The organism is Paenibacillus timonensis (assembly GCF_022427145.1).
Lineage (GTDB): Bacteria > Bacillota > Bacilli > Paenibacillales > Paenibacillaceae > Fontibacillus > Fontibacillus timonensis.
Genome location: NZ_JAKSXN010000030.1, coordinates 1 through 56039 on the forward strand (window position 1 = coordinate 1; position 56039 = coordinate 56039).

69 protein-coding genes and 1 other annotated feature (1 of these 70 running past the window's edge) are annotated in these 56039 nt (G+C 52.0%); of the genes, 68 read left to right on the top strand and 1 reads right to left on the bottom strand.

Annotated features, from left to right (window positions below; translation table 11 throughout):
* Nucleotides 1–523: 523 nt before the first annotated feature.
* The 7 genes from MJ257_RS13100 (at nt 524) to pssA (ending at nt 8601) form a co-directional block, all read left to right on the top strand.
* Nucleotides 524–982 carry a CtsR family transcriptional regulator gene (locus MJ257_RS13100; protein WP_240269683.1) on the top strand — a complete coding sequence of 153 codons (459 nt, stop codon included), beginning with the start codon at nt 524–526 and terminating at the stop codon, nt 980–982.
* Between the two features lie 67 nt (nt 983–1049).
* Complete coding sequence (gene mcsA / locus MJ257_RS13105; RefSeq protein ID WP_240269684.1) at nt 1050–1574, top strand: protein-arginine kinase activator protein McsA; 525 nt, start codon at nt 1050–1052, stop codon at nt 1572–1574.
* A 12-nt stretch (nt 1575–1586) separates the two neighbouring features.
* Nucleotides 1587–2645: a protein-arginine kinase McsB gene (mcsB, locus tag MJ257_RS13110; protein ID WP_240269685.1), complete on the top strand. Its 1059-nt coding sequence runs from the start codon at nt 1587–1589 to the stop codon at nt 2643–2645.
* A 31-nt stretch (nt 2646–2676) separates the two neighbouring features.
* A complete protein-coding gene (clpC, locus tag MJ257_RS13115; protein ID WP_240269686.1) occupies nt 2677–5121 on the top strand; it encodes an ATP-dependent protease ATP-binding subunit ClpC in 2445 nt (814 codons plus the stop codon).
* A gap of 237 nt (nt 5122–5358) precedes the next feature.
* Nucleotides 5359–6726, top strand: coding sequence for a DNA repair protein RadA (radA, locus tag MJ257_RS13120; protein ID WP_240269687.1), 1368 nt, complete (start codon nt 5359–5361; stop codon nt 6724–6726).
* Between the two features lie 13 nt (nt 6727–6739).
* The gene (gene disA, locus MJ257_RS13125; protein WP_059040350.1) at nt 6740–7816 is read left to right on the top strand and encodes a DNA integrity scanning diadenylate cyclase DisA; all 1077 of its coding nucleotides are present in this window, start codon (nt 6740–6742) and stop codon (nt 7814–7816) included.
* A 50-nt stretch (nt 7817–7866) separates the two neighbouring features.
* On the top strand, nt 7867–8601 hold the full coding sequence (gene pssA, locus MJ257_RS13130; RefSeq protein WP_240269688.1) for a CDP-diacylglycerol--serine O-phosphatidyltransferase: 735 nt from the start codon (nt 7867–7869) through the stop codon (nt 8599–8601).
* 112 nt (nt 8602–8713) lie between these two features.
* Here pssA and MJ257_RS13135 read toward each other — a convergent pair whose 3' ends face one another.
* A complete protein-coding gene (locus MJ257_RS13135; protein ID WP_068783712.1) occupies nt 8714–9109 on the bottom strand; it encodes a nucleoside triphosphate pyrophosphohydrolase family protein in 396 nt (131 codons plus the stop codon).
* 205 nt (nt 9110–9314) lie between these two features.
* On the opposite strand from MJ257_RS13135, the gene MJ257_RS13140 reads away from it, so the two are divergent.
* The 61 genes from MJ257_RS13140 to MJ257_RS13440 all read left to right on the top strand — a co-directional run.
* Entirely contained in the window at nt 9315–10403 is a 1089-nt protein-coding gene (locus tag MJ257_RS13140; RefSeq protein WP_240269689.1) for a PIN/TRAM domain-containing protein, read from the top strand.
* A 74-nt stretch (nt 10404–10477) separates the two neighbouring features.
* The gene (gene ispD, locus MJ257_RS13145; protein ID WP_240269690.1) at nt 10478–11182 is read left to right on the top strand and encodes a 2-C-methyl-D-erythritol 4-phosphate cytidylyltransferase; all 705 of its coding nucleotides are present in this window, start codon (nt 10478–10480) and stop codon (nt 11180–11182) included.
* A 562-nt stretch (nt 11183–11744) separates the two neighbouring features.
* Nucleotides 11745–12233: a 2-C-methyl-D-erythritol 2,4-cyclodiphosphate synthase gene (gene ispF / locus MJ257_RS13150; protein WP_240269691.1), complete on the top strand. Its 489-nt coding sequence runs from the start codon at nt 11745–11747 to the stop codon at nt 12231–12233.
* Nucleotides 12234–12322: 89 nt separating this feature from the next.
* Nucleotides 12323–13783 carry a glutamate--tRNA ligase gene (gene gltX, locus MJ257_RS13155; protein ID WP_240269692.1) on the top strand — a complete coding sequence of 487 codons (1461 nt, stop codon included), beginning with the start codon at nt 12323–12325 and terminating at the stop codon, nt 13781–13783.
* Nucleotides 13784–14533: 750 nt separating this feature from the next.
* Entirely contained in the window at nt 14534–15187 is a 654-nt protein-coding gene (gene cysE, locus MJ257_RS13160; protein WP_240269693.1) for a serine O-acetyltransferase, read from the top strand.
* Between the two features lie 510 nt (nt 15188–15697).
* Complete coding sequence (cysS, locus tag MJ257_RS13165) at nt 15698–17104, top strand: cysteine--tRNA ligase (RefSeq protein WP_240269694.1); 1407 nt, start codon at nt 15698–15700, stop codon at nt 17102–17104.
* A 122-nt stretch (nt 17105–17226) separates the two neighbouring features.
* On the top strand, nt 17227–17703 hold the full coding sequence (locus MJ257_RS13170; RefSeq protein WP_240269728.1) for a Mini-ribonuclease 3: 477 nt from the start codon (nt 17227–17229) through the stop codon (nt 17701–17703).
* A gap of 31 nt (nt 17704–17734) precedes the next feature.
* Entirely contained in the window at nt 17735–18487 is a 753-nt protein-coding gene (rlmB, locus tag MJ257_RS13175; protein WP_240269695.1) for a 23S rRNA (guanosine(2251)-2'-O)-methyltransferase RlmB, read from the top strand.
* A 5-nt stretch (nt 18488–18492) separates the two neighbouring features.
* Nucleotides 18493–19014, top strand: a complete 522-nt coding sequence (locus MJ257_RS13180) for an NYN domain-containing protein (RefSeq protein WP_240269696.1) — start codon at nt 18493–18495, stop codon at nt 19012–19014.
* A 158-nt stretch (nt 19015–19172) separates the two neighbouring features.
* A complete protein-coding gene (gene sigH / locus MJ257_RS13185; protein WP_372489798.1) occupies nt 19173–19826 on the top strand; it encodes an RNA polymerase sporulation sigma factor SigH in 654 nt (217 codons plus the stop codon).
* A 397-nt stretch (nt 19827–20223) separates the two neighbouring features.
* Nucleotides 20224–20373, top strand: a complete 150-nt coding sequence (gene rpmG / locus MJ257_RS13190; protein ID WP_009226622.1) for a 50S ribosomal protein L33 — start codon at nt 20224–20226, stop codon at nt 20371–20373.
* A gap of 21 nt (nt 20374–20394) precedes the next feature.
* On the top strand, nt 20395–20586 hold the full coding sequence (gene secE, locus MJ257_RS13195; RefSeq protein ID WP_009226623.1) for a preprotein translocase subunit SecE: 192 nt from the start codon (nt 20395–20397) through the stop codon (nt 20584–20586).
* Between the two features lie 23 nt (nt 20587–20609).
* Nucleotides 20610–21143: a transcription termination/antitermination protein NusG gene (gene nusG, locus MJ257_RS13200; RefSeq protein WP_059040310.1), complete on the top strand. Its 534-nt coding sequence runs from the start codon at nt 20610–20612 to the stop codon at nt 21141–21143.
* 259 nt (nt 21144–21402) lie between these two features.
* A complete protein-coding gene (gene rplK, locus MJ257_RS13205; RefSeq protein ID WP_016310704.1) occupies nt 21403–21828 on the top strand; it encodes a 50S ribosomal protein L11 in 426 nt (141 codons plus the stop codon).
* A 128-nt stretch (nt 21829–21956) separates the two neighbouring features.
* Complete coding sequence (rplA, locus tag MJ257_RS13210) at nt 21957–22649, top strand: 50S ribosomal protein L1 (protein WP_155608371.1); 693 nt, start codon at nt 21957–21959, stop codon at nt 22647–22649.
* Between the two features lie 81 nt (nt 22650–22730).
* Nucleotides 22731–22883, top strand: a sequence feature (ribosomal protein L10 leader region).
* 44 nt (nt 22884–22927) lie between these two features.
* A complete protein-coding gene (gene rplJ / locus MJ257_RS13215; protein WP_240269698.1) occupies nt 22928–23431 on the top strand; it encodes a 50S ribosomal protein L10 in 504 nt (167 codons plus the stop codon).
* 67 nt (nt 23432–23498) lie between these two features.
* Nucleotides 23499–23864: a 50S ribosomal protein L7/L12 gene (gene rplL / locus MJ257_RS13220; RefSeq protein ID WP_240269699.1), complete on the top strand. Its 366-nt coding sequence runs from the start codon at nt 23499–23501 to the stop codon at nt 23862–23864.
* A 146-nt stretch (nt 23865–24010) separates the two neighbouring features.
* A complete protein-coding gene (locus MJ257_RS13225) occupies nt 24011–24610 on the top strand; it encodes a class I SAM-dependent methyltransferase (RefSeq protein ID WP_240269700.1) in 600 nt (199 codons plus the stop codon).
* Between the two features lie 376 nt (nt 24611–24986).
* Nucleotides 24987–28532 (top strand): DNA-directed RNA polymerase subunit beta, encoded by a 3546-nt coding sequence (gene rpoB, locus MJ257_RS13230; protein WP_240269701.1) that lies wholly within the window; start codon nt 24987–24989, stop codon nt 28530–28532.
* A gap of 45 nt (nt 28533–28577) precedes the next feature.
* Entirely contained in the window at nt 28578–32192 is a 3615-nt protein-coding gene (rpoC, locus tag MJ257_RS13235; protein ID WP_240269702.1) for a DNA-directed RNA polymerase subunit beta', read from the top strand.
* Nucleotides 32193–32374: 182 nt separating this feature from the next.
* On the top strand, nt 32375–32626 hold the full coding sequence (locus MJ257_RS13240; RefSeq protein ID WP_240269703.1) for a ribosomal L7Ae/L30e/S12e/Gadd45 family protein: 252 nt from the start codon (nt 32375–32377) through the stop codon (nt 32624–32626).
* Between the two features lie 142 nt (nt 32627–32768).
* Nucleotides 32769–33191 carry a 30S ribosomal protein S12 gene (gene rpsL / locus MJ257_RS13245; RefSeq protein ID WP_018753998.1) on the top strand — a complete coding sequence of 141 codons (423 nt, stop codon included), beginning with the start codon at nt 32769–32771 and terminating at the stop codon, nt 33189–33191.
* A 261-nt stretch (nt 33192–33452) separates the two neighbouring features.
* Nucleotides 33453–33923, top strand: a complete 471-nt coding sequence (gene rpsG / locus MJ257_RS13250; RefSeq protein WP_046680956.1) for a 30S ribosomal protein S7 — start codon at nt 33453–33455, stop codon at nt 33921–33923.
* Between the two features lie 47 nt (nt 33924–33970).
* Nucleotides 33971–36049, top strand: coding sequence for an elongation factor G (gene fusA, locus MJ257_RS13255; protein WP_240269704.1), 2079 nt, complete (start codon nt 33971–33973; stop codon nt 36047–36049).
* Nucleotides 36050–36132: 83 nt separating this feature from the next.
* Nucleotides 36133–37323 (top strand): elongation factor Tu, encoded by a 1191-nt coding sequence (tuf, locus tag MJ257_RS13260; RefSeq protein ID WP_240269705.1) that lies wholly within the window; start codon nt 36133–36135, stop codon nt 37321–37323.
* Nucleotides 37324–37582: 259 nt separating this feature from the next.
* On the top strand, nt 37583–37891 hold the full coding sequence (rpsJ, locus tag MJ257_RS13265; RefSeq protein WP_009226637.1) for a 30S ribosomal protein S10: 309 nt from the start codon (nt 37583–37585) through the stop codon (nt 37889–37891).
* Nucleotides 37892–37936: 45 nt separating this feature from the next.
* Entirely contained in the window at nt 37937–38560 is a 624-nt protein-coding gene (rplC, locus tag MJ257_RS13270; protein WP_068783690.1) for a 50S ribosomal protein L3, read from the top strand.
* A 28-nt stretch (nt 38561–38588) separates the two neighbouring features.
* The gene (gene rplD, locus MJ257_RS13275; protein ID WP_240269706.1) at nt 38589–39212 is read left to right on the top strand and encodes a 50S ribosomal protein L4; all 624 of its coding nucleotides are present in this window, start codon (nt 38589–38591) and stop codon (nt 39210–39212) included.
* Nucleotides 39212–39502, top strand: coding sequence for a 50S ribosomal protein L23 (gene rplW, locus MJ257_RS13280; protein WP_240269707.1), 291 nt, complete (start codon nt 39212–39214; stop codon nt 39500–39502). Before rplD ends, rplW begins: the two co-directional genes overlap by 1 nt.
* Nucleotides 39503–39530: 28 nt before the next feature.
* Nucleotides 39531–40361 (top strand): 50S ribosomal protein L2, encoded by an 831-nt coding sequence (gene rplB, locus MJ257_RS13285; protein WP_240269708.1) that lies wholly within the window; start codon nt 39531–39533, stop codon nt 40359–40361.
* A gap of 73 nt (nt 40362–40434) precedes the next feature.
* Nucleotides 40435–40713 carry a 30S ribosomal protein S19 gene (gene rpsS / locus MJ257_RS13290; protein WP_059040324.1) on the top strand — a complete coding sequence of 93 codons (279 nt, stop codon included), beginning with the start codon at nt 40435–40437 and terminating at the stop codon, nt 40711–40713.
* Between the two features lie 38 nt (nt 40714–40751).
* The gene (rplV, locus tag MJ257_RS13295; protein ID WP_059040325.1) at nt 40752–41084 is read left to right on the top strand and encodes a 50S ribosomal protein L22; all 333 of its coding nucleotides are present in this window, start codon (nt 40752–40754) and stop codon (nt 41082–41084) included.
* A 13-nt stretch (nt 41085–41097) separates the two neighbouring features.
* The gene (gene rpsC, locus MJ257_RS13300; RefSeq protein WP_240269709.1) at nt 41098–41766 is read left to right on the top strand and encodes a 30S ribosomal protein S3; all 669 of its coding nucleotides are present in this window, start codon (nt 41098–41100) and stop codon (nt 41764–41766) included.
* 2 nt (nt 41767–41768) lie between these two features.
* Entirely contained in the window at nt 41769–42203 is a 435-nt protein-coding gene (rplP, locus tag MJ257_RS13305; RefSeq protein WP_059040326.1) for a 50S ribosomal protein L16, read from the top strand.
* On the top strand, nt 42193–42393 hold the full coding sequence (gene rpmC, locus MJ257_RS13310; protein WP_018753986.1) for a 50S ribosomal protein L29: 201 nt from the start codon (nt 42193–42195) through the stop codon (nt 42391–42393). The genes rplP and rpmC overlap by 11 nt, the downstream gene beginning before the upstream one ends.
* Before the next feature lie 51 nt (nt 42394–42444).
* On the top strand, nt 42445–42708 hold the full coding sequence (gene rpsQ, locus MJ257_RS13315) for a 30S ribosomal protein S17 (protein ID WP_009226647.1): 264 nt from the start codon (nt 42445–42447) through the stop codon (nt 42706–42708).
* Nucleotides 42709–42744: 36 nt separating this feature from the next.
* Nucleotides 42745–43113: a 50S ribosomal protein L14 gene (gene rplN, locus MJ257_RS13320; RefSeq protein WP_009226648.1), complete on the top strand. Its 369-nt coding sequence runs from the start codon at nt 42745–42747 to the stop codon at nt 43111–43113.
* 52 nt (nt 43114–43165) lie between these two features.
* Nucleotides 43166–43519 (top strand): 50S ribosomal protein L24, encoded by a 354-nt coding sequence (gene rplX, locus MJ257_RS13325; RefSeq protein WP_009226649.1) that lies wholly within the window; start codon nt 43166–43168, stop codon nt 43517–43519.
* Nucleotides 43520–43552: 33 nt separating this feature from the next.
* The gene (rplE, locus tag MJ257_RS13330; protein ID WP_068783686.1) at nt 43553–44095 is read left to right on the top strand and encodes a 50S ribosomal protein L5; all 543 of its coding nucleotides are present in this window, start codon (nt 43553–43555) and stop codon (nt 44093–44095) included.
* Nucleotides 44096–44137: 42 nt separating this feature from the next.
* Entirely contained in the window at nt 44138–44323 is a 186-nt protein-coding gene (locus MJ257_RS13335; protein ID WP_009226651.1) for a type Z 30S ribosomal protein S14, read from the top strand.
* A 31-nt stretch (nt 44324–44354) separates the two neighbouring features.
* Nucleotides 44355–44753, top strand: coding sequence for a 30S ribosomal protein S8 (gene rpsH / locus MJ257_RS13340; protein WP_036619532.1), 399 nt, complete (start codon nt 44355–44357; stop codon nt 44751–44753).
* Nucleotides 44754–44783: 30 nt separating this feature from the next.
* Nucleotides 44784–45326, top strand: coding sequence for a 50S ribosomal protein L6 (gene rplF, locus MJ257_RS13345; RefSeq protein WP_240269710.1), 543 nt, complete (start codon nt 44784–44786; stop codon nt 45324–45326).
* Between the two features lie 84 nt (nt 45327–45410).
* Nucleotides 45411–45779 carry a 50S ribosomal protein L18 gene (gene rplR, locus MJ257_RS13350; protein WP_240269711.1) on the top strand — a complete coding sequence of 123 codons (369 nt, stop codon included), beginning with the start codon at nt 45411–45413 and terminating at the stop codon, nt 45777–45779.
* A 28-nt stretch (nt 45780–45807) separates the two neighbouring features.
* Nucleotides 45808–46305, top strand: coding sequence for a 30S ribosomal protein S5 (gene rpsE / locus MJ257_RS13355; RefSeq protein ID WP_009226655.1), 498 nt, complete (start codon nt 45808–45810; stop codon nt 46303–46305).
* Between the two features lie 12 nt (nt 46306–46317).
* Nucleotides 46318–46503 (top strand): 50S ribosomal protein L30, encoded by a 186-nt coding sequence (rpmD, locus tag MJ257_RS13360; RefSeq protein WP_009226656.1) that lies wholly within the window; start codon nt 46318–46320, stop codon nt 46501–46503.
* Nucleotides 46504–46556: 53 nt separating this feature from the next.
* A complete protein-coding gene (gene rplO / locus MJ257_RS13365) occupies nt 46557–46997 on the top strand; it encodes a 50S ribosomal protein L15 (protein ID WP_240269712.1) in 441 nt (146 codons plus the stop codon).
* On the top strand, nt 46997–48295 hold the full coding sequence (gene secY, locus MJ257_RS13370) for a preprotein translocase subunit SecY (RefSeq protein ID WP_240269713.1): 1299 nt from the start codon (nt 46997–46999) through the stop codon (nt 48293–48295). The genes rplO and secY overlap by 1 nt, the downstream gene beginning before the upstream one ends.
* A gap of 97 nt (nt 48296–48392) precedes the next feature.
* A complete protein-coding gene (locus MJ257_RS13375; protein WP_155608388.1) occupies nt 48393–49037 on the top strand; it encodes an adenylate kinase in 645 nt (214 codons plus the stop codon).
* Between the two features lie 5 nt (nt 49038–49042).
* A complete protein-coding gene (gene map / locus MJ257_RS13380) occupies nt 49043–49795 on the top strand; it encodes a type I methionyl aminopeptidase (protein ID WP_240269714.1) in 753 nt (250 codons plus the stop codon).
* A 3-nt stretch (nt 49796–49798) separates the two neighbouring features.
* The gene (locus MJ257_RS13385) at nt 49799–50113 is read left to right on the top strand and encodes a KOW domain-containing RNA-binding protein (RefSeq protein WP_240269715.1); all 315 of its coding nucleotides are present in this window, start codon (nt 49799–49801) and stop codon (nt 50111–50113) included.
* A 2-nt stretch (nt 50114–50115) separates the two neighbouring features.
* Nucleotides 50116–50331: a translation initiation factor IF-1 gene (infA, locus tag MJ257_RS13390; RefSeq protein ID WP_059040336.1), complete on the top strand. Its 216-nt coding sequence runs from the start codon at nt 50116–50118 to the stop codon at nt 50329–50331.
* A 163-nt stretch (nt 50332–50494) separates the two neighbouring features.
* Entirely contained in the window at nt 50495–50608 is a 114-nt protein-coding gene (gene rpmJ, locus MJ257_RS13395) for a 50S ribosomal protein L36 (protein WP_003333770.1), read from the top strand.
* A gap of 21 nt (nt 50609–50629) precedes the next feature.
* Nucleotides 50630–50998 carry a 30S ribosomal protein S13 gene (rpsM, locus tag MJ257_RS13400; protein WP_036712625.1) on the top strand — a complete coding sequence of 123 codons (369 nt, stop codon included), beginning with the start codon at nt 50630–50632 and terminating at the stop codon, nt 50996–50998.
* 19 nt (nt 50999–51017) lie between these two features.
* Nucleotides 51018–51413, top strand: coding sequence for a 30S ribosomal protein S11 (gene rpsK / locus MJ257_RS13405; RefSeq protein WP_018753969.1), 396 nt, complete (start codon nt 51018–51020; stop codon nt 51411–51413).
* A 132-nt stretch (nt 51414–51545) separates the two neighbouring features.
* Nucleotides 51546–52490, top strand: a complete 945-nt coding sequence (locus MJ257_RS13410) for a DNA-directed RNA polymerase subunit alpha (RefSeq protein ID WP_240269716.1) — start codon at nt 51546–51548, stop codon at nt 52488–52490.
* 37 nt (nt 52491–52527) lie between these two features.
* A complete protein-coding gene (rplQ, locus tag MJ257_RS13415) occupies nt 52528–52893 on the top strand; it encodes a 50S ribosomal protein L17 (protein WP_059040338.1) in 366 nt (121 codons plus the stop codon).
* A gap of 109 nt (nt 52894–53002) precedes the next feature.
* Entirely contained in the window at nt 53003–53782 is a 780-nt protein-coding gene (truA, locus tag MJ257_RS13420; protein ID WP_240269717.1) for a tRNA pseudouridine(38-40) synthase TruA, read from the top strand.
* Nucleotides 53783–53871: 89 nt separating this feature from the next.
* Complete coding sequence (locus MJ257_RS13425) at nt 53872–54213, top strand: TFIIB-type zinc ribbon-containing protein (protein ID WP_240269718.1); 342 nt, start codon at nt 53872–53874, stop codon at nt 54211–54213.
* Nucleotides 54214–54474: 261 nt separating this feature from the next.
* Nucleotides 54475–54912 (top strand): 50S ribosomal protein L13, encoded by a 438-nt coding sequence (rplM, locus tag MJ257_RS13430; protein ID WP_240269729.1) that lies wholly within the window; start codon nt 54475–54477, stop codon nt 54910–54912.
* A 20-nt stretch (nt 54913–54932) separates the two neighbouring features.
* Nucleotides 54933–55325 (top strand): 30S ribosomal protein S9, encoded by a 393-nt coding sequence (rpsI, locus tag MJ257_RS13435; protein WP_240269719.1) that lies wholly within the window; start codon nt 54933–54935, stop codon nt 55323–55325.
* A 160-nt stretch (nt 55326–55485) separates the two neighbouring features.
* Nucleotides 55486–56039, top strand: partial view of an FMN-binding protein gene (locus MJ257_RS13440; protein WP_240269720.1) — the 5' portion only. It continues 340 nt past the right edge of the window; only the first 554 of its 894 coding nucleotides appear in the window; the start codon lies at nt 55486–55488; its stop codon lies off the right edge, out of view.

Sequence of the window (56039 nt, forward strand, 5' to 3'; positions counted from 1 at the left end):
CGGTAGTGCTCTTTTTGTATGCAGTCTAAGGAAAACCTGCAAAAGTGCAGGTATTTTCGAGAAAATCGCTCGTTTTCGGCGAAAGCCTGCAAAAGTGCAGGTATTTTTTCAATTCGAGGGCAATTCGAGGGTTTAGGCTCCAAAAGCCTGCACTTTTGCAGGTATTTAGGTAAATCAGCGAGGTAGTTCTTAAAAAACTGTATTATTGCAGGTATTTGCGAAAAATTTATCGGCCAGCATGTAGTAAGAACTCCGCTCCAAATTCTAACCGTCCGGCACCAACCGGACGGTTTTCTCATACGCTTAACCACGAATATTTTCCCCGCTTCGCGCCCACACTGAATCTGAAACCGTGCCCCTTGGCAAATCATCAAATTATGGTATAATGTTTATAAAGTCAAAGAAAGTCAAAGTCAACTGAGCGGATCGTAACGTACCTTTAGGGCTGGTACATCCGTTTTTGACGATCATTGACGCCAACCTGCAACAAGAGATTCACGTGTGGAATAATGGAGGATGAGTGATGCGTAATATCTCAGATATCATCGAAAAATATCTCAAGAGTATTTTGCATGAAAGTCCTGAGGGGATTATAGAGATTCAACGTAATGAGCTTGCCGACCAATTTTCCTGCGTGCCGTCGCAAATCAATTATGTCATCAGCACCCGTTTTACTCTGGAGAAAGGGTACCTGGTCGAAAGCAAGCGCGGCGGCGGCGGATACGTTCGGATTCGGCGCATTGCGCTGCCGGGACCAACGTCGCTGCACATGCATTTGCATGAAACGATCGGTGACGAGATCGGGCAATCCGCGGCGGAAGGGTTGATTTATCGCCTGGAGGAGGCCCGCTTTTTGACCCCTCGGGAAGCCGCGTTGATGCGCTCGGCAGTATCGCGCGAGGTGTTGGCGATCAAGCTGCCCTATCGCGACCAGATCCGGGCTAGAATGATGAGAGCGATGTTAATCTCATTGCTGAGTTAGCAACAGACGTAACACAGGTTAAGGATCTGCTTTCTGTCTTAGTCTATCCCGTAAGGAGGGACGTGCGATGCAATGCCAAGAATGCGGCAAACGCCCGGCAACCTTGCATTTTACGAAGATCGTCAATGGCGAGAAAACGGAATTTCATTTCTGTGAAACCTGCGCCAGGGAAAAAGGAGAGCTAATTCCCGGCACTTCGGGCGGCTTTTCGATTCATAACCTGCTGTCGGGCTTCCTCGATTTGAGTCCGTCGAACAAAGGTCAAGTATCCGGGCATAGTACCCCTGAACATCTGCGCTGCGAAGAATGCGGCATGACGTATTCCCAGTTCAGCAAAATCGGACGTTTTGGGTGCAGCTCTTGTTACAAATATTTTAACGATCGTTTGGATCCGCTGTTTAAGAAAGTACATGGCAATACCGTTCACGTCGGGAAAGTCCCGAAACGGACCGGCGGTCATATCCAAGTGAAACGTAAGCTTGATGATCTCCGCCGCGAACTGCAGTACCGGATCCTCCAGGAGGAATTCGAGGAGGCGGCCGCGCTGCGGGACCAAATTCGCGAGCTTGAGAAGAACATATCCGCAGAGTAGGAGGGATGCAGGGTGACCAATCTCCGTTTTACCGAACAGCCGCTTAGCGAATGGATGAGCCAACAAGGCAAGGAGTCCGATATCGTGATGAGCAGCCGGGTACGGATCGCCCGCAACGTGCTGCATCACCCCTTTCCGATGCTAGCTACCAACACGCAATCGGAGGAGGTGCTGAAGCAGCTGCAGGAGGTTCTAAGCGACGAACAGCTCCAGGCTCACGGGCAACTGTACCCGATCCTCCTTGCGGACTTGGATGAACTGGATAAGCGAGTGTTGGTAGAGAAGCATTTGATCAGTCCGAACCTAGCCAACGATTCCAGAAACGGGGCGGTCTTCATCAGCGAAGACGAGAGCCTCAGCATCATGGTGAATGAAGAGGACCATTTGCGCATCCAGTGCCTGTATCCGGGGCTGCAAGTTCAGGAGGCTTGGGAAAAAGCGACGGCAATCGACGATATTTTCGAATCGCATGTGGATTATGCGTTTGACGATCGCCGTGGTTACTTGACCAGTTGCCCGACGAATGTGGGGACTGGTCTTCGGGCATCCGTGATGATGCATTTGCCGGCCCTGGTGCTGACGCAGCAGATCGGCCGCATCTTATCCGCGGTATCGCAGGTCGGTTTAACCGTCCGCGGGATCTACGGCGAAGGCAGCGAAGCGATGGGCAACTTGTTTCAAATCTCAAATCAGATTACACTAGGACAAAGCGAAGCTGAGATCATCGAAAATTTATACGGCGTGGTTCTGCAGATCATTCAGCACGAGAAGACGGCGAGAGAAAAATTGATCGGAGAATCGCGGCTGCGGATGATGGACCGGGTCATGCGCTCCTACGGGATTTTATCCCAGGCGTACATCATCGACTCGAAGGAAGCCGCTCAGCGGCTGTCCGATGTCCGGCTTGGCGTAGACTTGGGCCTCATCGAAAGCGTGTCGGCACAGGCACTGAATGAACTGAACGTGTTGACGCAGCCCGGGTTTTTGCAGAAGAAATTCAGCAGCAGCATGTCCCCGGGGGAACGGGATATGTACCGCGCCAAACTCATTCGGGAGCGAATGGGGAAATAACGAGAGGATTACTATGGAGGTGTAGGAGAAGATGATGTTTGGAAGATTTACGGAACGCGCCCAAAAAGTACTGGCATTGGCCCAGGAAGAAGCCGTAAGGCTGGGACATAACAATATCGGGACGGAACATGTGCTGCTCGGGCTGATCCGTGAAGGCGAAGGCATTGCCGCCAAGGCGTTGATCGGATTGGGCTTGGGACTTGAGAAAATACAAGATGAAGTGGAGACGCTGATCGGTCGCGGACAGGAGCAGCCGACCAATATCGCTTATACGCCGCGCGCCAAGAAAGTCATCGAGCTGTCCATGGATGAAGCGCGCAAGCTCGGCCATACTTATGTCGGCACGGAGCATATTTTGCTCGGCCTGATTCGCGAAGGGGAAGGCGTGGCGGCCCGGGTGCTCAATAACCTCGGCATCAGCCTGAACAAGGCGCGGCAGCAAGTGCTGCAGCTGCTGGGCAGCAGCGAAGCGGTGTCCAGCCATCACGGCGCTCCGGCCAACGTCAATACGCCGACGCTGGACAGCTTGGCCCGCGACTTGACGGCTTCGGCCAAAGAGGGCAATTTGGATCCGGTCATCGGCCGCAGCAAGGAAATCGAACGGGTGATCCAGGTGCTGAGCCGCCGGACGAAAAACAATCCGGTACTGATCGGGGAACCGGGCGTCGGGAAAACGGCGATCGCCGAAGGTCTCGCGCAAAAAATCATCAACAATGAAATTCCGGAGACGCTGCGCGACAAGCGCGTAATGACGCTGGATATGGGTTCCGTTGTTGCCGGTACGAAATACCGCGGCGAATTTGAGGACCGTTTGAAAAAAATCATGGACGAAATTCGTCAAGCCGGCAATATCATCCTCTTTATCGATGAGCTGCATACGTTGATCGGGGCCGGCGGCGCAGAGGGTGCCATCGACGCTTCGAATATTTTGAAGCCGGCGCTGGCTCGCGGCGAGCTGCAATGCATCGGCGCCACCACGCTGGACGAATACCGGAAATATATCGAAAAAGACGCGGCGCTGGAACGTCGTTTCCAACCGATCACGGTAGATCAGCCGTCGGTCGAAGAAGCGATCCAAATCCTGCACGGACTGCGCGACCGCTACGAGGCGCATCATCGGGTGAAAATCACCGACGAAGCGATCGAGCAGGCGGTCAAATTGTCCGACCGTTACATTCAAGACCGCTTCTTGCCGGATAAAGCGATCGACCTCATCGACGAGGCGGGGTCTAAGGTAAGGCTTAACTCGTATACGGTACCGCCGAATCTGAAGCAGTTGGAAAGCCGCCTGGAAGATATCCGCAAGGAGAAGGACGCTGCGGTACAAAGTCAGGAATTCGAGAAAGCGGCCGCGCTTCGCGACACGGAACAGAAGATCCGCGAAGAGCTGGACGTCACGAAAAACCAATGGAAAGAAAAACAGGGACGCACCGATTCCGAAGTGACGCCGGAGGATATTGCCCAGGTGGTCGCCAGCTGGACCGGAATTCCGGTCAACAAGCTGAAGGAAGAAGAAACCGAACGCCTGCTGAATATGGAGCAAATCCTGCATGAGCGCGTGATCGGCCAAGAAGAAGCCGTTAAGGCCGTCAGCCGGGCGATCCGCCGGGCGCGCGCGGGCCTCAAGGATCCGAAGCGCCCAATGGGCTCCTTCATCTTCCTGGGCCCGACCGGGGTAGGTAAAACCGAGCTCGCCCGAGCTTTGGCCGAAGCGATGTTTGGCGACGAGAACGCCGTAATCCGCATCGACATGTCCGAGTACATGGAGAAGCATTCCACCGCTCGTCTCGTCGGCGCACCTCCGGGATATGTCGGGTACGAAGAAGGCGGCCAATTGACCGAGAAGGTACGCCGCAAACCGTATTCCGTCGTCCTGCTGGACGAAATCGAAAAGGCGCATCCGGAAGTGTTTAACATTCTGCTGCAAGTGCTGGAGGACGGCCGGTTGACCGATTCCAAAGGCCGGGTGGTCGATTTCCGCAACACGCTGATTATCCTGACCTCGAACGTCGGAGCCGAAGCGATCAAACGCAATACGCGTCTTGGTTTCACCGCCGTTCAAGATTCCGGTGCCGATTATGACAATATGAAGGGCAAAGTGATGGAAGAGCTGAAGAAGAGCTTCCGTCCGGAATTCCTCAACCGGATCGACGAAATTATCGTCTTTCATTCGCTCGAGGAAGCGCATATCGGGCAAATCGTCACGCTGATGTCCGAGGAACTGCGTAAACGCCTGCGCGAATACGATGTCGACTTTACGTTGACGGATAAGGCAAAAGCGTTCTTGGCCAAAGAAGGCTACGATCCTGCTTACGGTGCGCGTCCGCTGCGCCGGGCGATCCAGAAGCATATCGAGGACCGCTTGTCCGAGGAACTGTTGACCGGTAACGTGAAGAAGGGCGATTCGCTGACGATTGACGAAGAGAACGGTGCCTTGAAGGTCGAGCGTACGGGGACTTTCGTAAAAAATGCGTAACTGAGTAAAAAAATGTTGGTAAATCCTACAAATCCGTAACGATTAAGCCGATGAAATAAGTAAAAGGCAGCTTCCAAAGCGATGCTTTGGGGCTGCTTTTTTTCATCCCGCCTCTCCTGGCGGCAGCGCTCGTATCCCTTTCGATAAACCTGAAAGGATGGTAAAATTTTAGGTACCATGAAGAACACGGTGTCTGCTAGGTCTGTCAAATATTGCAGAGGCGAGAAGGAGAGATAAATGGTTAAAGTAAAAACAAAGTTTTTTTGCTCCGAATGCGGTTACGAATCGCCCAAATGGTACGGAAAATGCCCGGGATGCGGCGCCTGGAACTCCATGGTGGAAGAAGTGGAGAAAACCGTCAAAACGCAGGGCATGACCTCCGGCATATTTCATGCGAAAGAAAAGCCGCAATCGATCATAAATATAGAGAGCGGCAAAGAACCGCGGATTCAAACGGGGATCGGGGAACTGAACCGGGTGCTCGGCGGAGGCGTCGTGCCGGGCTCGCTGGTGCTGGTCGGAGGGGATCCCGGGATCGGGAAATCGACCCTGCTTCTGCAAACCTCTCATGAAATGGCCCGTAGCGGCCTGAAGGTCTTGTATATATCGGGGGAGGAATCGGTCCGGCAGACGAAGCTTCGGGCGGAACGGCTCGGGACATTGTCCCCGGAGTTATTCGTTTTGTGCGAGAGCAGCATGGACGGAATTGAAGAAGCGATCGATCAGGTGAAACCCGATTTTCTGGTCATCGATTCGATCCAAACGGTTTATTTGCCCGAAGTCACCAGCGCTCCCGGCAGCGTATCGCAGGTACGCGAATGCACGGCGCGCTTTATGCGGATTGCCAAAGGGCAGGGCATTGCAACGGTTCTGGTCGGCCACGTTACCAAGGAAGGAGCCATCGCCGGACCGCGGATGCTGGAGCATATGGTCGACTGCGTGTTGTATTTCGAAGGCGAACGGCATCACTCTTATCGGCTGCTGCGGGCGGTCAAGAACCGCTTCGGTTCGACCAACGAAATCGGAATATTTGAGATGAACGAATCCGGCTTGGCGGAAGTAGCGAATCCGTCGGAGCTGTTCCTATCCGAACGGCCGCTCGGCGTGGCCGGTTCCACCGTCGTTGCCAGCATGGAAGGGACTCGCCCGATGCTGGTCGAGCTGCAGGCTTTGATCGCGGCCACCCATTTCCCTTCGCCAAGACGAATGGCCACCGGTGTGGACTATCAGCGGATGAACCTGATCCTTGCGGTACTCGAGAAGCGGATGGGCCTGTTCCTGCAAAATCAGGACGCTTACGTCAATTTGGCCGGCGGCGTCAAGCTGGACGAACCGGCGGTAGATCTGGCGATTGCCGTCAGTGTGGCTTCCAGCTTCCGCGACCTGCCGACGAAGCCGTACGACGTGTTTTTCGGGGAAGTTGGCTTGACCGGCGAAGTTCGGGCGGTCTCCCGGGCGGAGCAGCGCGTGAAGGAAGCGGCCAAGCTTGGCTTCAAACGGGTCATTTTGCCGGAAAAAAGCATGAAAGGGTGGAAAGGGCCGCAAGGCATTCAACTGATAGGCGTAAATACCGTTGCAGATGCGCTAGCTGTTGCGTTAGATTAGGGGGCATTGAATGATGAAGGAAACTACCCAAGCAGAGAAAATGAACGATTTGCTGAGACTTGTCGCTCCGGGAACGGCTTTTCGCGACGGCCTCGAAAACGTGCTGCGGGCCAAGACCGGGGGCCTGATCGTCGTCGGTTACAGCCCGGAGGTGATGGAGGTCGTCGAGGGGGGCTTCTCCATCAACTGTGACTTCTCGCCGAACTATCTTTATGAGCTGGCCAAAATGGACGGGGCGATCATCCTTAGCGAGGATTTGAAACGGATTTTGTACGCCAATACCCAGCTCATTCCGGATTCCTCGATCGCCTCCTCGGAGACGGGCATCCGGCACCGGACCGCCGAGCGGGTGGCCAAACAGACCGGCAAGCTGGTCGTCTCCATCTCCCAGCGTCGGAATATCATCACCCTTTACCAAGGCGGATTACGGTATGCCCTGAAGGAAATCGGCGTCATCCTGACCAAGGCAAACCAAGCCATTCAGACGTTGGAGAAGTACCGGTCCGTCCTGAATCAAGCCCTAACCAACCTGACGGCCTCCGAATTCGAGGAACTCGTCTCTTTGCCTGAGGTCATCAACGTCATCCAACGGGTGGAAATGGTGATCCGGATCAAGATGGAGATCAAACGGTTCATCAACGAGTTGGGTACGGAGGGGCGGCTGATCAGCATGCAGATGGAGGAACTGGTCAGCAACATGGAAGAAGAGGCCTGGCTGCTGTATAAGGACTACGCTAAAGAAGACCAGGACGAAGCGATCCGGGAAATTATCCTGGGGCTCAAACGCTCTACCGACGACGAGCTCTTGGACGACAATCACATTACCAAGCTTCTGGGGTATCCTTCCTCTGCCGCTACTTCGGAGGAATTGATCTCCCCGCGCGGATATCGTGTGTTGAACAAGATTCCACGTTTGCCGAATGTGATCATCCACAATCTGGTCGAACGGTTTGGCTGCTTGCCGAACGTGATGATGGCCAGCATCGAGGAACTGGATGAGGTTGACGGCATCGGCGAGGTGCGTGCCCGCTCCATTAAGGAAGGACTCAAGCGTCTTCAGGAACAGGTATTCATTGACAGACAAATTTAAATCACCTATCATCAATGAATGGTTCAGGAATATCTACTCGAGGTGAAGAGATGATTACGAAATCGATTCCGAACCTGTTTACTTTAGGTAACATGGTTCTCGGAATGCTGGCCATCCTGCTGGCTATGGAAGGTCGCTTCAGCCTGGCTGCCATCATGGTAATTGTCGCTATGCTGCTCGATGGTTTGGACGGACGGGTCGCCCGTGCGCTGAACGCTCAAAGCGAGTTCGGGAAAGAGCTCGATTCTTTATCGGATCTTATTTCGTTTGGTATTGCTCCGGCACTGATTATGTACTTGATTTCATTTCACAGCATTCCTTCCGGCGTTGCATGGGCCGTCACGATCATTTTCCCGATGTGCGGGGCGCTGCGGCTTGCCCGCTTCAACGTTCAGAAAGGGGTGCCGGGATACTTCATCGGCTTGCCGATTCCGGCCGCAGGCGGGGTGCTGGCGACGCTCTCCCTGTTTTACCGGGAAATTACCGCGCCTTATTTCGTCGTATCCATGATGCTGTTGTCGTATTTGATGATCAGCACGGTGAGATACCCGAATTTCAAAAAAATCGGCTTGCCGAAGAAAGCGATTGCTTATACGCCGCTTGTCGTGATCTTTGCGGTGGTCATCGCCGTCGTATTCCCTGACCAGATGGCAAAGCTGATATTTATCCCCTTGGTCATTTACGCGGCTTACGGACTAAAGCAGAACCTCAGTCGTCTGCTTCGCCGCAAACGCCGGGACGACGAGGATGCCGATCCTCAGGAAGCGTATCGTCCGAAGCGCTAAGGAAGAATCAACCTCATACCATAGGAAAAGGCATGGATCTCCCGCAGGCGGAAAGGATCGATGCCTTTTTGATTTCTTCGATATGCATTTTTCCCATGAGTACGCAGTGCGCTTACGATAAGTTGAATAACCCCAGCGTGGCGCATTTCTGCGACTCGCGCTCCACGATTTCCTCCATGTTGATCCCCAGCAAATTACATAGGGCGGACATATAGAAAAGGTTACGTCCAAGCTCGTTCGTAATCGCATCCCGGCAATTTTCGCACAACTCGCCATGAACGTGCTTGGCGATCGTTTCTTTGGCTTGCTGCAAATCCATGCCCGGCTCGAAGTCCTGTTTGGTGGCGTGCAGCTCGATGCAACCGCATTCGGTTACGGATTTGGTCACGGAACGGACGGCAGCGGCGTTGGTTTGTCCCATCTTCGACATGACGTCCAGCAGACTGCGGTGACGGAGTAACAATTCAGAAACTTGTTCTTGAAAAGACTGAAGGCTTGGTGCGCTCATTTTCCATCCACCTCAATATTATGAATTGAATTCATTATATTCCACCTTTTCCTCCGAGATCAACCTGAAATCCCATAGCCAAGGGGCGCGTTCGGATTTGAAATGGTTATTTTCTGGTAAAAAAAGTTACCGGCCAAGGATTATGAGCCCAGAAATTGGTTCATACTGGCTAAAGAAGATACTTATCTAGGAGGTGAAGAGAGACGTGCTGAAAAAATACTTTATGATTCTGGCTGGTTTATGCGGGGCTTGGTTTGGTTATACGACCGGCGGCGTGTCCGGCGTGTTGCCGGGAGCCGCAAGCGACTGGTTTCGCAATATGAATCCGATCGCGGCGAATTTGATCTGGGCTGCAGCCGGCGCGCTACTGTTCTTGTTCCTGTTCTCCTTGGCTGCAGACGTCGTTTCTTCCAGAGTGAAAGCATGGATCGCCGCTTTAACGCGGATTCCGATGAATGAAATGGCTGCCGGTGCGGCCGGTTTGACTGCGGGACTTCTTCTTTCCTTAACGGTCTATCCCCTGCTGTCCTGGCTCGGCACGATGGAAAGTATGGCGCAATTCGCGGTATCGGCGCTGTTCGGCTACATCGGGCTGTACGTCGGGTTAGCCAAGAAGGAAGAGCTGTCCTCGCTTTGGAAATCCGGCAAATGGGGGGCTTCCGTTCCGGAAGAGGAGCGTTGGGCGGAGGAACACAAAATTTTGGATACCAGCGTCATCATTGACGGACGGATTGCCGACATCTGCAAAACCGGCTTTATTGAAGGAACGATCGTCATTCCTGAATTCGTGCTGGAGGAGCTGCAACATATCGCCGATTCCTCGGATTTGCTCAAGCGAAACCGCGGGCGGCGGGGGCTGGATATTTTGAACAAGATCCAGAAAGAGCTGGATGTAAAGGTCATGATCTATGAAGGGGATTTCGAGGAAATCTCCGAGGTCGACAGCAAGCTCGTTAAGCTGGCCAAAGTGCTGCAGGGGAAAGTCGTGACCAACGACTTCAACCTGAACAAAGTGTGCGAGCTGCAGGGCGTGTCCGTGCTGAACATCAACGATTTGGCCAATGCGGTCAAGCCGGTCGTGCTGCCTGGCGAAGAAATTATGGTCCAGGTAATCAAAGACGGCAAAGAGCATGGCCAAGGGGTTGCTTACTTGGATGACGGAACGATGATCGTCGTGGAAGGCGGGCGCGACTACATTGGCACCATTACGGAGGTGCTGGTAACCAGCGTGCTGCAGACCTCGGCGGGACGAATGATTTTTGCCAAGCCAAAACTGTTGGAAAAAGCCCAGTAATTCGGTATGATGGGATTAACTGCGCTGCGCTGGCCGCGGCGCGGATGAATTCCGGGCAAAGGTGAGGCAAGAACATGATAGGTTTACAAGCAAGCGGCGATACGGGAGTCATCGTGGTGGCGGCAGGCCGCGGCACGCGCATGGGGACGGTGGAAAGCAAGCAGTATCTCATGCTGGACGGCAAGCCGATCTTCATCCATACGCTGGAAGCGTTTTACCGTCATCCGTCGATTACGCAAATCGTGCTTGTCACCGGGGAACAGGATGTGGACCGGTGCCGGTCATGGATTGCCGAATACGGCATGGCCGAGCAAATACAAGTTATTCCGGGCGGGGCTGAGCGTCAGCACTCGGTGCGCCAAGGACTGCTGCAACTCAGCACGCCTTGGGTACTGGTACATGACGGCGTCCGCCCTTTTGTCGCGAAAGAGCAGATAACGGCTTGCTGCGAAGCCGCCAAGACGCACGGCGCGGCCGTACTTGCCGTACCGGTGAAGGATACGATCAAGCAGGCGGACGAGCAGGGCTGGGTCGCGGCGACCCTGGACCGGCGCAGCTTGTGGGCGATTCAGACGCCGCAGGCTTTTCGGCGTACCGACCTGCTGGCGGCCCATGAGCGGGCTGCGGAGGAAGAGTTTGTCGGCACCGACGACGCGATGTTGGTCGAACGGCTGGGCATCTCCGTTAAGCTGGTGGAAGGGGCTTACGACAATATTAAGATCACGACACCCGAGGATCTGGATTATGCGGCTTTTATCCGCGGGAGGAAGCAGGGGTAGGGCTGCTACGAGATTCTAAAGGGAGTCAGGTTTTAGGCGCCGAGAAGGTTGGATGAAGCAGGGAGTGAGTAGCTGAGCGTGGGTAAGCCTACGTGAGCAACTGAAATGTTTCCACAGGAAACATGCTTCGGAAGCATACGCTTTGGACTGACTGAATTCAAGATTCGAAGTCGAATCATCTTCCTCGAGTTGCTTCGTGATTAAAAGGAGTCAGGTTTTAAGCACCGAGAAGGTTGGATGAAGGAGGGAGTGAGTAGCGGAGCGTAGGTAAGCCTACGTGAGCAACTCAAATGTTTCCGCAGGAAACATACTTCGGAAGCATATGCTTCGACCGACTGAATTCAAGATTCGAAGTCGAATCATCTTCCTCGAGTTGCTTCGTGATTCTAAAGGGAGTCAGGTTTTAAGCACCGAGAAGGTTGGATGAAGGAGGGAGTGAGTAGCGGAGCGTAGGTAAGCCTACGTGAGCAACGGAGCGACCGACTGAATTCAAGATTCGAAGTCGAATCATCTTCCTCGAGTTGCTTCGTGATTAAAAGATGACTGGGAGAGGATGGAGAGGATGTTTAGAGTAGGACAGGGCTTTGACGTGCATCAGCTCGTGAAGGGCAGGCCGTGCATTATCGGCGGGGTGCATATCCCTTATGAGAAAGGATTGCTGGGACACTCGGACGCCGACGTGTTGCTGCATACGATCAGCGACGCTATATTGGGCGCGCTGGGTCTGGGGGATATCGGGCGCCATTTTCCCGACACCGATCCGGCGTTCAAAGATGCGGACAGCGTCGTTCTGTTGCAGCGGGTATGGGACATGGCTGTTGACAAAGGCTACCGCCTTGGCAATCTGGATGCGACGATTATTGCGCAAAAACCGAAGATGGCTCCGTACATCCCGCAAATGGTGGAGGTCATTGCCCGTACCCTTGGGGCGGAGCCGGAGCTCGTTAACGTGAAAGCCACTACGACGGAGCAACTCGGGTTTACCGGACGCGGCGAAGGCATTGCGGCACAATGCATTGTCTGCCTGGTCCAGAATGTGCTATCATCATAAGCTTGTAGAGGTAGTTAAAAGCTAACTTTTTATCGTTTATTTAACTAAAGCCTTGACGGCATCGTCTAAAAACTAGGGAGGGGATTGGAATGGCAGAGGTTCGCGTACGCTATGCGCCGAGTCCGACGGGTCATTTACATATCGGGAACGCCAGAACGGCGTTGTTCAATTATTTGTTCGCTAGACATCACGGGGGAAAATTCATTATCCGCATCGAGGATACGGACGTGAAGCGCAACGTGGCCGGCGGCGAGGAGAACCAGCTGACCTACCTCAAATGGTTGGGCATGGATTGGGACGAAAGCGTGGACGTCGGCGGGAACTACGGGCCTTACCGGCAAACGGAGCGTCTCGATTTGTACCGTCCGCTGGTGCAGGACTTGCTGGATCGAGGCTTGGCTTATCGCTGCTATTGTACGGAAGAGGAGCTGGAGAAGGAGCGCGAGGAGCAAATGGCGCACGGCGAAACGCCGCGGTACTCCGGGAAATGCCGTCATCTGACGCCGGAGCAATTGGCCGCGTATGACGCGGAAGGCCGGCAATACAGCATCCGTTTCCGCGTACCGGAGGGCCGTACATTTACGTTCGACGATCTGGTCAAAGGACCGATTTCGTTCGAGTCCGACGTCAGCGGTGATTTTGTAATTGTAAAAAAAGACGGCATCCCGACCTACAACTTCGCGGTCGTCTTGGATGATCATTTGATGAACATCACGCACGTGCTGCGCGGAGAGGACCATGTGTCCAACACGCCGCGACAACTCATGATCTACGATGCTTTTGGCTGGGAGCCGCCGGTATTCGGCCACATGACGCTGATCGTCGGGGAAAACCACAAAAAGCTGAGCAAACGCGACGAATCGGTGATTCAATTTATCGAGCAGTACGACCAGCTTGGCTATTTGCCGGAAGCGATGTTTAACTTTATCGCCCTGCTCGGCTGGTCGCCGGAAGGGGAAGAAGAGATTTTCAGCAAAGATGAGCTGATTTCGATTTTTGACGCGAACCGTTTGTCGCGTAGCCCGGCGGTGTTTGATACGAACAAACTGGCTCACCTGAACAATCATTACATCAAGAATGCCGATCCGGCACGGATCGCCTCGCTGGCCATTCCGCATCTTCAGCGGGCAGACCGGCTTCCGTCCGAGCTGTCGCCGGATCAGCAAGCATGGGCCGGGGCACTCGTCGCGTTGTACCAGGAGCAAATGACCGCCGCCTCCGATATCGTGGAGCTGTCGGAAATGTTCTTCCGCAGCGAGCCGTCGCTGGATGAAGAAGGTGCCGCAGTACTGGCGGAGCCGCAAGTGCCAAGCGTGCTTGCCGCGTTCCTGACCAAAGTTGAAGGGCTTGCCGATTTCAGCGTGGAGAACATCGGCGCCGCGATCAAAGAGGTGCAGAAGGAAACCGGCACCAAAGGGAAAGGATTGTTCATGCCGATCCGTGTGGCGTTGACCGGGCAAATGCATGGCCGTGACTTGAACCAAACGATCTACCTGCTTGGCCGTGACAAAGTCGTCGATCGGCTGAAGGCGCGTCTTGCTGCTTTGTAGTGTAGGGGCGACGGCAAAGTAGCGTTTATTCGTTCGTTGTCGATACGATAATACGCTAACGCTTGCCACAACGCTTATTTAGGCGATGCGAAGCGGGTTACTTTTCTAACGCTTGTCAGAATGCTTATTGTGGCGGTAAATGCTATTTTCTTGGCCGAAAACAGGGTATAAGGTTTCAGGCAAGCGTTAGCGCTGGAGACGCCCCTTTTTTGCTCATTTAACGTCTGTGATCAGCGTTAGAGATACTTAAATTTTTTTCGACTGCCATTGTCAGTTAGCCGTCCATTAGGTAATATAAAGGCAGGTAAACCTTACAACTAGATGAATGGCGGTTATTGGCCGCCTTGATGCCACCGGCATAGATCGGGAGAAGTACGCGATCAGCCGTATCGACCAGAGAGGATAACCGGGACCCTTCGGTGCGGACCGCGCAAAGAAGAAACCAGGCTGGAAGTTATCCGGATACGCGCTGGCGGAAATGCACCCGGGAGCCGCGGATGCGAACGCGCCTTGAAGAGGCGTTGTAGCTTTCGCCGTATCGTCCGCGTTAAGGGCTTGAAGAGGGAGGAGTCGGCCTGGCGCCGAGGCCCGGTTGGATCTGCACGTGTTGCAGCCGCCGGACCCGGAGGCAAACTCATCCAAGGCAGAGTGGAACCGCGTCGTCAGGCGCCTCTGCAGCGAAAGCTGCAGGGGCGCCTTTTTTCATTAGGTCTATCCGTATGCGATAGGAATAGAAGGTGGGGGAAAACTATGTTCAAGAGAATCCGATCCGATATCCAGGCGGTATTCGACAACGACCCGGCGGCCCGAAGCTGGTTCGAGGTGATCTTTACCTATTCCGGTTTGCATGCGATTTGGAGCCATCGGATCGCGCACTTTTTCTATCGCCGCCGCTGGTATACGGCAGCACGGACGATTTCGCAGATCAGCCGGTTTTTCACTGGCATCGAAATCCATCCCGGAGCGCGGATCGGCAATCGGCTATTCATCGACCACGGCATGGGGGTCGTCATTGGGGAAACTTGCGAAATCGGGGACGATGTGGTTATCTATCAGGGAGTCACGTTGGGCGGCAGCGGCAAGGAAAAAGGCAAACGGCACCCGACCGTCGGCAACAATGTCGTAATCGGGTCGGGGGCAAAGGTGCTTGGTTCGTTTAAGATCGGGGACCAGGCGAATATCGGAGCGAATTCGGTTGTCCTGAAGGAAGTGCCTGCCGGCAGCACCGTAGTCGGCATCCCGGGCAAAGTGGTTCGGCAGGACGGAAAACGGCTGGACCGCCTCAGCCATCAACTGCCCGACCCGGTGGTCGACGCGATGCGGGAGATGCAGCGCGAGATCGATCAGTTGCGCGGCGAAGTCCTCGAGCTCAGGGAGCAGTTGAAGCAGCCAAGCGAGCTGTGAGTTGCTGCCGCTGAGAAGGAAAGAAACCTTTGTGCGGGCGGTCCGAATGACCGGGCAGGACGGCGGGATCGCGGATCGTTGATGGTTGACGGAGGCCATGCGGCATGAGTACCGAGTTTAACGGACTCCAGAGACGTTAATGTGTCGAAATACGGGCAGTCTCCATTGTTACGGACACAGGTGGCGTTATTTTGCTCGAGCTCGGCTGTTAAGACGGGGCTTAGGCGTAATAAGGTCATTGGAGTCCGTTAGCCAGCCGGGAAAATACCCGAGAAATGGGCGAATAGCGTCTCTGAGGTCCGTTAGAGGACGGTATTGCTGGGGAGAGAGAGTAGCGGAGCGTAGGGAAACCTGCGTGAGCAACTCAAATGTTTCCGCAGGAAACATACTTCGGAAGCATATGCTTCGACCGACTGAATTCAAGGTTCGACGCCGAACCCGTCTCCTTTGAGATACTTCGTGATGGGAAGCCGATTTGAAAACAACCTCAACAAGGAAGGAAAGTGGAGTATGGGATTGCAGATTTATAACACCCTAACCCGGGCCAAGGAAGAGTTCGTCAGCCTGAAGCCGGGACAAGTGAAAATGTATGTTTGCGGACCTACCGTCTACGGTTATATTCATATTGGGAACGCGCGGCCGATGATCTTTTTTGACGTGGTGCGCAGTTACCTGGAAAATCAACAATACGATGTGAACTACGTCGTCAACTTTACGGACGTGGACGATAAACTGATCCGCAAAGCGGAAGAAATGAACCTGACTGTGCCCGAAGTGGCGGAGATGTTCATTAAAGCCTATTACGAGGATCTGGACGGCCTCGGGATTCCGCGCGCCACGGCCAATCCGCGGGTAACGGAGAACATGGAGACCATTATCGACTTCATCCGCGACCTGGAGCAAAAGGGTTTTGCTTACGAAAGCGGTGGGGACGTGTTTTTCCGCACGAACAAATTTCCGGAATACGGCAAGCTGTCCGGGCAAAATATCGGCGAACTGCAATTCGGCATCCGCATTGACGTGGACGATCGCAAGGAAAATCCGGAGGATTTCGTGCTCTGGAAAGCGGCCAAGCCTGGCGAAATCCATTGGAGCAGCCCTTGGGGCGAGGGCCGTCCCGGCTGGCATATCGAATGCTCAGCGATGTCCCGGCAGTTGCTGGGCGATACGCTGGACATCCACGGCGGGGGCCAAGACCTGCAGTTCCCTCACCACGAGTGCGAAGTAGCGCAGTCGGAAGCCGCCACCGGCAAACCGTTGGCCCATTACTGGATGCATAACGGCTATATCAATATCGACGGGGAAAAGATGTCCAAATCCCTGGGGAATGGCGTGCTTGTCAAGGATTTGCGCGCACTCTATAAGCGGGAAGCGATCCGCTACTTCATGCTGTCGACCCATTATCGCAATCCGCTGAACTTCTCGGAAGAAACGATGCAGCAGGCGGAACGCAGCGTGGAGCGGATCAGCAACGCCGCTAACAATCTTCGTCACCGGATGAATGCGGCGCCGCAAGGCGGCGAGGCGAAGGTTACGCCGGAGTGGGCCGAGAAGCTGGAAGCGGTTCGCGCTTTGTTTCATGCTAAAATGCAGGACGACTTCAACACCCCGGACGCGATTACGGCGGTTTTCGAATGGGTGAGCGAGGTCAATACGCTGCTGCAGCAGCCGGTGGCCGCCCGCGGCGATCTGGAAGCAGCGCTGCGGCTGTTCGAGGAGATGAACGGCGTGCTGCGCATCGCCTTGCCGCCGGAGACCGAACTGCCCGGCGAAGAGATCGAGGCGCTGATCGCGGAGCGCGCCGAAGCGCGGAAAGCCAAGAACTGGGCCCGCGCGGACGAAATCCGCGACCTGCTGGACGCCCGGGGCATCGTGCTCGAGGACACGCCGCAGGGCATGAGATGGCGGCGCAAATGAGCGGGCCGCACGGGCAAGGCGCAGGGCAAGGGGCGCTGACCGGGCGGCCGCAGCCGCAGCTGCAAGAGCAGCAGACGGCCCCCGGCGGGGAGGCCGGGCCGCCGCAAACCGCCGCGGCCTCCATGCCGCCCCTTGCCCCTGGCGGCGAACCTGCGGCCCCAGAGCCCGGCACATCCGCCGCGCTCTGGTTCCCCGATCCGCCCGCCAAGCCCGCCCGGCTGCTGCCGCCGCTCGCCCTCGCCTACATCGGCGACGCCGTCTACGAGGTCGCCGTCCGCCAGCATGTGATGGCCCGCCCGAATTTGCGGCCCCATCACCTGCACGGGCAGTCGACGAAGTACGTCTCGGCCAAGGCGCAGGCGCGGCTGCTGGAATTGATCGAGCCGCTGCTCACCGAAGAAGAGAAGGACGTTGTCCGCCAAGGGCGCAATGCCAAATCCGGCACGGTGCCGAAGAACGCCAACGTGCTGGATTACCGCCTCGCCACCGCTTTTGAGAGCTTGGTCGGTTACTTGTATTACACCGGAGCGCATGACCGCCTCCGCTGGTTGATTGCCCAAGGGTTCGCCTACTTGGAGGACAACCGGGACCGCGGCTAAATACGCGTCACCATAACATAGGAGGATTCCGATGGAGGAACAAGAATGGATCGGCGGCAAGCATTCGCTGCTGGAAGCGCTGCATGCCGGACGTACGATCAATAAAATATGGGTGGCCGAAGGCGCCCAAAAGCATCTGACCCAGCCCATCGTGGCTGAAGCCAAAAAACACGGCATCGTCGTGCAGTTCGTGGACAAGCGCAAGTTGGACCAAATGGCGCCCGGTTTGCAGCACCAGGGCGTGGTCGCCCAGGTAGCCCCGTACGCTTACGCCGAGGTGGAGGATCTGCTCGCCCGCGCGCAGGAAAGCGGCGAAGCCCCGTTTTTGCTCATTCTGGACGAGATTGAGGATCCGCATAACCTCGGCTCGATTCTACGGACGGCCGAATGCACGGGCGTACATGGCGTGATCATCCCCAAACGCCGCTCGGCGGCGGTGACGGCCACCGTATCCAAGACTTCGGCCGGAGCCGTGGAATACGTTCCCGTCGCCCGGGTGACCAATCTGGTGCAGACGATGGAGCAGCTGAAAGAGGCGGGCGTATGGATCGTCGGTACGGACGTTGGCGCAAAAGAAGAGATGTATCGCAGCGGCAACGTGCTGAACGGACCGGTGGCGATCGTCATCGGCAATGAGAACAAAGGCATGGGACGCCTCGTACGGGAGACTTGCGACGTTCTGGTGAAGCTCCCGATGAACGGCCGGCTGAATTCCCTGAACGCCTCCGTCGCCGCAGGGGTCATCATGTACGAAGTGTTGCGCAGACGACGCGCTGAAGGATAAAGGCCATGCGCGATTTGCGCGATGTGTTATTGGTTGACGGGTACAATATGATCGGCGGGTGGCCCGAGCTGGCCGAATTGTCGAGAGAGAATTTGCAAGCCGCTCGGGACAGGCTGCTTGAACGGCTCGCCGATTATCAAGCTTTTTCCGGGAGAAAGGTGATCGTCGTATTTGATGCTTACCGGGTCCCGGGGCTGGGGAAAGCCTATTCCCAAAACAAGGTGGAGATGGTCTTCACCAAAGAGAAGGAAACGGCGGACGAATGCATCGAACGGCTGGTCGGCGAGCTTAGCCACCGGCGCCGGCAGATTTACGTCGCGACCAGCGATATGGTGGAGCAGCACGTGATTTTTGGACAAGGGGCGTTGCGGGTATCGGCCCGGGAACTCTTGATCCAGGTAGAGCAAAGCGAGAAGGAGATCCAGGCCAAAATTTCCGAGCGAAGTGCCAAGTCCAGCCGCAACACGCTGGATACCAAACTGAGTCCGGAACTGCGGCAGTTGTTCGAAAGATGGCGCAGGGAATGAAAGGGCATTCTCAAGTTCTACTACCAAATGCCCTTGACAAAGTTCGACTTTACATCTTTTGGTACTTTTGCGGTTGACGCTAATATGCACCTTCATATATACTGTTCGTATTACTTGAATGAGTGACGGGGAACCGTGCGTTGCGGCCGGAGGGATTTGTGGTGAGTGTCAAACTCGAAACATGGGTAAGGTTTGACTATGAGATCCAAAGTGACGAAGACATTGTCGAGGCGGTTCGGGAAGGCGACAGTGAAGCATTGGAGTACTTGATTAACAAGTACCGGAGCTTCGTGCGCGCCAAGGCCAGGTCTTATTTTCTCATCGGCGCCGATCGCGAAGACATCATCCAGGAAGGCATGATCGGACTCTACAAATCGATCCGGGACTTTCGGGGGGATAAGCTCGCTTCGTTCAAAGCGTTCGCGGAGTTGTGCATCACGCGCCAGATTATCACCGCCATCAAGACGGCAACGAGGCAGAAGCATATTCCGCTGAATTCGTACGTTTCCTTGGACAAGCCGATCTACGATGAGGAATCGGACCGGACGCTGCTCGACGTCATTTGCGGCTCTCAGGTGAGCGATCCGGAAGAATTGATTATCAACCAGGAAGAGTTTACCGGCCTGGAGGACAAGATGTCCGAAATCCTCAGCGACTTGGAACGCAAGGTGCTTATGCTGTATTTGGACGGAAGATCCTATCAGGAGATCGCAGTGGATCTGAATCGCCACGTTAAATCGATCGATAACGCCCTGCAGCGCGTAAAGCGCAAACTGGAACGTTACCTGGAAGTGCGCGACGGCAGCATTTGAACTTATTCTTTTTAATTAAGTGTTACATAATCACGTAGACCCAAAAGGGTTCCTGGTTGCAGGAAGCCCTTTTTTTACCACGATCCGTCGGATCTCCAAAGGCTCGCCAGGGCCGTATCTTCACGGATTCGCTTGCCGAATCCGGCTTCTTCTCTCCCGCTCCTCAGCGGCGATTCCCCTACGGATTTCTCTCTCGAGGGTTTATCTTCCAAATTCATGAGCTATACTATAAATAATCGAAGAGGTTGGCTTGATGTCTCGTTGACACGGGTAGTGCCATGTGATAAAGTGTTTTAGGTAGGCCTAATTTTGTGTTTCCCTTTTTTAGGTGGCGAACATTCGATTTAGGTCAATATAGAGACAGCTCATTTTAGAATGTCTTCGGGAGGTGCACATCATGCGGGTAATAATTACGTTGGCTTGTACGAATTGCAAACAAAGAAACTACACGACAACGAAAAACAAGCGTAACCACCCCGACCGCATGGAGATGAAGAAATATTGCAAGTTCTGTAACGAGCAAGTTCCTCATCGCGAAACCAGATAGTCTTTGGAGGTGTAGTCGCGCATGAAACGTAGTTTCAAGTCGTTGTTCTCTTTTTTCTCTGAGAGCTGGGCTGAGCTTAAAAAGGTTCGCTGGCCTAATCGTAAAGAGCTGACTAATTATACGCTGATTGTGCTCGGTACAATTACCGTTGTCGCGATTTATTTTTGGGTTCTGGACATCGGCATCTCTGCTGTGATCGAAGCGATAATTTAAGAAGGGTCCCTAGGTGGCTTGATATGGAAAAAAGATGGTACGTCGTTCATACCTACTCCGGGTATGAGAACAAAGTCAAAGCCAATTTGGAAAAACGCGTCGAGTCCATGGGCATGGAAGACAAGATATTCCGCGTTCTTGTTCCGATGGAAGAAGAAGTGGTGAACAAAGACGGTAAGAAGAAGACCGTCATGCGTAAGGTTTACCCCGGTTACGTCTTGGTGGAAATGATCCAAACCGACGATTCTTGGTATGTTGTTCGCAACACGCCGGGGGTCACCGGGTTTGTCGGCTCTACGGGTTCCGGTTCCAAGCCTACGCCGCTGCTCCCTGAAGAAGTGGATCAGATCTTGGCGCATATGGGCATGGAGGAACCGAAACCGGTCATCGAATTCGAACTCAAAGAATCCGTGCGCATCAAGGTTGGTCCTTTCGCCAATTTTGTTGGCTCGGTCGAGGAGATTCTGACCGACAAGAGCAAGGTTAAGGTTCACGTCAACATGTTTGGACGAGAAACCCCGCTTGAGCTGGATTACACTCAGGTGGAGAAGATATAATTGGTTATTCAAAAAGTTGAGTTTTCAGCACCGAGAAGGTTGGATGAAGCTAGGGACTGAGTAGCAGAGCGTAGCTGGAAGCTACGTGAGCAACGGAGGGCCCGGGTGAATTCAAGATTCGATGCCGAATCCGATTCATGATTACTTCGTGATCAAAAGTTGACTTTTTGAATTTCCTCTATTAAGGTTTCTTAGGGTTTCAAAGTGGGAGGAGCCGAAGGGTTCCGTCTACCACTATTAGGGCAAGGAGGTGTTTTACATGGCGAAAAAAGTTATCAAAGTGGTAAAACTGCAAATTCCTGCGGGTAAAGCGAACCCTGCACCTCCGGTAGGTCCGGCGCTGGGTCAAGCAGGTGTCAACATCATGGCATTCTGTAAGGAATTTAACGCACGTACCGCCGATCAAGCAGGTTTGATCATTCCGGTTGAAATTTCGGTGTTTGAAGATCGTTCTTTTACATTCATCACCAAAACTCCTCCGGCAGCCGTTCTGCTTCGCGTTGCAGCGAAGATCGAGAAAGGTTCCGGCGAACCGAACAAGAAGAAAGTGGCTACCGTGAAACGCGACACCGTTCGTCAAATCGCGGAGCAAAAAATGCCTGACCTGAACGCAGCATCCGTTGAAGCGGCTATGCGCATGGTTGAAGGTACCGCTCGCAGCATGGGCATCACGATCCAAGACTAATCTTGGACGAATGGATGGGATTTAGGATCTCATCCTCAGATGAATTACTATGTTGCGAAATGCGTTAACATAGCAATTCATCTTAAGTGGGAGGAATTTCCGCTAATACCACATAGGAGGACGAATTCATGGCTAAACACGGTAAGAAATACCTGGAAGCCGCTAAGCTGATCGACAGCGAAGCGACATATGAGCCTTCCGAAGCCGTTGAACTGGTGAAGAAGGCGGCGACTGCGAAATTCGACGAAACCGTTGAAGCTGCAGTTCGTTTGGGCGTAGACCCTCGTAAACAAGACCAAGCCGTTCGTGGTGTCGTTGTTCTGCCGCATGGCACGGGCAAAACCCAACGCGTATTGGTATTCGCCAAAGGCGACAAAGCGAAGGAAGCGGAAGCGGCCGGAGCGGATTTCGTCGGCGATCAAGACATGATCAACAAAATCCAACAAGGCTGGTTCGAGTTCGATGTCTGCGTAGCTACACCGGACATGATGAGCGAAGTTGGTAAACTCGGCCGTCTGCTCGGCGGTAAAGGCCTTATGCCTAACCCGAAAGCAGGCACGGTTACGTTTGACGTAGCTAAAGCCGTACAAGAAATCAAAGCCGGTAAAATCGAGTACCGTCTGGACAAAGCGGGTCAAATCCATGCGCCGATCGGTAAAGTATCGTTTACTTCCGAACAATTGAATGAGAACCTCAAAGCTCTCATCGACGCATTGAACCGGGCTAAACCGGCCGCTGCTAAGGGCGTATACTTGAAGAATATCGCGATTTCTTCGACCATGGGCCCAAGCGCTCGCGTGAATACGGCCGTTTACAGATAATACCTTCCGCACTTAGCGGATCGGGGATTGACACGCAAGTGTCCCCTTGGTATACTGAAACAGTTGTTTTGATGTGAGACTTAAATAAGAATATGCTTACCGTAGACAGTAGGTGCCGTAAGGCTTAATTTCCTACCGAGGTGTTGTGATAGAACGTCAATGCATGCAGCTTTGCTGTGTACAGATGATCCGTCAAGCCTTCGTGATTCTGCGGAGGCTTTTTTCAATGCCTTGCGGAAGTAGCAAGAGGCTCATGAATCTAATAGGAGGTGTGCAGTTTGGCAAACGCAAAAGTCATTCAAGCAAAACAAGAAGCCGTTGAAGCTGTAACGTCTAAATTGCGCGAAAGCGCAACGACCGTCGTTGCGGACTACCGCGGACTTAATGTTGCTCAAGTTACCGAACTCCGCAAACAGCTTCGTGAAGCTGGCGTGGAATTCCAAGTACTGAAGAACACGCTCGTTCGCCGCGCTACGGCTGCTGCGGAATTGACCGAGCTGGACGAAGTGTTGACCGGTCCTACGGCCATCGCGTTCAGTGTGGAAGATGCAATAGCTCCAGCCAAAATCTTGAGCGATTTCGCCAAGAAGAACGATGCCCTGAAAGTGAAAGGTGGCGTGGTTGAAGGCCGTGTTGTTGGCGTCGACCAAATCAAAGCGTTGGCGGATCTTCCGTCCCGCGAAGGTCTCCTTTCGATGCTCCTCAGCGTGCTCCAGGCACCGGTGCGCAACTTCGCACTGGCAGTCAAAGCCGTTGCCGAGAAAGAAGAAGCAAGCGCATAAGTTAGCCTTGCGGAAGCAAGTCATCTGATTCGCAAAAAATAAACTATTATATAATGGAGGTTCTACCATGAGTAAAGAAGCAATCTTGGAAGCAATCAAAGGTATGACCGTTCTGGAACTGAACGATCTCGTTAAAGCAATCGAAGAAGAATTCGGCGTAACTGCAGCAGCTCCGGTTGTTGTAGCTGGCGGCGGCGGCGGTGCTGCAGCAGTTGAAGAGCAAACTGAATTCGACGTAATCCTGACTAACGCGGGTGCATCCAAAATCAACGTTATCAAAGTGGTTCGCGAAATCACGGGCCTTGGCTTGAAAGAAGCAAAAGACTTGGTTGACAACGCTCCAAAACCACTGAAAGAAAAAGTGGGTAAAGAAGAAGCAGACAGCGTAAAAGCAAAATTGGAAGAAGCAGGCGCTACTGTAGAAGTGAAGTAATCGTTACTTCTCCTATAACAAACCCCTTGAACTTGTTTCAAGGGGTTTGTTGCCTATCTCCCCTTACATCATTCCGTGGGAATGGATAGATAATAGGGGAACAAGAATGGACGGAACCCTAGACGTAATGGAGGAATCGAAGAGACATGTCGGACCACTACTACACAAGCCAACCCACTACGGCGCATGATCGGAAAACCTGGGAGGTTTTGCTTCGGGGACAAAGGTATCGTTTCGTCAGCGACGCGGGCGTTTTCGCCAAAGAGGGCGTTGATTTCGGTAGCCGGACCTTGATTGAAGCGATGGACATTCCGGAGGATGCCGAAGTGCTTGATGTAGGCTGCGGATACGGACCGATCGGGCTTACGGCGGCCAAGCTGGCTAACCGGGGGCATGTGTTGATGATCGATGTGAATTCCCGCGCCGTGGAATTAGCCAAAGAGAATGCAGCTGCTAATGGCGTGAGCAACGTTACTATTATGGAAAGCGATTTGTTCTCGGCCGTAGGGGATCGAAGCTTCGACGTGGTGCTGACCAATCCGCCGATTCGCGCCGGCAAAGCTACGGTTCATGCGATCTTTGAAGGTGCCTGTGAACGCCTGCGTTCGGGCGGGTCGCTGTGGGTGGTTATTCAGAAGAAACAAGGTGCGCCGTCGGCGAAGGAGAAGTTGGAGTCGCTGTTTTCCCGGGTGGAGGAAGTGACGAAGGATAAGGGGTACCGCATTTATAGAGCGGTTAAAGCTTGAGCGGAATTCCGCGGATGCTTTAAAATTCGAATGAATCAAACTGAGGTTGACTTGACAAAACCGATATGTTATTATTATAAAATGTCAGCATTAGGATGCCCTCTGTGGCTTTAGTTTAGTGAAATGTCAATAGTTCTGCGAAAACAATGCATAAAAATGTGTTGTTTTACGTATAATATGCGCATTTTGGATAAACTAGTGAATACGGGGACATCAGAGCAGAAACAGACACGGATAAATGATGCTCTTTTTTCGAAAGCATTCGATAAGGGCTTTTCTTTATTTGTGGATGAATCCGTATGGTCCTATTATAAGGGCACAAACACGGGTTCGCAATGTATTTTTAAAGTGAGTAGACATGAGGGGTGAGTTTAAGTTGGCAGGACATCTTGTTCAATATGGTCGACGCACTCGGCGTAGTTATGCGCGAATTAACGAGATACTCGAAGTACCGAACCTGATCGAAATCCAACAGAAATCCTACGAGTGGTTCTTGGAAGAAGGCCTTCGGGAAATGTTCCAAGATATCTCGCCGATTCAGGATTTCACCGGAAATCTGGTGTTGGAGTTTATCGATTACAGCCTGGGCGAACCGAAGTATACGGTGGATGACGCGAAGGAACGCGACGTTACCTATGCGGCGCCGCTTCGGGTAAAAGTCCGGCTTATTAATAAGGAAACCGGCGAAGTCAAAGAGCAGGAAGTATTCATGGGAGATTTCCCGCTGATGACCGAAACCGGTACGTTCATTATTAACGGTGCGGAACGGGTTATTGTCAGCCAGTTGGTTCGCTCTCCTAGCGTCTATTTCAGTACGAAAGTAGATAAGAACGGCAAGAAAATGTATACCGCAACCGTGATTCCGAACCGCGGCGCATGGCTCGAGTTGGAGACGGATGCGAAGGATATTATTTATGTGCGGATCGACCGCACCCGCAAAATTCCGGTAACCGTACTGCTGCGTGCACTCGGCTTCGGAACGGATGCGGAGATTTTGGATTTGCTCGGCAATGACGAGTATATCCGCAACACGCTGGACAAAGACAACACGGATTCGACCGAGAAAGCCTTGATCGAAATCTACGAACGTCTGCGTCCGGGCGAGCCGCCGACTCTTGAGAATGCGAAGAGCTTGCTCGTAGCCCGCTTCTTCGATCCAAAACGTTACGATCTGGCCAACGTGGGCCGTTACAAAATCAATAAGAAGCTGCACATTAAGAACCGCTTGTTCAACCAACGTCTCGCCGAGACGCTGGTCGACACGAGCACGGGCGAAATTATCGCCGAAGCCGGCCAAATGGTGGACCGTCGTTTGCTGGATGAGATTTTGCCTCACCTGGAGAGCAACGTCGGTTTCAAGAACTACCATGTCGCCGGTGGCGTGCTTGACGCGGATGACGTGCCGCTGCAAACCATCGACGTATTCTCGCCAATCGAAGACGGCAAAGTGGTTAAAGTGATCGCGAACCGTAACATCGATAAATCGGTGAAGCATATCACGCCTGCTGATATTATTTCTTCGATCAGCTATTTTATCAATTTGCTGCATGGCATCGGCAGCACGGACGATATCGACCATCTCGGCAACCGTCGTCTGCGCTCGGTCGGGGAACTCCTGCAGAACCAATTCCGCATTGGCTTGTCCCGGATGGAACGCGTCGTGCGCGAAAGAATGTCGATTCAGGATGCGAACGTAATTACGCCGCAGGCGCTCATTAATATTCGTCCTGTGATCGCATCGATCAAAGAGTTCTTCGGCAGCTCGCAGCTGTCCCAGTTCATGGACCAAACGAACCCGCTTGCCGAATTGACGCATAAACGCCGTTTGTCCGCGCTCGGTCCGGGCGGTCTGACTCGGGAACGGGCCGGCATGGAAGTGCGCGACGTTCACCCGTCCCACTACGGCCGGATGTGTCCGATCGAAACGCCGGAAGGTCCGAACATCGGTTTGATCAACTCCTTGTCCACGTTTGCGCGGATTAACGAATACGGCTTTATCGAAGCTCCGTATCGCTGGGTTGATCCGAAGACGGGGACGGTTACCGATCAGGTTGCTTACCTGACGGCCGATGAAGAAGATAACTATATCATCGCTCAGGCAAACGCGAAGTTAACGGAAGATAACAAGTTCGAAGATGAATCGGTTATCGTTCGTTACAACAAGCAGTCGGATAACATCCTGACCATGCCGAGCAGCCGTGTAGACTACATGGATATTTCGCCGAAACAGGTCGTATCCGTCGCAACGGCGTTGATTCCGTTCTTGGAAAATGACGACTCGAACCGTGCGCTCATGGGTTCGAACATGCAACGTCAGGCCGTTCCGTTGCTCATTCCGAAAGCTCCGCTCGTCGGAACCGGGATGGAACATAAAGCAGCCAAGGACTCCGGTGTCTGCATTGTGTCGAAATATGACGGGATTATCGAACGGTCGGCAGCGAACGAAATTTGGCTCCGCCGGGTGGAAACCATTGACGGCAAGGAAGTCAAAGGCGACCTTGTTAAACATAAATTACACAAATTCATGCGTTCTAACCAAGGAACCTGCATTAACCAACGTCCGATCGTGAAGCGGGGAGACGTCATCAAGAAAGGCGACATCCTGGCTGACGGTCCTTCGACGGAAATGGGCGAATTGGCGCTTGGCCGCAACGTAGTCGTTGCCTTCATGACTTGGGAAGGTTACAACTACGAGGATGCGATCCTGCTCAGCGAGAAGCTGGTGAAGGAAGACGTATACACTTCGATTCACATCGAGGAATACGAATCCGAAGCCCGCGATACGAAGCTGGGGCCGGAGGAAATTACCCGCGACATTCCGAACGTCGGCGAAGAAGCGCTGCGTAACCTGGATGAGCGCGGCATTATCCGCGTAGGTGCGGAAATTGCTGCTGGCGATATCCTGGTTGGTAAAGTTACACCGAAGGGCGTAACCGAACTGACGGCCGAGGAACGCCTGCTGCACGCCATCTTCGGGGAGAAAGCCCGCGAAGTCCGCGATACTTCCTTACGCGTACCGCACGGTACGGACGGGATCGTGGTAGACGTGAAGGTATTTACCCGGGATAACGGCGACGAATTGCCGCCAGGCGTGAATCAACTCGTTCGCGTGTACATCGCGCAAAAACGGAAAATCTCCGAAGGCGACAAGATGGCCGGACGCCATGGTAACAAAGGGGTCGTGGCTCGTATTTTGCCGGAAGAAGATATGCCGTTCATGCCGGACGGAACGCCTGTACAGGTTGTCCTCAATCCGCTGGGCGTACCTTCGCGGATGAACATCGGGCAGGTACTGGAGATTCACTTGGGTATGGCCGCCCTGCAAATGGGTATTCATGTGGCTACGCCAGTATTTGACGGCGCCAACGAAGAAGATGTGTTCGACACGATGGAAGAAGCCGGCATGCAACGAAACGGTAAAACGATCCTTTATGATGGCCGCACAGGTGAGCCGTTTGAACGCGAAGTTACCGTCGGCGTCATGCACATGATCAAACTCGCGCACATGGTTGACGATAAAATCCATGCTCGTTCGACAGGTCCTTACTCGCTCGTTACGCAGCAGCCGCTGGGTGGTAAAGCTCAGTTCGGCGGTCAGCGTTTCGGGGAGATGGAAGTGTGGGCGCTGGAAGCTTACGGCGCCGCTTATACGCTGCAAGAGATTCTTACCGTCAAATCGGACGACGTGGTGGGCCGGGTGAAAACCTACGAATCCATCGTCAAAGGAGAAAACGTGCCTGAACCGGGCGTGCCTGAATCGTTTAAGGTCTTGATCAAGGAACTGCAAAGCTTGGGTATGGACGTCAAGATCCTGACCGAAAACGAAGAAGAGATCGAGATGAAAGAGATCGACGACGAGGACGATGCGTCGGGCGATAAGCTGAGTCTCAATCTGGAAGGCGCGGAAGTCGGCGTAGAATAGAGCGTTATACAGTCAAATCAGGACTTGGTTAAGGAGGGATGCTCCTTGTTGGACGTCAACAACTTCGAGTTTATGAAAATTGGGCTTGCTTCCCCAGATAAAATTCGTTCTTGGTCCCGCGGAGAAGTAAAGAAACCGGAAACGATCAACTACCGCACGTTGAAGCCAGAGAAGGAAGGGCTGTTCTGCGAAAAGATTTTTGGCCCGACCAAAGACTGGGAATGTCATTGCGGTAAATATAAACGCGTTCGCTACAAAGGCGTCGTCTGCGACCGCTGCGGCGTTGAGGTGACTCGCGCTAAAGTGCGCCGTGAACGGATGGGGCATATCGAGCTGGCAGCGCCGGTATCCCACATTTGGTACTTCAAAGGGATCCCGAGCCGGATGGGCCTTGCGCTCGACATGTCTCCGCGTTCCCTGGAAGAGATCATTTATTTTGCATCTTATGTCGTAACTGATCCAGGCGAAACGCCGCTGGAGAAAAAGCAGCTTTTGTCCGAGAAAGAATACCGCAGCTACCGCGAGAAATACGGTTATGGGTTCCAAGCCGGCATGGGTGCGGAAGCCGTGAAGAAGCTGCTCCAGGATCTCGACATCGACAAAGAGCTTGAATTCCTGAAGGAAGAATTGCGTACGGCCCAAGGTCAACGCCGCAACCGTGCGATCAAACGTTTGGAAGTCATCGAAGCGTTCAAAAGCTCCGGCAACGAGCCGGAGTGGATGATCCTCGACGTACTTCCGGTCATTCCGCCGGAACTTCGTCCGATGGTTCAACTCGATGGCGGCCGTTTTGCGACGTCCGACTTGAACGATCTGTACCGCCGCGTCATCAACCGGAACAACCGGTTGAAACGTCTGCTTGACTTGGGCGCCCCGGACATCATCGTCCAAAACGAGAAACGCATGCTGCAGGAAGCCGTTGACGCCCTGATCGACAACGGCCGCCGCGGCCGTCCGGTAACGGGCCCGGGCAACCGTCCTTTGAAATCCCTGAGCCACATGCTCAAAGGGAAACAAGGCCGTTTCCGGCAAAACTTGCTCGGGAAACGGGTTGACTACTCCGGTCGTTCCGTTATCGTCGTAGGACCTTACTTGAAAATGTATCAATGCGGTTTGCCGAAAGAAATGGCGCTGGAGCTGTTCAAACCTTTCGTGATGAAAGAGCTGGTGAACAAAGGTCTGGCCCATAACATCAAGAGTGCAAAACGCAAAGTCGAACGCGTCAGCCCGGAAGTTTGGGACGTGCTCGAGGAAGTCATTAAGGAGCATCCGGTTCTCTTGAACCGTGCCCCTACGCTTCACCGTCTCGGGATCCAGGCGTTCGAGCCGATCCTGGTTGAAGGCCGCGCCATCCGTCTGCATCCGCTCGTATGTACGGCGTATAACGCCGACTTCGACGGTGACCAGATGGCCGTCCACGTGCCGTTGTCCGCGGAAGCCCAGGCGGAAGCTCGCATCCTGATGCTGGCGTCCGGCAACATCCTGAACCCGAAAGACGGCAAGCCGGTCGTTACGCCTTCACAGGACATGGTCCTCGGTTCCTACTATCTGACGATGGATAACAAGGAAGCCAAAGGCGCCGGCATGATTCTGACTTCGGTCAACGAAGCAGTATCGGCTTATCAACGCGGCACGGCTTCGCTGCATGCGCGGGTAGCCATTCCGGCGAAAGCGCTGGGCAAAACCAGTTTTACGGAAGCCCAGCAAAATGCTCTGCTGATCACGACGGTTGGTAAAATCATTTTCAATGAGATTTTCCCGGCCAGCTTCCCGTATATTAACGAAGCGACACGCGTCAACCTGTTCCAAGGGACACCGGATCATTACTTCATCTATGAGAAGGGCGCCAACATTTTGGAACGGATCATGGCTGCGCCGCAAGCAAGTGGTGTAGGCAAGGAATATCTCGGCGAAATCATCGGCCGCTGCTTCGAAATCTACCATACGACGGAAACTTCCGTCATTTTGGACAGAATCAAGCAAACCGGCTTTACTTACTCGACTCGTGCGGGCGTAAGTATCGCGGTTTCGGACGTTATCGTTCCGCAAGAGAAGCAGGACATCCTGCGTGATTCCGATGAGAAAGTGCGCGTCGTAACGAATCAATACCGTCGCGGTTTGATTACGAACGAAGAACGTTATGACCGCGTTATCGATATCTGGTCCAAATGTAAGGACCAAATTACCGACGTGCTCATGAAATCGATGGACCGTTACAACTCCATCATGCTCATGGTTGACTCCAAAGCGCGCGGTAACAAATCGCAGATCACCCAGCTGGGCGGTATGCGGGGCTTGATGGCCAACCCGGCGGGCCGGATCATCGAGCTCCCGATCAAATCGAACTTCCGCGAAGGCCTGACCGTCCTCGAGTACTTCCTGTCGACGCACGGCGCGCGGAAAGGTTTGGCGGATACCGCGCTGCGGACTGCCGACTCCGGTTACCTGACTCGCCGTCTCGTAGACGTAGCTCAGGACGTAATCGTCCGCGAAGAAGATTGCGGTACGGATAAAGGCTTTACCGTTGGCGTGATCCAGGATGGCAAAGAGGTCATCGAGGACCTGTACGACCGGATCGAAGGACGTTACTCGTTCGAGACGATCAAGCATCCGCAAACGGGCGAGATCATTATTCACCGCAATGAATTGATCGACTCCGACAAAGCGCATGAAATCGTCAACGCGGGTATCGCCAAACTGCAAATCCGTTCCGTGCTCAGCTGCCGCGCCCGTCATGGCGTGTGCAAGAAGTGCTACGGGCGCAACCTGGCTACCGGGAAACACGTGGAGATCGGGGAAGCCGTCGGCATCATCGCGGCCCAATCGATCGGCGAACCGGGAACCCAGCTCACCATGCGTACGTTCCATACCGGGGGCGTTGCGGGTGACGATATTACCCAAGGTCTTCCGCGGATTCAGGAGCTGTTCGAGGCCCGGAATCCGAAAGGTCAAGCTACGATCAGTGAGATCGACGGCGTAATCAAAGAAATCCGCGAAGCCAAAGACCGTCGCGATATCGAGGTTCAAGGGGAAGCGGAAACGAAGGTTTACTCCGTCACCTACGGTTCCCGTCTGCGCGTCAGTGAAGGCGATGAGATCGAAGCCGGCGACGAACTGACCGATGGTTCGATCGACCCGAAAGAAATTTTGCGCATCAAAGGGATTCGCGGCGTACAGAACTACATTTTGCAGGAAGTACAACGCGTATACCGGAACCAGGGCGTAGAAATCAACGACAAGCACGTTGAGGTCATGATTCGCCAAATGCTGCGCAAGATCCGGATCGTGGATGCCGGCGATACGCCGCTCCTGCCGGGATCTTTCGTCGACCTGCATGAGTACGAAGTTGCCAATAAAGACGCGATCCTGTCCGGAAAAGAGCCGGCGGTTGCCAAACCGGTCCTGCTCGGGATTACGAAAGCGTCGCTGGAAACCGACTCCTTCCTGTCCGCCGCTTCCTTCCAGGAAACGACGCGGGTGCTTACCGACGCGGCCATCAAAGGCAAAGTCGACAAGCTGCTCGGCTTGAAAGAGAATGTCATCATCGGTAAGCTGATTCCGGCCGGTACCGGCATGAATCGTTATCGCAGCATTCAATTTGAAGAACCGGAGCAAGACGAGGCTGCGGAAGAAAACCTAGAGCCTGTTTCCGTCGAATAATGATAATGATAGGATGAAAGATAAGCCGGCGCGGCCCTGAAGTGAGTTGTATCCGGGTCGCGCCGGCCCTGTTTTTCACCACGAAATCCGATGAATAATTTGCTTGACATCGGCTATAGCGGAGTGATACTATATCATAGTGCGTGAGTACGGATATACCCTGTGCTTTGGAGGACGTCATCATGTCTAATGATAAAGGACTACGGGACGCACCGGTTAAGATCGGCACCAAACAAACCATGCGAATGGTCGAACTTGGACGGGCCGAGGAAGTTTATGTTGCTGAGAATGCAGATCCGCGTCTTACGTCAAGGATCGTCGCCTTATGCAACCAACATGCCGTCAAGGTCACTTATGTGGATACGATGGCCAATCTCGGCAAGGCTTGCGGGATTGAAGTGGGAGCGGCGATGGCTGCGATCGTAAAGTCATAGTTGATCGAAAATGTTTTTGCTAATGAGGGGAACTCCTTGGCAAAAACATTTCCTTTGTTCTTTTATGAACCGCCTGGGTCTGTGGGCTTAATCAAGAGGTTTGTAAAAAGATTTGAATTCTGAGGAAGGGGGTGGCAACAACATGCCAACAATTAACCAATTAGTACGTAAGGGACGCCAAGATAAGGTGTACAAATCCAAATCGCCAGCGCTGCAAAGAGGGTTCAACGCTCTGAAACGCGAGGCTACGGATCTGAGCTCCCCGCAAAAACGCGGCGTCTGCACTCGTGTAGGTACAATGACTCCGAAGAAACCGAACTCCGCACTTCGTAAATATGCCCGTGTTCGTTTGACGAACCGTGTAGAGGTGACGGCTTACATTCCAGGGATCGGTCACAACCTGCAAGAGCACAGCGTTGTGCTGATTCGTGGCGGCCGGGTCAAAGACCTTCCGGGTGTACGTTACCATATCGTACGCGGAGCTTTGGACACCGCTGGGGTTAACAACCGGATGCAAGCTCGTTCCAAATACGGCGCGAAACGTCCGAAAGCGAAGAAGTCCTAAGATCATTCGTGATCGAAGGCGGCTTTGTGAACTAGCATTTCAATGAAGGTTCAAAAAGTTGGGTTTGGAGCACCGAGAAGGTTGGATGAAGCTAGGGACTGAGTAGCGGAACGTAGCTGTAAGCTACGTGAGCAACGGAAGGCCCGGCTGAATTCAAGATTCGATGTCGAATAAGCTTCTCTGTTCCTGCCTCGTGATCGAAAGACAACTTTTTGAATTACTACTTGGTTTGAATTATTGTTGAAAGGGGGATAACAAACTATGCCACGCAAAGGTCCAGTTACGAAAAGAGACGTGTTGCCAGATCCAGTGTATAACAGCAAATTGGTTACTCGCTTGATCAACCGCATCATGCTTGACGGTAAACGCGGCGTTGCTCAAAGCATTCTGTACAATGCGTTCAACATCATTCAAGAGCGCACGGGGAACGACCCTATGGAAGTGTTTGAAGCAGCGATCAAGAATATCATGCCTGTACTGGAAGTTAAAGCTCGCCGTGTCGGCGGTGCAAACTACCAGGTTCCGATCGAGGTTAAACCAGAGAGACGTACATCCTTGGGATTACGTTGGCTCGTAAACTACTCCCGCAACCGCGGTGAGAAAACGATGGAAGAGCGTTTGGCTGCCGAGATCATCGACGCATCCAACAACACAGGCGCTTCCGTGAAGAAACGCGAAGATACGCACAAAATGGCGGAAGCGAACAAAGCGTTCGCGCACTACCGTTGGTAGGATAACGCCCGTATTTCAAAATTTATATTTTGAAGGGAGACAGATTCATGGCAAGAGAGTTCTCCTTGAAAAATACACGTAATATCGGGATCATGGCGCATATTGACGCCGGTAAGACAACCACGACGGAACGGATCTTGTTCTACACAGGCCGTACGCACAAAATCGGGGAAGTTCACGAGGGTGCTGCTACGATGGACTGGATGGAACAAGAGCAAGAGCGCGGAATCACGATTACGTCCGCTGCGACGACCGCTCAATGGAAAGGTCACCGCGTAAATATCATCGATACCCCGGGACACGTCGACTTCACCGTTGAAGTCGAACGTTCCCTGCGTGTATTGGACGGGGCTGTAGGCGTGTTCAGTGCTAAAGAAGGCGTTGAGCCGCAGTCTGAAACCGTTTGGAGACAAGCTGACCGCTATGGCGTTCCTCGGATCGCCTATGTCAACAAAATGGATATCATCGGTGCCGATTACCTGAACGTTGTCAAAGATATGCGCGAGCGTCTGCAAGCGAATGCCGTTGCGATCCAATTGCCGATCGGTGCGGAAAACGATTTTGTCGGGATTATCGACATCATCGCTCAAAAAGCGTTTATGTACAGAGATGATCTGGGACAGCAAATCGATGAGGTAGAAATCCCTGCGGAATTCACTGCACAAGTTGAAGAACTTCGTGCGGAGTTGGTAGAGAAGGTTGCCGAGCTGGATGAAGAATTGACGATGAAATACCTCGAAGGTGAGGAAATCAGCGTTGAGGAACTGAAAGCGGCGCTTCGCAAAGGCGTTTGCGAAGTAAAAATCTTCCCTGTCATCTGCGGCTCTTCCTACCGTAACAAAGGGGTTCAGCTGATGCTGGACGCCGTTATCGACTACTTGCCAGCTCCGGTTGACGTACCAAGTATCCAAGGTCACTTGGAGGACGGTACGGAAGTGGAACGTCATTCTTCCGACGAAGAACCGTTCGCGGCGCTTGCATTTAAGATCATGACGGACCCTTACGTTGGTAAGCTGACGTTCTTCCGCGTATACTCCGGTATTTTGCAATCCGGTTCCTACGTGCTGAACGCAACGAAAGGTAAACGCGAACGGATCGGCCGTATTCTTCAAATGCATGCGAACAGCCGTCAGGAAATCAACGAAGTTTACGCTGGTGACATCGCGGCTGCCGTTGGTTTGAAAGATACCGGCACGGGTGATACACTGTGTGATGAGAAGTCTCCGGTTATTCTCGAATCGATGAACTTCCCTGATCCGGTTATCGAAATTGCCGTTGAACCTAAGACGAAAGCCGACCAAGACAAAATGGGCGTTGCTCTCGGTAAACTGACGGAGGAAGACCCAACGCTTCGTGCTCACACGGATGAAGAAACGGGACAAACGATCCTTGCGGGTATGGGTGAGCTTCACCTTGATATCATCATTGACCGGATGCGCCGCGAATTCAAAGTTGAGACGAACGTAGGTAAACCACAAGTTGCTTATCGTGAAACGTTCAAAGCTCCTGCACGCGTCGAAGGTAAATTCGTTCGTCAGTCCGGTGGCCGCGGTCAATACGGTCACGTCTGGGTTGAATTCGAACCGCTGGAACCAGGTACAGGCAACCAATTCGACAGCAAGATCGTCGGTGGCTCCGTGCCTCGGGAGTACATTGCTCCTGCACAACAAGGTATTGAAGAAGCTATGAAGAATGGCGTACTCGCAGGCTTCCCGCTTGTAGACGTTAAAGCCACGATCGTAGACGGTTCTTACCATGATGTTGACTCCAGTGAAATGGCGTTTAAAATCGCCGGCTCTATGGCCCTGAAAGCGGCTAAAGAGAAGTGTCAACCGGTTCTGCTTGAGCCGATCATGAAAGTTGAAGTAACGGTGCCTGAGGAGTACATGGGTGACGTTATGGGTATGCTGAACTCTCGCCGTGGCCGTATCGAAGGTATGGATTCCCGCGGTGGTGCGCAGATTATCCGTGCGAAAGTGCCTCTCTCCGAAATGTTCGGTTACTCGACAACCCTTCGTTCCGGTACGCAAGGACGCGGCGTATTCTCGATGGAACTTTCTCATTACGAAGAAGTTCCGAAAACAATCGCCGAAGAAATCGTATCCAAGAACAAAGGCGGAGACTAATTTAATGTATTTACCGGTCGGAGGATTTGTTCTTCCGAACGGTCACACATAACAATCCATATTTTAAGGAGGAACTGTTTAAAATGGCAAAGGCTAAATACGAACGTACAAAACCGCACGTTAATATCGGTACGATTGGTCACGTCGACCATGGTAAAACAACTCTGACTGCAGCCATTACGACTGTATTGTCCAAAAAATACGGCGGCGCAGCCGTAGCTTTCGATCAAATCGACAAAGCTCCGGAAGAACGCGAACGCGGTATCACAATCTCGACGGCACACGTTGAGTACGAAACCAACAACCGTCACTATGCACACGTTGACTGCCCAGGGCACGCCGACTATGTTAAAAACATGATCACCGGCGCGGCTCAAATGGACGGCGCAATCCTGGTTGTATCCGCAGCTGACGGCCCAATGCCGCAAACTCGCGAGCACATCCTGTTGTCCCGTAACGTAGGCGTTCCTTACATCGTCGTATTCTTGAACAAATGCGACATGGTTGAAGACGATGAGTTGCTTGAACTGGTTGAAATGGAAGTTCGCGACCTGCTGAACGAATATGAGTTCCCAGGCGACGACACTCCAATCATTCGCGGTTCCGCTCGTGAAGCTCTGCAAAACCCTGAAGGCGAATGGGCTCAAAAAATCGTTGAAATGTTCGAAGTCATCGACGAGTACATTCCGCTTCCAGAACGCCCAGTCGACAAACCGTTCCTGATGCCTGTCGAGGACGTATTCTCGATCACTGGCCGCGGTACGGTAGCTACCGGCCGTGTAGAACGCGGTACGGTTAAAGTCGGCGACGAAATCGAAATCGTGGGTATCGTTGAAGAAACGAAAAAATCCGTCGTTACCGGCGTTGAAATGTTCCGTAAATTGCTCGATTCCGCTCAAGCGGGCGACAACATCGGCGCATTGCTCCGCGGTGTTGACCGTAAAGAAATCGAACGCGGTCAAGTATTGGCTAAACCGGCTTCCGTTAATCCGCACACTGAGTTTACCGCTCAAGTGTACGTATTGACCAAAGAAGAAGGCGGACGCCATAAGCCGTTCTTCTCCGGCTACCGTCCTCAGTTCTACTTCCGTACAACGGACGTAACTGGCATCATCAACCTGCCAGAAGGTACTGAAATGGTTATGCCTGGCGACAACATCGAAGTTACCGTTCAACTGATCTCCCCGATCGCGATCGAAGAAGGAACTCGCTTCTCCATTCGTGAAGGCGGCCGTACAGTTGGATCCGGTGCCGTTGTTTCCATCAGCAAATAAGAAGGCTTTACAGCCTGAAAGAAGGAGCTGCTCTCCGGTTTCGGAGAGCAGCTCCTTTTATTTATTGGAAAACGAAAACTTCAGATTTTATGCTTGCATTCCGCCTATCTTTTCTATATAATAGTGAATGTTGTTCTGTGACGTTGCGATGATGTGAGAGGTTACTGACACACCCGGCCCCTTTGCCATGGGAGGGTTGCCAGAAAATTTTCACGGAGTATGTCCGATACTAAATTGGGCGATAGAAGGAGGGACTAAAATGGCAAAGCAAAAAATTCGTATTCGTTTGAAAGCTTACGACCACAGAATTCTTGATCAATCCGCAGAGAAAATCGTTGAAACGGCAAAACGTTCGGGTGCTGGCGTATCCGGGCCGATTCCGCTGCCAACTGAGAAACAAGTGATTACTATTCTCCGTGCGGTACACAAGTACAAGGATTCCCGGGAACAATTCGAACAACGGACGCACAAGCGTCTGATCGACATCGTGAACCCGACTCCACAAACTGTGGATGCCTTGATGCGCTTGGACCTGCCGTCCGGTGTAGATATCGAAATCAAATTGTAATACCTACTATTGTAAGGTAACCAGGAAAGGAAAAGAGGTGTCAACATGAAAGGTATCTTAGGGAAAAAACTTGGAATGACTCAAGTGTTTACTCCGGAGGGGAATGTCATTCCCGTAACGGTTATTGAGGCAAGCTCTAACGTGGTTCTGCAGAAGAAAGATCTGGAGAATGACGGCTATGAAGCGATTCAAATCGGTTATGCCGATAAGAAGGAAGCAAGAGCAAACAAACCGGAAGTTGGGCATGCGAAGAAAGCAGGCGCAACGCCTAAGCGCTACGTTCGCGAAATTCGCGGTGTTGATTTGGCAGGATACGAGGTTGGCCAAGAGGTCAAAGTTGATATTTTTGCTGAAGGCGAATTTGTTGACGTAACAGGTATTTCGAAGGGTAAAGGATTCCAAGGCGTAATCAAACGCTGGGGACAAAGCCGCGGCCCGATGGCTCACGGTTCCCGTTACCATCGCAGACCAGGTTCCATGGGTTCCATCCAAGCGAACCGCGTTCCGAAAGGCAAACACCTTCCAGGACATATGGGTAGCGAAACCGTAACGATCCAAAACCTCGAAATCGTGCGCGTGGATGCAGAACGCAACGTACTGCTTGTTAAAGGCTCGATTCCAGGTCCTAAAAACAGCTTCGTTAAAATCAAACAAACCATTAAGAAATAATTAGCCCTCAAGAAAGGAGGAACATCAAATGCCAAAAGTAGCACTTTTCAATATTAGCGGTAGCCAAGTGGGCGAAGTGGAATTGAACGATGCCGTATTCGGAATTGAGCCGAACACGCATGTCCTTCATGAAGCTGTAGTGATGCAGCGCGCTTCCCTGCGTTTCGGTACGCATAAAGTTAAAGGACGCTCCGAAGTTCGTGGCGGCGGCCGTAAGCCTTGGAAACAAAAAGGTACGGGTCGCGCTCGTCAAGGCTCCATTCGCGCTCCTCAATGGAAAGGCGGCGGCGTGGTATTCGGACCAACTCCGCGCAGCTATTCCTACAAACTGCCTAAGAAAGTTCGTCGTTTGGCGATCAAATCGGCGCTCTCGTCGAAAGTGATCGATCAGGATATCATCGTATTGGACGCACTTGCGATGAGCGCTCCTAAAACGAAAGAATTCGCAGCGATTTTGAACAACCTGAAAGTGGAACGCAAAGCTTTGATCGTAGCGCCTAGCTATGACGACAATCTGGCGCTTTCCGCACGCAATATCCCAGGTGTTAAATTCGTAGCAGCAGACGGCATTAATGTTCTTGACGTGCTGACGCACGACAAACTGATCATTACGAAGGAAGCAGTTCAGAAGGTAGAGGAGGTGCTCGCGTAATGAAAGATCCTCGCGATATTATCAAACGCCCGGTGATTACGGAACGGTCTTCGGAATACATGAACGACCTGAAATATGTCTTCGAAGTAGACCTTCGTGCCAACAAAACCGAAATCAAGCAAGCTGTTGAATCGATTTTCGGCGTTAAGGTGCAGAACGTAAACACCCTGCGTGTTCCCGGGAAGCTGAAACGTTACGGACGCTACTCCGGATACACTCCCGAATGGAAGAAAGCTTTTGTTACATTGACGGCGGACAGCAAGCCGCTTCAATTCTTTGAATCGGTATAAAATCGTTTAAAGTAAGGAGGGAAATCTCGTGCCAATCAAAAAGTACAAACCGACATCCCCGGCAAGACGCGCCATGAGCGTATCGACCTTCGAAGAAATCACGACGGATCAGCCGGAGAAATCTTTGCTTGCGCCGCTGAGCAAAACGGCCGGCCGCAACAACCAAGGTAAAATCACTGTTCGTCACCACGGCGGCGGACATAAACGTAAATACCGCATCATCGACTTCAAACGGAACAAAGATGGAATTCCAGGCCGCGTTGCTACGATCGAATACGATCCGAACCGGACTTCGAACATCGCTTTGATCCATTATGCCGATGGCGAAAAACGCTACATCATCGCTCCGAAAGGCTTGAAAGTGGGCGATGTGATCGAATCCGGCGCAGGTTCCGATATCAAAATCGGTAACGCGCTGCCGCTGGAGAACATTCCGGTAGGTACCGTGATCCACAACATCGAACTGAAGCCTGGTAAAGGCGGACAACTCGTTCGTGCTGCGGGTACGGAAGCTCAATTGCTCGGTAAAGAGGATAAATACGTAACGATCCGCCTGTCTTCTGGCGAAGTTCGTAAAGTCCTGAAAGTTTGCCGCGCGACGATCGGTTCCGTAGGTAACGGTGACCATGAGCTCGTGAAAATCGGTAAAGCGGGACGCAGCCGCTGGCTCGGACAACGTCCGGAAGTGCGCGGTGTCGTCATGAACCCGAACGATCACCCACACGGTGGTGGTGAAGGTCGCGCTCCGATCGGCCGTAAATCTCCGTTGTCTCCTTGGGGCAAACCGACCCTTGGTTACAAAACGCGTAAAAAAGGCAAAGCTTCTGATAAATATATCGTTCGCCGTCGCACGAAGTAATCCGCATTTCGCGGATCACTTCGCGGCTTGAACGAGCGTAACTTGCAGCGCATTGTGAAGGGAGGATAAATGAATGAGTCGCAGTCTGAAAAAGGGACCTTTTATCGACGGTTACCTGCTTAAGAAAGTGGAGGAAGCGAGCGCTTCGAACAAGAAGGTTGTGATCAAAACTTGGTCCCGTCGCTCCACGATCTATCCGCAATTCATTGGTCATACGTTTGGTGTCTATGACGGCCGCAAGCACGTACCGGTGTACGTAACCGAGGATATGGTCGGACATAAACTGGGCGAATTTGCTCCAACCCGGACCTACAAAGGTCATACGGATGACGATAAGAAAACGAGACGTTAATCACGATAAGTTCTTCGTTTGAGAGGAGGTAATACTACATGGAAGCTAAAGCACATGCAAGATCGATTCGTATTGCTCCCCGCAAAGCTCAGCTCGTTATCGACCTGATCCGCGGTAAGCAAGTTGGCGACGCGATCGCGATTCTGCGCCATACGCCAAAAGCGGCATCCCCGATCGTGGAGAAGCTTTTGAACTCGGCGATTGCCAATGCTGAACATAACTATTCTATGGATGTAAATAAATTGGTGATTACGCAAGCCTACGTAAACCAAGGCCCGACGATGAAACGTTTCCGTCCACGGGCTATGGGACGTGCTAGCCGGATCAACAAACGCACCAGCCACATTACTTTGGTGGTATCCGAAAAATAAGGAGGGAAAACGTGTGGGCCAAAAGGTAAATCCGGTCGGATTACGAGTAGGGATTATCCGTGATTGGGAATCCAAATGGTACGCAGGCAAAGATTTTGGTGATCTTTTGCTGGAAGACGTAAAAATTCGTGAACACCTGAAAAATAAACTGAAAGACTCCGCGGTATCTCGGATTGAGATCGAGAGAGCGGCGAATCGTGTGAACGTGACGATCCACACAGCCAAGCCGGGTATGGTTATCGGTAAAGGTGGTTCGGAAGTGGAAAACCTGCGCGGTGAAATTACGAAAATCGCAGGCGGCAAAAAAGTTCACATCAACATCTCTGAAATCAAACACCCTGACCTTGACGCAATTCTGGTCGCAGAAAGCATTGCACAACAATTGGAACGTCGCGTTTCTTTCCGTCGTGCGCTGAAACAAGCGATTCAAAGAACGATGCGTTCGGGAGCTAAAGGGATTAAAACGGCAGTCAGCGGTCGTCTCGGCGGCGCTGAAATCGCTCGTACGGAAGGCTACAGTGAAGGAACTGTTCCACTTCATACGCTCCGCGCCGACATCGATTACGGTACGGCAGAAGCGCATACGACTTACGGCCGCATCGGCGTAAAAGTATGGATTTATCGTGGAGAGGTTCTTCCTACGGCTAAGAAACAACAAGCTGTTCAGGAAGGAGGCAACTAATCATGTTGGTACCAAAACGTGTAAAACACCGCAAGCAACAACGCGGTAATATGAGAGGCCAAGCAAAAGGCGGCACCGAATTGAACTTCGGCGAATACGGCCTGCAAGCTCTGGAGCCGACTTGGATTACGAACCGTCAAATCGAAGCAGCGCGTATCGCGATGACTCGTTACATCAAACGTGGCGGTAAAGTATGGATTAAAATTTTCCCTGACAAGCCGATTACTCAGAAGCCTCTTGAAGTCCGGATGGGTAGCGGTAAAGGTAACGTAGAGAAATGGGTCGCAGTTGTGAAGCCGGGCAAAATCATGTTTGAGCTTGCCGGCGTATCGGAGGAAATTGCACGCGAAGCTATGCGTCTTGCCGCCCACAAACTGCCGATCAAAACGAAGTTTGTGAAACGTGAAGAATTGGGTGGTGAAGCAAATGAAAGCTAATGAACTTCGCAACTTAACCACTGCAGAAATCGAACAAAAAATCGCAGGTTTTAAAGAAGAACTCTTTAACCTCCGTTTTCAGTTGGCTACCGGCCAACTCGATAACCCGACTCGGATCCGCGATGTGCGTAAGGAAATAGCTCGTGCTAAAACCGTTATCCGTGAAAGAGAACTTGGGATTATCAGTTAAGAAGCGCCAAACGCATAAGCGAAGCGCCTAAGTCCAGGAAGGAGGCTAACCATGAGCGAACGTAACAGCCGTAAAGTGCAAATTGGTAAAGTCGTCAGCGACAAGATGGACAAAACGATCGTTGTTGCTGTAGAAACCTACAAAAAGCATGATTTGTACCACAAGCGCATTAAATACACGAAGAAATTTAAAGCGCATGACGAGAACAACACTGCGAAAATCGGCGACATCGTCAAAATCGCCGAAACTCGCCCGCTGTCCAAAGACAAACGCTGGAGACTCGTTGAAGTCGTTGAAGAAGCGGTTATCATTTAATAGCACGGTAGCTTAGACCGAAAGGAGGAAATATCCATGATTCAACCATTTACACGTTTGCAGGTTGCTGACAACTCCGGCGCGAAGGAACTGATGTGTATCCGCGTATTGGGCGGTACGGGTCGTCGTACGGCACAAATCGGTGATCTGATCGTTTGCTCCGTCAAACAAGCAACACCAGGCGGCGTTGTCAAAAAAGGTGATGTAGTCAGAGCGGTTGTCGTTCGTACGAAACGTTCGGTTCGTCGTAAAGACGGTTCCTACATTGCATTCGACGAGAACGCAGCGGTTGTTGTTAAAGAAGATAAGAGCCCACGCGGAACGCGTATCTTCGGACCTGTTGCCCGCGAACTTCGCGACAAGGACTTTATGAAGATCGTTTCCTTGGCTCCGGAAGTTATCTAAGAACACCCCGTAAGCCAATGGGGAGCCCGATTTAACAGGAGGTGTAAACCAAGTGCCTAGACTGAAGAAGATTCTTGAATCTCATAACAATAAGCTGCACGTCAAAAAGGACGACACGGTGATCGTGATTTCCGGTAAAGACAAAGGCAAAAAAGGCCGCGTCATCGCCGCTTATCCTCGCGAAAACCGCGTGCTTGTGGAAGGCGTGAACATGGTTAAGAAACATCAAAAACCAAACCAACTGAACCCACAAGGCGGCATCATCGAGAAAGAAGCTCCGATTCACGTTTCGAACGTAATGCACGTTGATCCGAAGAGCGGAAAAGTAACCCGTATCGGTTACAAAGTATTGGACAACGGCAAGAAAGTTCGCGTAGCGAAAAGATCCGGAGAAGTAATCGACTAATCCAGTAACGTTAAGAAAGGAGGTCCATGATTCATGGCAGCAAGATTGAAAGAACGCTTTTTGAACGAAGTAACACCTGCTTTGGTTCAAAAATTCAACTATACAACGGTAATGCAAGTGCCGAAGATCGAGAAAGTCGTTATCAACATGGGTGTTGGTGACGCTGTAGCGAACTCCAAAGTACTTGATTCCGCAGTAAACGATATGCAGTTGATCGCTGGTCAAAAGCCGGTTATCACCCGTGCGAAGAAATCCATCGCCGGTTTCAAACTGCGTGAGAACATGCCGATCGGCGTGAAAGTAACCCTTCGCGGTGACCGCATGTACCATTTCCTCGACAAACTGTTTAACGTAACGCTTCCGCGCGTCCGTGACTTCCACGGCGTATCGACGAAAGCATTCGACGGTCGCGGCAACTATACGCTGGGCCTGAAAGAGCAACTGATTTTCCCTGAGATCGAGTACGATCAAGTGGATAAAGTGCGTGGTATGGATATCGTCATCGTAACGACGGCGAAGACCGACGAAGAATCCCGCGAGCTCTTGACGCAACTCGGCATGCCGTTTGCTAAGTAAAAGTCCATTTTCTCCGAAACTATTTAGGAGGTGTCAGGCTAAGTGGCTAAAACTTCGATGAAAGTTAAACAACAACGTACACCTAAATTCAAAGTTCGGGCTTATACCCGTTGTGAACGTTGTGGTCGCCCACATTCGGTATTGCAAAAGTACAAGATTTGCAGAATTTGCTTCCGTGAATTAGCTTATAAAGGCCAGATTCCTGGCGTGAAAAAAGCAAGCTGGTAATTAATCAACAACGGGAAGGAGGTTTACACGTATGACTATGTCAGATCCAATTGCAGATATGCTTACTCGTATTCGTAACGCCAACACGGTGCGTCACGAGACGGTTGAACTGCCTGCGTCCACGATCAAGAAACAAATCGCCGAGATCCTGAAGCGTGAAGGTTTCATCCGTGACGCTGAATATATCGACGATAACAAACAAGGGATCATCCGTATTTTCCTGAAATACGGCCCGAACAACGAACGCGTCATCTCTGGACTTAAGAGAATCAGTAAACCAGGCCTTCGCGTGTACACGAAAAGCAACGAAATTCCTCGTGTCCTCGGCGGCTTGGGTATCGCGATTATCTCCACTTCCAAAGGTGTCATGACTGACAAGGAAGCTCGCCAGTCCAAAGCCGGCGGCGAAGTTGTCTGCTACGTTTGGTAATTAACGTCTTATAACAAGGAGGTGCAATAAATGTCTCGTATTGGTCGCAAACCAATTACAGTACCAAGTGGTGTGGATGTCACACTTGATAATAGCGTCATTACGGTAAAAGGGCCGAAAGGCACTTTGACTCGTGAGCTTCACAAGGACATCAAGGTATCGGTTGAAGGCAACGTGATTTCCGTTGAGCGTCCTTCTGATAATAAATTACATCGTTCCCTGCATGGCACGACTCGCTCCGTTGTGAGCAACATGGTCAGCGGGGTAACGGAAGGTTTCTCCAAATCGCTCGAGCTGGTTGGTGTCGGTTACCGCGCAAGCTTGTCCGGCAACAAACTGGTCCTGAACGTAGGTTACTCCCACCCGGTGGAAATTACGCCGGAAGCGGGCATCGAATTTGAAGTGCCTTCGAATACGAAGATCATCGTTAAAGGGATCAATAAAGAGCGCGTAGGCGAATACGCTGCTAAAATTCGTTCCGTCCGCGAACCTGAGCCATACAAAGGCAAAGGGATCAAGTATGAAGGCGAACGCATCATTCGTAAGGAAGGTAAAGCCGGTAAGAAGAAATAAGTTTCTTCTTAACCTGCCTATCCTTCTGGCGTCTTGAAACGAAATGTCCGATAGTGGTAAACCGAAGGGAGTGAAATGGAAGTCATGATTACAAAAGGTGATAAGAACAAAGCACGTCTGAAAAGACATCTGCGTGTGCGTAAAAAAGTCCAAGGAACGGCAGCTCGTCCAAGACTGAACGTATACCGTTCTTCCAAACATATCTACGCTCAACTGATCGACGACGTAGCAGGCGTAACGCTGGCTAGCGCATCGACCGTCGATAAAGAACTGAGCAGTTCGATCGGCAATGGCGGCAACGTGGAATCCGCTCGCAAAGTTGGCGAATTGATCGCGAAACGCGCTCAAGAAAAAGGGGTCAAAAACATTGTATTTGACCGCGGAGGATACTTGTACCATGGACGGATTCAGGCGCTGGCTGACGCAGCCCGCGAAGCAGGCCTGGAATTCTAAAAATAATCACTAAAAGGAGGTTAACGACTTGCGTGTAGATCCGAACACTTTAGAACTGACAGAAAGAGTTGTAAACATTAACCGCGTAGCTAAAGTAGTTAAAGGCGGACGTCGTTTTAGCTTCAGCGCGCTCGTGGTTGTCGGCGACGGCAAAGGCTGGGTTGGCGCCGGGATCGGTAAAGCAGGCGAAGTGCCTGACGCGATCCGCAAAGGCATCGAAGATGCGAAGAAAAACCTTGTCCATGTTCCGCTCGTGGGCACTACGATCCCTCACCAAGTAATCGGGCATTTCGGAGCTGGCCGCGTTCTGTTGAAACCGGCATCCGAAGGTACCGGGGTTATCGCTGGCGGTCCGGTTCGTGCGGTTCTCGAACTGGCTGGCGTAGGCGACATTTTGACTAAATCTTTGGGTTCTTCGAATTCCATCAACATGGTCAACGCGACTTTGGAGGGCTTGTCCCGTCTGAAACGCGCTGAGGATGTTGCGAAATTGCGCGGTAAAACCGTCGAAGAACTTCTCGGTTAAGGAGGGAATCTCATGGCTAAACTGCAAATTACCCTCGTGCGTAGTTTGATCGGTCGTCCGGAGAACCAACGTACTACCGTGAAAACTTTGGGTCTTCGCAAGATCAACCAATCCGTCGTTCACAACGATAACCCGGCCATTCGCGGCATGGTTAATCAAGTGAGCCACCTGGTATCGGTTAAAGAAATCGAAGGCTAAGGATTTCGGAAGCTTTTTTAGTGCCAACAATAAATAAGGAGGTGCAACGAACGATGAAGTTACATGAGCTTTCCCCAGCTCCTGGCTCCCGCCAAGAACGCAAGCGCGTTGGCCGCGGTACAGGTAGCGGCATGGGTAAAACGTCTACTCGCGGTCACAAAGGTCAAAACGCTCGTTCCGGCGGTGGTGTGCGTCCGGGCTTCGAAGGCGGTCAAAACCCGCTGTATCGTCGCTTGCCAAAACGCGGGTTCATCAATCCGACGCGGAAAGAGTATGCGATTGTTAACATCGAAGATTTGAACAGCTTTGCGGCGGATACGGAAGTGACTCCTGAACTGTTGTTTGAACAAGGAATCGTGAAAGACGCGAAGAGCGGCATCAAGATTCTCGGCAACGGTGAAGTTACTGTCAAGCTGACAGTTAAAGCGAATAAGTTCTCCCAATCTGCGGTAGAGAAAATCGAGGCTGCCGGCGGTAAAACCGAGGTGATCTAATGTTTAAAACCATTAAGAACATATGGCATGTTCAAGACCTTCGCAACCGCATTTTGTTCACGTTGTTTATCTTCCTCGTTTACCGGATCGGTTCTTTCGTTCCGGTTCCGGGCGTTAATAAAGACGTTTTCGAGGCAACGAACACGGCAGGAAGCGACTTGTTAGGGTTCTTGAACACCTTCTCGGGCGGCGCCCTAAAGAATTTCTCGATCTTCGCCCTCGGGATCATGCCTTATATCACGGCTTCCATCATCGTGCAACTCTTGTCCATGGACGTCATTCCGAAATTTGCGGAATGGGCCAAACAAGGGGAACACGGCAAGAAAAAAATGGCTCAAGTGACTCGTTACGGTACGGTCATTTTGGCCGTGATTCAGGCTTTTGCCACATCGGTTGGCTTTAACCGGTTGTACGGCACAGAAATGGTACCAAACGCAACGTTTGGTGACTATCTGGTTATTGCAATCGTGTTAACGGCCGGTACATCGTTCCTGATGTGGTTAGGTGAGCAGATTACCGAAAGAGGGATCGGCAATGGGATTTCGCTCATCATCTTCGCCGGGATTGTTGCGACGATTCCATCGCATATCACGACAATTGCTCAATCCGAGTTTATTGTTGAAGGTGCAGCGTTTATCAACGTGGTGAAGTCCATTGCGATTATCCTCGTAGTCGTATTGATCGTAATCGGCGTCATTTACGTCCAACAAGCAATCCGCAAAATTCCGGTACAATACGCTAAACGCGTGGTTGGCAACAAAATGTATGGCGGGCAGAATACGCATATTCCGCTCAAAATCAATGCTGCCGGCGTAATTCCGGTCATTTTCGCTGTTTCCTTGCTTCAATTCCCAGTGGTTATCGCCAGCTTCTGGTCGACGCACACTTGGGCGCAATGGATCAGCAACAACTTGTCTACCGACCGTCCGCTTGGGATGGTGCTTTATGTGGTCATGATCATCGGCTTCACGTTCTTCTATACGTTCGTACAGATGAACCCGCAGCAGATGGCTGAGAACATGAAGAAAAACGGCGGATACATTCCGGGGATCCGTCCGGGTAAAACGACGGAAACCTATCTTACTCGGGTATTGACCCGTCTGACGATGACCGGCGCTATTTTCTTGGCTGCGATCTCCATCCTTCCTATGGCATTGGGGGCTGTGGCAGGTTTGCCGCGTACGGTTCTGATCGGCGGTACTTCGATCCTGATCGTCATCGGCGTTGCGCTGGATACGATGAAGACCATCGAAGGCCAATTGATCAAACGTCACTATAAAGGTTTCATCAATAAATAGTCGGTAGGTACCAGGAACAGGGACGTGCAAACGCCCTTGCCTGGCACCTAACTGCGCTATTTCTTGTTGTAGAGAAGTCTTGGAGGGAGTGAGAAACATGAACCTACTATTCATGGGGCCTCCCGGAGCAGGAAAAGGAACACAAGCCGAGGTCATTGTTAACGAATTCGGTATTCCTCATATCTCTACCGGCGACGCATTTCGCCTGGCAATCAAACAGGGAACACCTGTGGGGATGAAAGCGAAGGAATATATGGATCAGGGACTTCTGGTACCTGATGATGTGACAGTGGGGATTGTTCGCGAACGCTTGCAGCAGCCCGATTGCGAAAAAGGTTTCTTATTGGACGGTTTTCCAAGAACCCTTTCGCAAGCGGAATCGCTGGAAGAGCTGCTTGAAGGCCTGGGTCGCAAGCTGGACCACGTCATCAACTTGAAAGTGGACCGGAACAAGCTGCTGGCGCGGCTAACCGGACGCCGGATTTGCAAATCCTGCGGCGCCACTTATCATGTGATCTTTAATCCTCCGGGGCAGGAAGGTGTTTGTGATAAATGCGGCGGCGAGTTGTACCAACGCTCGGATGATAATGAGGAGAGCGTAGGCACTCGTTTGGACGAATATATCAACAAAACCGCACCGCTTCTGAAGTTCTACGAAGATAAAGGCCTGTTGCGTCAGGTAGATGGTGAACAGGAAATCGATGCGGTTTCGAAAGAAATCGTGTCACTACTGCGGGGTTAGGTGAAATGATCATTTGTAAATCCGAAACGGAACTAGGCTTTATGCGAGAAGCTGGGCGAATCGTAGCGGAAACGCACAGGCTCATGGCGCAATCGATTGAGCCTGGAATTACGACGGGGGAACTCGATCAACTCGCCGATAAATATATTCGCAGTCAGGGCGCCGTGCCGTCCTTTAAAGGTTACAACGGTTTTCCTTACAGCATTTGCGCTTCGGTCAACGAAGAATTGGTACACGGATTTCCCGGCAAACGCAAATTGAACGAAGGCGATATCATTACATTGGATATCGGCGCGGAGTATCGTGGTTTCCATGGGGACTCGGCGTGGACGTATCCGGTAGGCGAAATTTCGGAGGACGCCAAGAAGCTCTTGGAGGTCACCGAAGGATCCCTGTATGCGGGCCTTGCGCTCGTTAAGCCGGATGTTCGATTGTTCACGATCTCGCATGCGATTCAGCAATTTATCGAAGCTGCCGGTTTTTCCGTCGTTCGGGAATATGTCGGTCACGGCATTGGCGCGAGCTTGCACGAAGAACCGCAAATTCCGAATTATGGTTTGCCTGACCGGGGACCTCGGCTTAAGCCCGGGATGGTCCTGGCGATCGAACCGATGGTTAACATGGGGAAGCGATATGTAAAAACGCTGGAAGACAACTGGACAGTGGTCACGGTGGATGGTTCGCTGTGTGCTCATTTCGAGCATACGGTAGCCGTAACGCCGGACGGGATGGAAATTTTCACGAAGCTGAATGCGTAGGTGATGAACGTGAAAGAACGCTCGGAGCCGCAAGTCGGTCAGTTGGTGAAAGTTCTCAAAGGCAGAGATGCCGGGGCGATTTATGTGATTGTCGGGATTTTGGACGACAGATTCGTCTGGATCGCGGATGGAAACAAACGTAAGTTTGATGGACCCAAACGTAAAAATGCCCAGCATCTTGAGCTACTGCCCATAGTTAGCAGCGAGGTTGTTCATAGTTTGCAGGAAAGCGGACGGGTGACGAACGGGAAACTGCGCCACGCAGTTCTTGTTTATCAGAACTCCGCCGATTCTATGGCTGAAGAGAAAGGAGACTGACTGTGGCTAAAGAAGATGTCATTGAAGTCGAAGGCGTGGTTATCGAACCATTGCCGAATGCTACATTCAAAGTGGAGCTGGAGAATGGGCATCAAATTCTCGCTCACGTTTCCGGAAAGCTGCGGATGCACTTTATCCGCATTTTGACGGGGGACAAAGTGGTCGTTCAGCTTTCGCCTTATGATTTGACGAAAGGCCGGATCACTTACCGCAAATAGACTATACCAATTCCGGTAAAGTTGTGGTACAATATTCAGGTTGAGTTGTTTCAGAGAGTAGTTTATGATTAGAATGCCTGCGATTCGAGTTTTGCTTCGCAAAACAAAACGTATGCTTTCGATCCCAGTTTTACTTCTGTAAAACTTTTAGGAGGTAATCAGCATGAAGGTAAGACCTTCTGTAAAGCCGATTTGCGAAAAATGCAAAGTCATTCGTCGCAAAGGCAATGTCATGGTGATTTGCGAAAATCCGAAACACAAACAAAAACAAGGTTAATTGAAGGGGGTGTAGCGTAAAATGGCACGTATTGCTGGTGTGGATTTGCCACGTGATAAACGCGTTGAGATCGCCTTAACTTACATTTTCGGAATCGGTAAAACGACTTCCCAGAAAATCCTGAGCACAACAGGCATCAATCCGGACACTCGTGTTCGTGATTTGACGGAAGATGAGGTTAGCAAACTACGCGAAACGATCGACAAAACGGTCAAGGTGGAAGGCGACCTGCGTCGTGAAATTTCCTTAAATATTAAACGTTTGATCGAGATTGGCTGCTACCGCGGAGTGCGTCATCGTCGCGGCTTGCCGGTTCGTGGACAACGTACGAAAACGAATGCCCGTACTCGTAAGGGTCCTCGTCGTACTGTAGCGAACAAGAAGAAATAAGAAGGGGGGATAACAGACAATGGCTAAACCAAAAAAAGTCGTACGTACAAAACGTCGTGACCGGAAAAACATTGAATCTGGCGTGGCTCATATCCGCTCCACCTTCAATAATACGATTGTAACCATTACGGATCCGCACGGTAACGCGATTTCCTGGGCCAGCTCCGGCGGTCTTGGATTCAAAGGATCCCGTAAGTCGACTCCGTTTGCCGCGCAAATGGCTGCTGAATCTGCTGCCAAAGCTGCGATGGAACATGGCATGAAGAGCGTTGAGGTTATGGTTAAAGGCCCTGGTGCTGGCCGTGAGGCCGCTATCCGCTCCTTGCAAGCGGCAGGCCTTGAAGTCAACATGATCAAAGACGTTACTCCAATTCCTCATAACGGCTGCCGTCCTCCAAAACGCCGCCGCGTTTAATGAAGCCGCGCTGAAGCCGTGGTATAACAACAGCGTCAATTGGGAACAATGGTTGTTTAGGCATACTACGTTGCAAACTTCAGCAAATTAGGCAGATTCAAAGGAACGACGTTTTGAAGGAGGGGTACTTTCGTGATAGAAATCGAAAAGCCAAAAATCGAGACCGTAGAAGTTAACGATGAAGGCACCTATGGGAAATTTGTAGTAGAACCACTTGAACGTGGGTATGGCACCACACTGGGCAACTCGCTTCGCCGGATTTTGCTCTCTTCTCTGCCGGGTGCTGCGGTAACCTCGGTCCAAATCGATGGAGTTCTGCATGAATTCGCGACCGTACCGGGCGTTATGGAAGACGTTACGGAGATCATCCTGAACCTGAAAGCTCTCTCGCTGAAAATTCATTCGGATGAGGAGAAAATCCTCGAAATCGATGCGGAAGGCGAAGGAGTCGTTACGGCAGGAGACATCCGTGCGGACAGCGACGTGGAAATTTTGAATCCGGACTTGCATATTGCTACGCTCGAACCGGGTTCGAGACTCCATATGCGCATTTACGCAGGCCGCGGTCGTGGTTACGTTCAGGCAGATCGAAATAAACGAGATGATCAACCGATCGGTGTCATTCCCGTCGATTCGATCTATACCCCGATTACTCGCGTCAACTACGTGGTTGAGAATACCCGGGTTGGCCAAGTGACCAACTACGACAAGCTTACGCTTGAAGTGTGGACCGATGGCAGTATCAGACCTGAAGAAGCGGTTAGCCTCGGCGCAAAAATTTTGACCGAGCATCTCTTCTTGTTCGTCGGATTGACGGACGAAGCGAAAGACGCGGAAATCATGGTCGAGAAGGAAGAAGACAAGAAAGAAAAAGTGCTTGAAATGACGATTGAAGAGCTTGATCTCTCCGTTCGTTCCTATAACTGCCTCAAACGTGCCGGCATCAACACGGTACAAGAGCTGACGACGAAAACCGAAGAAGACATGATGAAGGTGCGTAACCTGGGTCGTAAATCTTTGGAGGAAGTTCAAGAGAAGCTCGAAGAGTTAGGTTTGGGATTGCGCACTGAAGAATAAGTTGACTTGAATCGTTCTAGCGAAGGAGGGAAAACTCATGGCATACCAAAAGTTGGGCCGCGATTCCAGCGCGCGTAAAGCTTTGTTCCGTGACCTGGTAACCGACCTGTTCTTATACGAACGCATCCAAACGACGGAAGCGAAGGCGAAAGAAGTTCGTTCGATCGCCGAGAAGCTGATCACCAAGGCAAAACGCGGTGACCTGCACGCCCGTCGTCAAGTGGCAGCTTACGTTCGCCGCGAATCGATCGATGGCGAGCAGGATGCAATCCAAAAGCTGTTCAATGAACTGGCAACACGTTATTCCAGCCGTCCAGGCGGATACACTCGTATCCTGAAGCTGGGACCTCGCCGCGGCGACGCTGCTCCTATGGTTTATCTGGAACTGGTAGACCGCGCATAATTCGGGGAATTCCCCAATCTAGCGTGTAAAACTCTCTGTCGGCTCGCCTTATGGGTAAGCTTTCGGAGAGTTTTTTTATTGGGGAATCAAACAAGAAAGGAAGGGACCGATGCGCAACTTGCTGATGACCGTCAGCTATGACGGAACGAACTATTTCGGCTTTCAGACCCAGCCGGGCGGCAACACGGTTCAGGATCATATCGAAGAAGCCATCCGACAGTTGACGGGAGAACAAGTGAAGATCCATGGTTCAGGCCGGACCGATGCGGGGGTACATGCCCGGCAGCAGCCGTTCCATTTTCACACCGCTTCGAAAATTCCCGTGGAACGCTGGGGTTTGGCGCTAAACGGGCGGCTCCCTTCCGATATCCGCGTGCTGACGGCTCAGGAGGTCCCGCTGACGTTCCATTCCCGGCGTTCGGCCAAAAGGAAGACCTACCGTTATACCATCAATGCCAATCGAATCACGGATGTGTTTCAACGGAATTATCAGCTGCATCATCCAGGGAAGCTGAACGTTATTGCAATGCAGGAAAGTCTGCCGTATTTGCTCGGTACGCATGATTACACCTCGTTCGCCTCGCGTCACTCCACGAAGGCAAGCCATGTTCGTACCCTTTATGATGCCCGGATCGTTGTGGATTCATCAGCGAACTTTCCTGGCATAACGGGCCAGGGGATCCTCCATTTTTATGTCACGGGCAGCGGTTTCTTGCAGCACATGGTCAGAATTATCGTCGGTACGCTACTTGAGATAGGCGAAGGCAAACGCTCGCCGGAATCCATGAAAGCGATTCTGGAGGCCAAAGACCGGAAAGCCGCAGGCCCGACGGCCGAAAGCAAGGGTCTCATGCTCTGGAGTGTGGAGTACGACGAAATATCGGAATGAAGGGGATAAGCTTGAAACCTTAGAGACGACGATCCGTAACTTATTTAAAAAGTAAGTTAATTCGATCTCTAACCTAAGGAGGGTTTACCTTGAAATGTCCAGTATGTAACGATGTGCGCATGAGAGAAGTGGAGAAAGACGGCGTTCTAATCGACGTATGTCCGGATTGCAAAGGGGTATGGCTAGACCGGGGAGAGCTGGAAAAGCTGATGAGCGAAATTCGGGAAATCCGGCCGGCTTTTAACGAGTGGTACGAGCACCGGGATGACCGATACGAGGATCGCCGGAACGCGGGCCACTACGAGCAATCCAAGAAATCATCAGGATATCCCCCGCAATCGGGCTACGACCCTAGATACCCGCAACAGGGCCATTACAAACCTAAGAAGAAGAAGTCGGCGCTGGACATCTTCGGGGATCTGTTTGATTGACGGCTCTCTAGATGATTTCAGGATAATCTCTGAAAAAAGGCTTGCGTATTAAATGCGCTTCCTGTAAAATAAAAGTTGTGTTTTCTTGATGGCTATCCCACAGCCCCCAATCGAGAAGACCGCTCAAACAAGACTTTAAGCTTGCTAAACATGAATGAAACGATCGAAGATAAATCTGCTGAAAAGGTCAAGCGACCCGAAGAGCAAGATCGTTTTCAGCAGGATGAACCATTTCGGACGAACTTGAAGGAGGATCTTTACATGCGTACCACTTATATGGCGAAGCCAGGCGAAGTAGAGCGCAAATGGCACATCATCGATGCCGAAGGCAAAACGCTGGGCCGCTTGGCTAGCGAAGCTGCTGCTCTTATCCGCGGTAAACACAAACCACAATTCACTCCACACGTTGACTGCGGTGACTTTGTTGTCGTCATCAACGCGGAGAAAATCGCCCTGACCGGCAAAAAGATGGATAACAAAAAATACTATCGTCATTCCCTGCATCCGGGCGGTTTGAAAGTGACCGTTGCCAAAGATATGCTGAGAACGAAACCTGAACGTGTAATCGAGTCCGCCGTTCACGGTATGCTGCCTAAAACTCGCCAAGGCGAGAAAATGAAGCTGAGACTGAAAGCTTACGCTGGCACAGAGCATCCACATGCGGCACAAAAACCTGAAGTTTACGAACTTCGCGGATAATTAAAAGGGAGGACAGTTTCATGGCACAAGTACAATACTATGGGACAGGTCGTCGTAAACATTCGGTAGCTCGTGTTCGCCTTGTACCGGGTGAAGGACGCATTGTCATCAATAAACGCGACATCAACGAATATTTTGGTCTGGAAACGCTGAAGCTGATCGTAAAACAACCGTTGACTTTGACAGAAACGCTCGGCAACTACGACGTGATCGTCATCGCTCATGGCGGCGGTATCTCCGGTCAAGCCGGCGCAATCCGCCACGGGATCTCCCGCGCTCTGCTCAAAGCAGATCCGGAATTCCGTTCTGCATTGAAGAAAGCAGGCTTCCTGACTCGTGACCCACGGATGAAAGAACGTAAGAAATACGGCCTCAAAGCAGCTCGCCGTGCTCCTCAGTTCTCGAAACGTTAATCTTTACACTGCCTACGAAAGCCCTTTTCCGTTTTACGGAGAAGGGCTTTTTTGCGGTGTAAATGACTTCACACCACTTGTGCAAAAATTCACATACATCCTTTCTTGGCTATGTTACCATATTCTTGGAAATGACAACAAGATAGTGGGGGTAATGATATTGAACAAAAACTTGAAGATCGTTGGAACGGTAATGATCCTGGCCTTGGCATTAACGGCGTGCGGAGGTAACAACAAAGAAGCGGCGAATAATGCAAACGCATCCAACAACGGGACAAATGAAGCCGCGGCAACAACCAACAACTCTGCAGCAACCGGCACATTTAAGGATGGCACGTACAAAGGGATTTACGACCGGAAGGATGTCCGGAATTGGACGGCGTACGTCGAGGTTACGGTGAAAGACGGCAAGATCGAGAAAGCTTACTACGATTATACAAATGAAAACGGCGATCTGCGCACGAATGACGAGAATTACACCAGCGCTTTTAAAGAAGCCAACAAAATGACGCCGCGAGAAGCTTTCGATCAGCTCGGCAGCAAACTGGTTGAGGTTCAAGATGCGGCAAAAGTAGATGCCGTGACCGGAGCCACGCATTCCTCCAGAAACTTTAACGAGCTGGCAACAGCCGCTTTGGAACACGCGAAGACAGGCGATACCAGCGATGCGATCGTTAATCTGTACGAGGATGGCACTTACAAGGTCGAAGCCGA

Coding starts and splice junctions, on each gene's coding strand:
- rplP (WP_059040326.1), top strand. CDS start 41,769: ATGTTGGTACCAAAACGTGTAAAACACCGCAAGCAACAACGCGGTAAT.
- rplK (WP_016310704.1), top strand. CDS start 21,403: ATGGCGAAAAAAGTTATCAAAGTGGTAAAACTGCAAATTCCTGCGGGT.
- rplV (WP_059040325.1), top strand. CDS start 40,752: ATGGAAGCTAAAGCACATGCAAGATCGATTCGTATTGCTCCCCGCAAA.
- ispD (WP_240269690.1), top strand. CDS start 10,478: ATGATAGGTTTACAAGCAAGCGGCGATACGGGAGTCATCGTGGTGGCG.
- MJ257_RS13170 (WP_240269728.1), top strand. CDS start 17,227: ATGCCGCCCCTTGCCCCTGGCGGCGAACCTGCGGCCCCAGAGCCCGGC.
- rpsQ (WP_009226647.1), top strand. CDS start 42,445: ATGAGCGAACGTAACAGCCGTAAAGTGCAAATTGGTAAAGTCGTCAGC.
- truA (WP_240269717.1), top strand. CDS start 53,003: ATGCGCAACTTGCTGATGACCGTCAGCTATGACGGAACGAACTATTTC.
- rplC (WP_068783690.1), top strand. CDS start 37,937: ATGAAAGGTATCTTAGGGAAAAAACTTGGAATGACTCAAGTGTTTACT.
- rpmC (WP_018753986.1), top strand. CDS start 42,193: ATGAAAGCTAATGAACTTCGCAACTTAACCACTGCAGAAATCGAACAA.
- fusA (WP_240269704.1), top strand. CDS start 33,971: ATGGCAAGAGAGTTCTCCTTGAAAAATACACGTAATATCGGGATCATG.
- disA (WP_059040350.1), top strand. CDS start 6,740: ATGAAGGAAACTACCCAAGCAGAGAAAATGAACGATTTGCTGAGACTT.
- rpsH (WP_036619532.1), top strand. CDS start 44,355: ATGACTATGTCAGATCCAATTGCAGATATGCTTACTCGTATTCGTAAC.
- MJ257_RS13225 (WP_240269700.1), top strand. CDS start 24,011: ATGTCGGACCACTACTACACAAGCCAACCCACTACGGCGCATGATCGG.
- rpsM (WP_036712625.1), top strand. CDS start 50,630: ATGGCACGTATTGCTGGTGTGGATTTGCCACGTGATAAACGCGTTGAG.
- radA (WP_240269687.1), top strand. CDS start 5,359: ATGGTTAAAGTAAAAACAAAGTTTTTTTGCTCCGAATGCGGTTACGAA.
- cysS (WP_240269694.1), top strand. CDS start 15,698: ATGGGATTGCAGATTTATAACACCCTAACCCGGGCCAAGGAAGAGTTC.
- rplR (WP_240269711.1), top strand. CDS start 45,411: ATGATTACAAAAGGTGATAAGAACAAAGCACGTCTGAAAAGACATCTG.
- mcsA (WP_240269684.1), top strand. CDS start 1,050: ATGCAATGCCAAGAATGCGGCAAACGCCCGGCAACCTTGCATTTTACG.
- clpC (WP_240269686.1), top strand. CDS start 2,677: ATGATGTTTGGAAGATTTACGGAACGCGCCCAAAAAGTACTGGCATTG.
- rpsL (WP_018753998.1), top strand. CDS start 32,769: ATGCCAACAATTAACCAATTAGTACGTAAGGGACGCCAAGATAAGGTG.
- rplO (WP_240269712.1), top strand. CDS start 46,557: ATGAAGTTACATGAGCTTTCCCCAGCTCCTGGCTCCCGCCAAGAACGC.
- MJ257_RS13385 (WP_240269715.1), top strand. CDS start 49,799: ATGAACGTGAAAGAACGCTCGGAGCCGCAAGTCGGTCAGTTGGTGAAA.
- rplE (WP_068783686.1), top strand. CDS start 43,553: ATGGCAGCAAGATTGAAAGAACGCTTTTTGAACGAAGTAACACCTGCT.
- rplD (WP_240269706.1), top strand. CDS start 38,589: ATGCCAAAAGTAGCACTTTTCAATATTAGCGGTAGCCAAGTGGGCGAA.
- MJ257_RS13180 (WP_240269696.1), top strand. CDS start 18,493: ATGCGCGATTTGCGCGATGTGTTATTGGTTGACGGGTACAATATGATC.
- map (WP_240269714.1), top strand. CDS start 49,043: ATGATCATTTGTAAATCCGAAACGGAACTAGGCTTTATGCGAGAAGCT.
- rpsJ (WP_009226637.1), top strand. CDS start 37,583: ATGGCAAAGCAAAAAATTCGTATTCGTTTGAAAGCTTACGACCACAGA.
- ispF (WP_240269691.1), top strand. CDS start 11,745: ATGTTTAGAGTAGGACAGGGCTTTGACGTGCATCAGCTCGTGAAGGGC.
- rpmD (WP_009226656.1), top strand. CDS start 46,318: ATGGCTAAACTGCAAATTACCCTCGTGCGTAGTTTGATCGGTCGTCCG.
- rpmG (WP_009226622.1), top strand. CDS start 20,224: ATGCGGGTAATAATTACGTTGGCTTGTACGAATTGCAAACAAAGAAAC.
- MJ257_RS13100 (WP_240269683.1), top strand. CDS start 524: ATGCGTAATATCTCAGATATCATCGAAAAATATCTCAAGAGTATTTTG.
- rplN (WP_009226648.1), top strand. CDS start 42,745: ATGATTCAACCATTTACACGTTTGCAGGTTGCTGACAACTCCGGCGCG.
- rplW (WP_240269707.1), top strand. CDS start 39,212: ATGAAAGATCCTCGCGATATTATCAAACGCCCGGTGATTACGGAACGG.
- rpsG (WP_046680956.1), top strand. CDS start 33,453: ATGCCACGCAAAGGTCCAGTTACGAAAAGAGACGTGTTGCCAGATCCA.
- rpsK (WP_018753969.1), top strand. CDS start 51,018: ATGGCTAAACCAAAAAAAGTCGTACGTACAAAACGTCGTGACCGGAAA.
- MJ257_RS13135 (WP_068783712.1), bottom strand. CDS start 9,109: ATGAGCGCACCAAGCCTTCAGTCTTTTCAAGAACAAGTTTCTGAATTG.
- secY (WP_240269713.1), top strand. CDS start 46,997: ATGTTTAAAACCATTAAGAACATATGGCATGTTCAAGACCTTCGCAAC.
- rpsI (WP_240269719.1), top strand. CDS start 54,933: ATGGCACAAGTACAATACTATGGGACAGGTCGTCGTAAACATTCGGTA.
- tuf (WP_240269705.1), top strand. CDS start 36,133: ATGGCAAAGGCTAAATACGAACGTACAAAACCGCACGTTAATATCGGT.
- gltX (WP_240269692.1), top strand. CDS start 12,323: ATGGCAGAGGTTCGCGTACGCTATGCGCCGAGTCCGACGGGTCATTTA.
- rpsS (WP_059040324.1), top strand. CDS start 40,435: ATGAGTCGCAGTCTGAAAAAGGGACCTTTTATCGACGGTTACCTGCTT.
- MJ257_RS13240 (WP_240269703.1), top strand. CDS start 32,375: ATGTCTAATGATAAAGGACTACGGGACGCACCGGTTAAGATCGGCACC.
- MJ257_RS13375 (WP_155608388.1), top strand. CDS start 48,393: ATGAACCTACTATTCATGGGGCCTCCCGGAGCAGGAAAAGGAACACAA.
- nusG (WP_059040310.1), top strand. CDS start 20,610: ATGGAAAAAAGATGGTACGTCGTTCATACCTACTCCGGGTATGAGAAC.
- rpmJ (WP_003333770.1), top strand. CDS start 50,495: ATGAAGGTAAGACCTTCTGTAAAGCCGATTTGCGAAAAATGCAAAGTC.
- cysE (WP_240269693.1), top strand. CDS start 14,534: ATGTTCAAGAGAATCCGATCCGATATCCAGGCGGTATTCGACAACGAC.
- rplM (WP_240269729.1), top strand. CDS start 54,475: ATGCGTACCACTTATATGGCGAAGCCAGGCGAAGTAGAGCGCAAATGG.
- rlmB (WP_240269695.1), top strand. CDS start 17,735: ATGGAGGAACAAGAATGGATCGGCGGCAAGCATTCGCTGCTGGAAGCG.
- pssA (WP_240269688.1), top strand. CDS start 7,867: ATGATTACGAAATCGATTCCGAACCTGTTTACTTTAGGTAACATGGTT.
- secE (WP_009226623.1), top strand. CDS start 20,395: ATGAAACGTAGTTTCAAGTCGTTGTTCTCTTTTTTCTCTGAGAGCTGG.
- rplQ (WP_059040338.1), top strand. CDS start 52,528: ATGGCATACCAAAAGTTGGGCCGCGATTCCAGCGCGCGTAAAGCTTTG.
- rplF (WP_240269710.1), top strand. CDS start 44,784: ATGTCTCGTATTGGTCGCAAACCAATTACAGTACCAAGTGGTGTGGAT.
- rplA (WP_155608371.1), top strand. CDS start 21,957: ATGGCTAAACACGGTAAGAAATACCTGGAAGCCGCTAAGCTGATCGAC.
- rplL (WP_240269699.1), top strand. CDS start 23,499: ATGAGTAAAGAAGCAATCTTGGAAGCAATCAAAGGTATGACCGTTCTG.